This window comes from Rhodanobacter sp. GW835-FHT13D09 (assembly GCF_058793995.1).
In genome coordinates this window covers 491,376-545,427 of the sequence record NZ_JBXAGL010000002.1, presented here as the reverse complement: position 1 = coordinate 545,427, position 54,052 = coordinate 491,376, and the positions used below count along the sequence as shown (strand labels likewise).

Sequence of the window (54,052 nt, the reverse complement as noted above, 5' to 3'; positions counted from 1 at the left end):
GGGAATCCTGCGTGCCGGATCGCCCTTGCCGATCAGTTCCTCGCCACGCTGCAGCGTGGCGGCAGACACCGGCGGCAGCGGCGAGCGGCCGTATGGCACCTGCTGCGCCGCGAAGTATTCGGCGATCTCCCGCATGTACGCGGGCGGCAGCTGGCGCACGGTGTATTCCATCGGCGCGTACTTGCGCAGGCCATTCTGGAAATCCTGCATCTGGCGCGCGAGATACGCCGCCGGCTTGCCGGCCAGGCGCGGGAAGTAGCCGCTGCCGGGCGTACCTTCGCCATGCACGCCATGGCAGGTGGTGCAGGCGGCGATGCGCTGTTGCAGGGTGTCGGGGACCGGCGGCGTATCGGCCGCCTCGTCGGCGCGGGCGGGAGCGCCGAAGCACAGGGCGGCCACCAGCAGGGCCGCGACACGGAAGGACTTGGCTGGGCAGGAATCGGCATTCGTCATCATCCCGGGATTGTACTCTGGCAACTCCGCGTGCTGTCCGGCACCACGCTAAGCTTGGCCGGCACGGCCGCGTGTTGTTCGGCGCGAAGTGGAGCGAGTCGACGCTGATCTCGATCGCCTACGGCTTCGAGCAGCACGCCGCGGCGTGGCAACCGCCGCAGTTCCTGCAGACGGTGGGCGGCAAGCCGGTGGCATCCATTCACTGAGCACGCCACGGAAAAAAGACGGCCACTTGGCCGCTTTTTTTCCGAACATCCCGTTGAACTTCGCGGACCGGCGCGTCAGCCCTGCCCGCCAGCCGACTTGCGCACGATCAACATCGCCAGCTCCAGCGACTGCTCGTAGTTCAGGCGCGGATCGACCATCGACTTGTAGGCGCGGTCGAGATCGCTCTCGGACAGGTCGCGGGCGCCGCCCATGCATTCGGTGACGTCCTCGCCGGTCAGCTCCAGGTGCACGCCGCCAAGCCGGGTGCCGGCTGCCGCATGGATGTCGAACGCCTGGTCGAGCTCGCCACGGATATTGTCGAAACGGCGGGTCTTGTAGCCGTTCGAGGTGCTCTCGGTGTTGCCGTGCATCGGATCGGCCACCCACAGCACACGCCGGCCCTCGCGCTTCACCGCCTGCAGCAGCGGCGGCAGCGCGGCGGCGATCTTCGCGTGGCCCATCCGGTGGATCAGGGTGAGCCGGCCCGGTTCGTCGCCCGGGTTCAGCGCGTCGATCAGCGGCAGCAACTGGTCCGGCGTCACCGAAAGGCCGACCTTCACCGCCACCGGATTGCGGATGCCACGGAAATACTCCACGTGCGCACCATCCAGCGCGGCGGTGCGCATGCCGATCCACGGGAAGTGGGTGGACAGGTTGAACCAGCCGGGATGGCGCGGCACCTGGCGGGTCAGCGCCTGCTCGTAGTGCAGCAGCAGCGCCTCGTGCGAGGTGAAGAAATCCACCTTGGAGAAACCGGCGATCGGGCCGGCCAGGGTTTCCATGAAGCGCAGCGAGTCGCCGATGGCGGCGACCATCTGCCGGTATTCGGCGGCCAGCGGCGAATGCTCGACCCAGGCCAGGTCCCAGTATTCCGGGTGGTGCAGATCGGCGAAGCCGCCGTCGATCAGCGCCCGCACGAAGTTCATCGTCAGGGCCGAATGCGCATGCGCCTGGATCAGCCGTTGCGGATCGGGCCGGCGCGCAGCGATGGTGAATTCCGGACTGTTGACCACGTCGCCGCGGAAGCTCGGCAGGGTCACGCCATCGCGCGTCTCGGTATCGGCCGAACGCGGCTTGGCATACTGTCCTGCGAAACGGCCCACCCGCAACACCGGCTTCTTCAGCCCGTGCACCAGCACCAGGCTCATCTGCAACAGCACCTTCAGCCGGTTCGAGATCACCGGACTGGTGCAGTCGGCGAAACTCTCGGCACAGTCGCCGCCCTGCAGCAGGAAACGCCTGCCCTCCTGCGCCTCGGCCAGCGTCTGCTTCAACGCCAGCACCTCCCACGAGGTCACCAGCGGCGGCAGCTGCGCAAGCTGGGCGCCGGCGGCGGCCAGTTCGTCCGCATCGTCGTAATGCGGTTGCTGCAGCGCCACGCGCTGCTGCCACGAATCGGGCGTCCAGTCGGCGGCGGGGCGGAAGTCGGACACGGCAGGATTCATCGCTCGACCCTGGATGGCTGAGGGAACGCTCACTTCGCGGCAGGCCGGCGCCGCGCCGCCACCACCGCCAGCACGGCCAGCGCGACGTACCAGAGCAAGGTCCAGGCCGGCATCGGCAGGCCCAGGATCGGCTCGACCCTGGCGCATTCGCCCGAGCCGGTGAAGACCAGCTTCAGCATCCTGGAGAACGGGAACGCATCCAGCATGTAGCCGAGGCCGGGGCCGCAGGAAGGCACCTGGTCGGCCGGCAGGGTCTGCAGCCACAGATGGCGGCCGGCGGTGACGATGCCGCCCGCCGCGCCGACCAGCACCAGCCCCGCGTACGCCCAGCGGCCGTCGCCACGTGGCGCATGCAGGCCACCCAGCAGGAAGCACAACGCCATGAACACGAACGCGATGCGCTGGAAAACACACAGCGGGCACGGCGTCATGCCCAGTCCGTACTCGGCATACAGGGCAAAGCCGAGCAGGCCGGCGCAGATCAGGAAGCCGACCAGGAAACTGACACGGTAGGACCAGCGTAATGGGTTCATGGTGGATTGGTGCGTTGCGGAATCCGTGACATTACCCGTTCGCCGGGACGCTGTCAGCAGGCAGCGTCCGGCGAAACCCACATACGCGAAAACCCGGCAGGTCGCCCGGCCGGGTTTCGTGTCTGGACGCCTGGATACCGGGCGGAGCGGCCGTGGCCGCCCGTCTTACTCGGCGTCGACGGCCTCGACCTGCGGGCGACCGACCAGCTCGACGTACGCCATCGGCGCGTTGTCACCGTCGCGGAAGCCGCACTTCAGGATCCGCAGGTAGCCGCCGGGGCGCTCCTTGTAGCGCGGGCCCAGCTCGACGAACAGTTTGCCGACCGCTTCCTTGTCGCGAAGGCGCGAGAAGGCGAGGCGGCGATTGGCCACGCCGTCGGTCTTGGCCAGGGTGATCAGCGGTTCGGCCACGCGACGAAGTTCCTTCGCCTTCGGCAGGGTGGTGCGGATCAGCTCGTGCTTGAACAGCGACGAAGCCATGTTCTTGAACATCGCCTCGCGGTGACTGCTGGTCCGATTGAACTTGCGTCCGGATTTCATGTGGCGCATGACGAAACTCTCTCTGGTCTGTTGTTATGAAGTACTGGCGCTTGTGTCCGGCACTCCGCGGTTACCCGCTTTTATGTGAGCCCCATCGAAGCAGGCTCTTGTGAAGAGTGCGGCCATGGATGGCCGCTTTTTGGACTTTTAGATTGCCGGAACGATCGCCGACACCGCGACCGTCCCAACTGCCGCGATCACGGATGATCGCATTAACCCAATTGCATACCGTGCGACAAGCCCGGCGGCGGCCAGTTCTCGAGCTTCATGCCGAGCGCGAGGCCACGACCGCCCAGCACGTCCTTGATCTCGGTCAGCGACTTCTTGCCCAGGTTCGGCGTCTTCAGCAGCTCGACCTCGGTCTTCTGCACCAGATCGCCGATGTAGTAGATGCTCTCGGCCTTCAGGCAGTTCGCCGAACGCACGGTGAGTTCCAGATCGTCGATCGGGCGCAGCAGCAGCGGGTCGAAGCCGCTCTTCTCCGCCTTGTCGGTGGCGCTCTCGCGGCGCGAGAAGTCGCCGAACACCGACAGCTGGTCGTTGATGATCTCGGCGGCCTTGCGCACCGCGTCCTCGGCACCGATGGTGCCGTTGGTCTCGATGTCCAGCACCAGTTTGTCGAGGTTGGTGCGCTGCTCGACGCGAGCGGCGTCCACTTCATAGGCCACGCGCAGCACCGGCGCGAACGACGCGTCCAGCTGCAGGCGGCCGATCGGACGCGCTTCGTCATCCGGATGCTGGCGCGCGCTGGCCGGCTGGTAGCCGACGCCACGACGCACCTTCAGGCGCATGTTGAGCGCGATGTCCTTGGTCAGGTGGCAGATCACGTGCTCGGGGTTGATGATCTCCACCGAGTGGTCGACGACGATGTCGCCGGCCGTTACCACGCCCTTGCCCTTCTTGGACAGGGTCAGGGTGACCTCGTCGCCGCTATGCTGACGGATCGCCACGTCCTTGAGGTTCAGCAGGACTTCGATCACGTCCTCCTGCAGGCCTTCCAGGGTGGTGTACTCATGCAGCACGCCATCGATTTCCACCTCGACGATGGCGCTGCCGGGGATCGAGGAGAGCAGCACGCGACGCAGCGCGTTGCCCAGGGTGTGGCCAAAGCCACGCTCGAGCGGCTCGACCACCACCTTGGCGCGGTTGGCTCCGAGCTGTTCGACGGTGAGGCCACGCGGCCGCAGCACGCTAGTTGACGAAACTGCCATGCAGAGCTCCGGTAAAATTACTTCGAGTAAAGCTCGACGATCAGGGCTTCATTGATGTCGGTCGGCAGATCGCCACGATCCGGCACCGACTTGAACGTACCTTCGAACTTCTTGCTGTCGACTTCGACCCAACCCGGACGCAGGTCCATGGTGTCGAACACGGTCGCCGCTTCCTGCACGCGCAGCTGGCTGCGGGCGCGCTCGGTCAGCGCGATCGCGTCACCCGGGCGCACCTGGTACGAAGGAATGTTCACCTTCTTGCCATTCACCAGGATCGCCTTGTGGGCGACCAGCTGGCGGGCCTGGGCGCGGGTGACCGCGAAGCCCATGCGGTAGACGACGTTGTCCAGGCGGCTCTCGAGCAGGCGCAGCAGGTTCTCGCCCGTATTGCCCTTGAGGGTGGTCGCCTTGGTGTAGTAGTTGCTGAACTGGCGCTCGAGCACACCGTAGATGCGCTTGACCTTCTGCTTTTCACGCAGCTGCACGGCGTAGTCGGACATGCGCATGCGCTTGTTCGCGCCATGCTGGCCGGGCTTGTTTTCCAGCTTGCACTTGGAATCCAGCGCACGCGCCGGGCTCTTCAGGCTGAGATCTGCACCCTCACGACGGGCGAGTTTGCAGGTAGCTCCACGATAACGTGCCATGGGTAGTCTCTTTTTTGAATAGTCCGCCACGGATGGCGGGCATTTGATTCACGCGATCAGGGACGAGCGCACTTATACACGCCGCTTCTTGGGAGGACGGCAGCCGTTGTGCGGGATCGGCGTGACATCGATGATGTTGAGCACCTTGTAGCCCAACGCGTTCAGCGAGCGCACGGCCGACTCACGGCCCGGGCCCGGGCCCTTGATGCGCACTTCCACCGTCTTCACGCCGTAGTCGCCCGCGGCGCGGCCGGCCTTTTCAGCGGCCACCTGGGCGGCGAACGGGGTCGACTTGCGCGAACCGCGGAAACCCGCGCCGCCGGCGGTCGCCCACGACAGGGCATTGCCCTGGCGATCGGTGATGGTGACGATGGTGTTGTTGAAGGAGGCCTGCACGTGGGCCACGGCATCCGTGACAACGCGCTTGATCTTCTTCTTGGTCTTGACAGGCTTGGCCATGTTCGGAATCCGTTACTTACTTCTTGATGGCGCGACGCGGGCCCTTGCGGGTGCGTGCGTTGGTACGCGTGCGCTGGCCGCGCACCGGCAGGCCGCGACGATGACGCAGGCCGCGGTAGCAGCCCAGGTCCATCAGACGCTTGATGGCCATGCCCACCTCGCGGCGCAGATCGCCCTCGACGGTGTACTTGGCGATTTCGTGGCGGATCTTCTCCACCTCGCCTTCACTGAGGGACTTGATCTGGGTGGTGGGAACCACGCCAGCATCCACGCAGACCTTCTTGGCCCGGCTGCGGCCGATACCGTAAATGCTCTGCAGACCGACCCAGACATGCTTCTGGACCGGCAAATTGACACCCGCGATGCGCGCCATGATGTACTTTCTCCGATGCGTTTCTTGCGCGGTAAACGCGCAATTTTAACCTGAATTACCCTGACTGGAAAGCCCTGCGGCACCGAGGCGCCGCCAGCTTCCGACTTCGACCCACTCCGTTCGCTCCAGCAGCCACTAGTTGCGGCGGAGATTGGCCTTCTTGAGCAGACTTTCGTACTGGTGACTGACCAGGTGCGCCTGCACCTGAGCCGTGAAATCCATCACCACCACCACCACGATCAGCAGCGACGTGCCGCCAAAATAGAACGGTACATGCCAGGCGCTCTGCATGAACGAGGGCACCAGGCACACCAGCACCAGATACAGCGCGCCGACACCGGTCAGACGCGTCATCACCGCGTCGATGTAGCCAGCCGTGGCCTTGCCCGGACGGATGCCCGGAATCAGCGCGCCCGACCGCTTGAGGTTGTCGGCGGTCTCGTCGGCGTTGAACACGATCGCCGTGTAGAAGAACGCAAAGCCGATCACCAGCACCGAGAAGACGATTTCGTACAGCGGGTTGCCCGGGCTCAGCGCCTGCGTCAGATCCTGCAGCCAGCGCGCCTGTTGACCCGTGCTGAACCAGCTGACCGCCGTCGCCGGGAACATCAGCAGGCTCGAGGCAAAGATCGGCGGGATCACGCCCGACATGTTGATCTTCAGCGGCAGGTTCGAGCTCTGGTTCATGTAGGCCTTCTGGCCGCCTGAACGCCGCGCATAGTTCACGGTGATGCGCCGCTGGGCGCGCTCCATGAACACCACGAACCCGGTCACGCCCAACGCCAGGGCAAACACCATCAGCAGCTTGAGCAGCGACAGCTCGCCGTTGCTGGCCATGCCCAGGGTGTGCACCACCGCACCGGGCAGACCGGCCACGATGCCGGCGAAGATCAGCAGCGAGATACCGTTGCCGATACCGCGCTCGGTCATCTGCTCGCCCAGCCACATCAGGAACATGGTGCCGGCGGTAAGCCCGACCACGGACGAGAAGACGAAGGCGAAGCCCGGCGTGTAGACCACCGGTGCTCCGCCGGCAGCGACCTGCCCCTGCAACGCCACCGCGATGCCGAACGACTGGAACGCCGCCAAGGCCACCGTGGCATAGCGCGTATACATCGTCATCTTGCGCTTGCCCGCCTCGCCTTCCTTGCGCAGGCTCTGCAGGCTGGGCACCACCGCACCCATCATCTGGAACACGATCGACGCCGAGATGTACGGGATCACGCCCAGCGCGAACACCGAGAAACGCTCCAGCGCACCGCCCGAGAACATGTTGAACATGTCCATCAGGCCGTTGCCGTTGACCAGATTGGTCATCGCCTCCGGATTGACACCCGGAACCGGAATGAACGAACCGAGGCGGAACACCACCAGCGCACCAATCACGAAGAAGATGCGCTGGCGAAGCTCCGTCAGCTTGCCGAGCTTGCCGAGTGCGTTGCCCTTGGCTGCGGCCACCTGATTACTCCACGCTGCCGCCGGCAGCCTCGATGGCTGCCTTGGCGCCGGCGGTAGCCAGCAGGCCGGACAACTTCACCGCGCGGCCGATTTCACCCTTGAGCACGACCTTGACCTTCTTGGCGCGGCTGTTGATCAGGCCAGCCTGATGCAGCGCGACCACGTCGATCACGTCGGCCTTGAGGCCGGCCAGCTGATACAGGAACACTTCCTGGCTCTCGGCCTGCATCTTCGAGCGGAAGCCGACCTTCGGCAACCGGCGCTGCAGCGGCATCTGGCCGCCTTCGAAGCCGTATTTGTGGGTGCCGCCCGCGCGGGCGTGCTGACCCTTGTGACCGCGACCGGCGGTCTTGCCCAGGCCCGAGCCGATGCCGCGACCGACGCGCAGTCGCGTCTTGCGGGAACCGGCGGCCGGCTTGATGTCATTCAGACGCATGTTGATTACTCCTCGACCTGCACCAGGTAGTAGACCGTGTTGATCAGGCCACGCACCTGCGGACTGTCCTTCAATTCGCGGACGTCATTGGTCTTGTTCAGACCCAGTGCCTTCACGCTGAGGCGGTGACGCGCCTGCACGCCGCGCAGGCCCTTGACCAGGCGCACGCGCACGGTGGCGGCGGTTTCGTTCTTCTTAGCCATTGCCGAGCACCTCTTCCAGACTCTTGCCACGCTTGGCGGCGATCTTCTTGGGCGAGGCAACCGCCTGCAGGCCCTTGATGGTGGCGCGCACCAGGTTGATCGGATTGCGCGAACCGACCGCCTTGGCCAGCACATTCTTCACGCCGACCACTTCCAGCACGGCACGCATCGCGCCGCCGGCGATCACGCCGGTACCTTCGGAAGCCGGCTGCATGTAGACGCGGGCGGCACCATGGTTCGCCTTCACGGCGTACCACAGGGTGCCGTTGTTCAGCTCGATGTTCACCATCTGGCGGCGGGCACGCTCCATCGCCTTGGAGATGGCGACCGGCACTTCGCGTGCCTTGCCATAGCCAAAGCCGACCTTGCCCTCGCCGTCACCGACCACGGTCAGTGCGGTGAAGCTCATCTGGCGGCCACCCTTGACGGTCTTGGCCACACGGTTGACGGCAATCAACTTTTCCAGCAGGCCGTCGGAATTTTCGCGATCGGTAGAAGACATGTTCTTTTCCATGTGCCCGGCGAGCCGGGACTTTGCTTGCGGCTGGGCCGCTTGGAGTTGTAGGTGACGCCATGGATCGGGGATACACCCTGATCCGGATGTTGCTTAGAACTGCAGGCCGGCCTCGCGCGCCGCATCGGCCAGCGCCTTGATGCGGCCGTGATAGCGGAAACCGGAGCGGTCGAACGCGACGGACTCGATGCCCGCGGCCTTCGCCCGTTCGGCGACGGCCTTGCCCACCGCAGCGGCAGCGGCCAGGTTCTTGGTGCCCTTCAGGCCCTCGGCCACCGACTTCTGCACGGTGGAGGCAGCCGCGACCACGTTCTTGCCGGAGGCGTCGAACACCTGCGCGTAAATGTGCTGCCCGGTGCGATGCACCGACAAGCGGGCCACGGCCAGCTTGCGGATGTGGGCGCGCGTCGACTTGGCGCGGCGCAGGCGGTTTTCGTTCTTGTTCATCGTCATAATTCCTCGAAAGCGGATCGGCCTGGGATGACTGTCATCTGCTCTTGGTGAAGAGTCCGGCCATGGATGGCCGGTCTTTCGCGCAGGGACAGCGCACTTAAGCCTTCTTGGCTTCCTTCAACGTGATCTTCTCACCGGCATAGCGGACGCCCTTGCCCTTGTAGGGCTCCGGCGGACGGAAGCCGCGGACCTTGGCCGCCACCTGGCCTACCGCCTGCTTGTCCGACCCCTTGATCAGGATTTCGGTCTGCGACGGGGTTTCGATGCTGATACCTTCGGGCGCATCGAACACCACCGGGTGGGAAAAGCCCAGGCTCAGGTTCAGCGACTTGCCCTGCATGGAGGCGCGGTAGCCGACGCCGACCAGCTCGAGCTTGCGTTCGTAGCCGGTGGAGACGCCAGTGACCATGTTGGCCAGCAGCGCGCGTGCGGTGCCACCGAACCTGTCGTCGGCGCCCTCGGCGAGGCTGATGTGCGCCACGCCGTTGTCCACGGCAATGGTGACGCCCGGCAGCTGGTGCACGGATAGCGTGCCCTTCGGGCCCTTCACGGAAATGCTGTCGGTGCCGACAGTCATCTCGACGCCCTTGGGCAGGGAAATGGGTTGTTTGGCAACACGTGACATCGAAAGACTCCTTATGCCACTTGGCCGATGACTTCGCCGCCCAGGCCCTTGGCACGGGCCTGCGCATCGGTCAACAGACCGGCGGAAGTCGAGATGATCGAGATGCCCAGGCCACCGAGGACCTTCGGCAGCTCGTCCTTGCCGCGATATACGCGCAGGCCGGAGCGGCTGACACGGGAAATGCGCTCGATGGCCGGCTGGCCCTCGAAATACTTGAGCTTGATCTCGAGCACCGGCTTGCCTTCCTCGGCGGAAGTCTTGGCGTCGAGGATGTAGCCCTCGTTCTTGAGAAGGTTGGCGATCGCCAACTTCAGTTTCGACGACGGCATACGCACGGTCGGCTTGCCCATGGCCTGGGCATTGCGGACGCGCGTGAACAGATCGGCGATGGGATCAGTCATGCTCATGAAAACATCCTTCAGAGTGCACCGATATCCGATAAAACCGGAAATCAATCAGATTGTGAGCCGGCATCGACGCCGGCCTGCCTTGCGCAGACCGCCGACTATAACAGCATTTTCAGGTTTTGGCGAATAGCGATGCAGTAACCGCACCAGCCGGCCGCGTACCGACGCGACCGGGATGAATCGGCGGCGAGGCATCGCCCCACCAGCCGGTTCTACAAACAGTATTACCAGCTGGCCTTGCGCAGGCCAGGCACGTCGCCGCGCATGGTCGCTTCACGCAGCTTGTTGCGACCGAGTCCGAACTTCGAGTAGACGGCGCGCGGACGACCGGTCAACGCACAACGGGTGCGCTGGCGCACCGGGCTGGCGTCGCGCGGCAGTTTCTGCAGCTTGGACTGGGCCGCCATCTTCTCCTCATAGGAGGCGCCGGGACTCAGCACGATCGCCTTCAGCTCGGCGCGCTTGGCGCCGAATTTCTGGGCGAGCTTGGTCCGCTTGATATCGCGGTTGACCATCGAGGTCTTTGCCATGGGTATCTCTCGCGTCTATCAGTTGCAACGTGCTTAATTACGGAAGGGGAAGCTGAACGCGGCCAGCAGGGCCTTCGCTTCTTCGTCGGTCTTGGCGGTGGTGGTAATGGAGATATCCATGCCACGCAATGCGTCAACCTGGTCGAAGTCGATTTCAGGGAAGATGATCTGTTCCTTGATGCCGAAGTTGTAGTTGCCACGACCATCAAACGCCTTCGCCGAGACACCGCGGAAGTCGCGCACGCGCGGCAGCGAGATATTGATCAGGCGATCCATGAACTCCCACATCTGGGCGCGGCGCAGGGTGACCTTGCAGCCGATCGGCCAGCCGTCGCGAATCTTGAACGAGGCGACGGAGACGCGCGCCTTGGTCGTGATCGGCTTCTGGCCGGAGATCTTGGCCATGTCGGCCACGGCGTTCTCGAGCACCTTCTTGTTGCCCGCGGCTTCGCCCACGCCCATGTTCAGCGTGATCTTGGTGATGCGGGGAACCTGCATCACGTTCTGGTAGCCGAACTGCTCGGTGAGCTTCGGCACTACCTGCTCTTTGTAGAAATTTTCAAGGCGGGTCATGATCGTGATTCCTTACGCGTCCACGACCTCGCCAGTCGAACGGAACACGCGGACCTTGCGCCCATCAGCGAGCGTTTTGGTGCCGACGCGTTCACCCTTGTTCGTGGCGGGGTTGAACAGCTGCACATTGGAGAGATGGATCGAGGCTTCACGCTCGACGATACCGCCAGCCTGGTTGGCCTGGGGGTTCGGCTTGGTGTGGCGCTTGACCAGATTCACGTTGGAGACGAACACGCGCTCGCCATCAACGCGCAGCACGTCGCCGCGCTGACCCTTGTTCTTGCCGGTGATCACCAGGACCTGATCACCCTTGCGGATACGGTTCATTGTCTTGACTCCGCTCAGAGCACTTCGGGCGCAAGCGAGACGATCTTCATGAACTTCTCGCTGCGCAGCTCGCGGGTAACCGGCCCGAAAATACGGGTACCGATCGGCTCGAGCTTGTTGTTGAGGAGGACCGCTGCATTGCCGTCGAAACGGATCAGCGAGCCATCGGGACGGCGCACGCCCTTGGCGGTACGCACCACCACGGCATTGTACACCTCGCCTTTCTTCACCTTGCCGCGGGGAATCGCATCCTTCACGGTGACCTTGATGACGTCGCCGATCGCGGCATATCGGCGCTTGGAGCCGCCGAGCACCTTGATGCACATCAGTTCCTTCGCGCCGCTGTTGTCCGCCGCGGAAAGCGTGCTTTGCATCTGGATCATGTCTGCATGCCTCCCTTAGACGTTGGCGCGCGTGATGATCTCGACCACGCGGTGATGTTTGGTCTTGGACAACGGACGGCACTCCGCGATACGCACGAGGTCGCCCTCGTTGGCACCCAGGTCATCCTGCGCATGCAGCTTGGTCGACCGGCGAATGGTCTTGCCGAGCAGCCAGTGCTGCTCCTGACGCTCGATCAGGACGGTGACCGTCTTGTCCATCTTGTTGCTGGTGACGCGGCCCTCGAGGGTGCGCGCCTGCTTCTTGTCTTGATTCTGGTTGTCGCTCATGTCGGCCGTCCCTTACTTCTTGCCGCCGAGCACGAACTTCGTGCGGGCGATGTCACGCCGAACGCGGCGGAGCTGGTGCGGCTGGGTGAGCTGGCCGGAACCCTTTTGCATGCGCAGGTTGAACTGCTCCTTGCGCAGGTCCAGCAGATGCTGCTGCAGCTCTTCGGCCGACTGGTTGTTGATATCTTTGATGGCCATCACATCACCGCCCGGGTCACGAACTGGGTCTGCACCGAGAGTTTGGCGGCGGCCAGGCGGAAAGCCTCACGCGCCGTCGGCTCGTCGACGCCCTCGATTTCATAGAGCATGCGGCCGGGCTGGATCGGGGCGACCCAGAATTCGACGCCGCCCTTGCCCGCGCCCATGCGGACTTCGATCGGCTTCTTGGTGATCGGCTTGTCCGGGAAAACGCGGATCCACAGCTTGCCGCCGCGCTTGACGAAGCGGGTGATGCAACGACGGGCCGCCTCGATCTGGCGCGCGGTGAGCGCGCCATGGGTGGTCGCCTTCAGACCGTACTCGCCGAAGCTGACCAGGTTGGCGCACTGCGCCAGCCCGTCGTTGCGGCCCTTGAACTGCTTGCGGTATTTGGTTCGCTTGGGTTGCAACATGGCAACTCTCCTTACTTCGCCGACCGCTCGCGGCGGCCGTCACCGGCCTCGCGACGCGAATCGTTACGACGACCTTCGCCACCTTCGCGGCGCGGCTGCGAGGGCGACTCGTCCTTCGACTCCTGGCCGATCTGGGTCAGGTCGAAGATCTCGCCCTTGTTGACCCACACCTTGATGCCGATGATGCCGTAGGTGGTGCTGGCCTCGGCGAAACCGTAATCGATGTCGGCACGCAGCGTGTGCAGCGGCACGCGGCCTTCGCGAGCCCACTCGGAGCGGGCGATCTCGGCGCCGTTCAGACGGCCGGACACGTTGATCTTGATGCCCAGCGCACCCAGGCGCATCGCGTTGCCGACCGAGCGCTTCATCGCGCGGCGGAACATGATGCGGCGCTCAAGCTGCTGCGCGATCGACTCGGCCACCAGCTGCGCGTCCAGCTCGGGCTTGCGCACTTCGTTGACATTGATGTGCGTCGGAACGCCCATCATGTCGCTGACTTCCTTGCGCAGCTTCTCGATATCCTCGCCCTTCTTGCCGATCACCACGCCCGGACGGGCGGTGTGGATCGTCACGCGCGCGGTCTTGGCCGGGCGCTCGATCTGGATCTTCGAGATGCCGGCGGCCGCCAGCTTCTTCTTCAGCATGTCGCGGACCTTGATGTCGGCCACGAGATACTTGGCGTAGTCGCCCTTGTTTGCGAACCACTTCGAGTTCCAGTCCTTGGCAATGCCGAGGCGGATACCGGTGGGATGAACTTTGTGACCCATCGTCTATGTCCCCGGTCAGTTGCCAACAACCACAGTGATGTGGCTGGTGCGCTTGAGAATGCGCGAACCGCGGCCTTTGGCGCGGGCATACATGCGCTTCATCGCCGGACCTTCGTCGACGAAGATGCTGGAGACCTTCAGCTCGTCGACATCAGCGCCGAGGTTGTTCTCGGCGTTGGCGACGGCCGACAGCAGCACCTTGCGGACGAGGTGCGCGGCCTTCTTGTTGGTGTAGGTGAGCACGTCGCTGGCCCGGCCCACGGGGAGTCCGCGGACGAGATCGGCCACCAGGCGTGCCTTTTGCGCCGAAATGCGGGCGCCGCGCAGGATCGCTTTGGCTTCAGTGCTCATCACTTGCCCTTCTTGTCGCCGACATGGCCCTTGAACGTACGGGTCACCGCGAACTCGCCGAGCTTGTGCCCGACCATGTTCTCGTTGATCAGGACGGGCACGTGCTGACGGCCGTTGTGGATGGCGATGGTCAAGCCGACCATTTCCGGCAGGATCATCGAGCGACGCGACCAGGTCTTGATCGGGCGCTTGTTGTTGGCGGAAACCGCAGCTTCCACCTTCTTTACGAGGTGAAGGTCGACGAACGGACCTTTCTTCAGAGAACGCGGCATGTCGGCTTCCCGTTACTTGGTACGACGACGCACGATGAACTGCTGCGTGCGCTTGTTGTTGCGGGTCTTGTAACCCTTGGCCGGCGTGCCCCACGGGCTGACCGGATGACGACCGCCGGAGGTCTTGCCTTCACCACCGCCATGCGGGTGATCGACCGGGTTCATCACCACGCCGCGGACGGTCGGGCGAATACCCACCCAGCGCTTGGCGCCGGCCTTGCCCAGCTTCTTCAGGCTGTGCTCGCCGTTGCCCACTTCGCCGATGGTGGCGCGGCAGTCGACCGAGACGCGACGCATCTCGCCGGAACGCAGGCGCAGCGTGGCGTAACCGGACTCGCGGGCCACCAGCTGCACCGAGGCGCCTGCGCTGCGGGCGATCTGCGCGCCCTTGCCCGGACGCAGCTCGATGCAATGGATCGTGCTGCCCATCGGAATGTTGCGCAGCTGCAGGCAGTTGCCGGCCTTGATCGGCGCATCACGGCCGGACACCAGGCGATCGTCCACCTGCACGCCCTTCGGCGCGATGATGTAACGGCGCTCGCCGTCGGCGTAGCACAGCAGCGCGATATGCGCGGTGCGGTTCGGATCGTACTCGATGCGCTCGACGCGGGCGGCAATGCCTTCCTTGTCGCGCTTGAAGTCGATGATGCGGTAGTGCTGCTTGTGACCGCCGCCACGATGACGCGTGGTGATGCGACCGTGGTGGTTGCGGCCGCCGGTCTTGGACTGCGACTCGGTCAACGCCGCATACGGCGCGCCCTTGTACAGACCTTCCGTGCGGACGCTTACCGCGTCGCGGCGGCCCGGCGAGGTCGGCTTGTGGTTGATTAGTGCCATCTCACAGAACTCCTGGCTCAGGCCTTGGCGGCCACGTCGATGGTCTGGCCATCGGCAAGACGCACGTAGGCCTTGCGCTTGCCCTGGCGGCTGCCAGCGCGGAAACGGAAGGACTTGACCTTGCCCTTGACGTTGACGAGGTTCACCTGTTCGACCTTCACGTCGAACAGCTTTTCCACGGCAACGCGGACATCGGCCTTGGTCGCCGTCGGGGCGACCACGAATACATACTGGTTGTGTTCGGCCAGACGCGCCGATTTCTCCGAGATGTGCGGCGCGCGCAGCATGTCGAGAATGCGTTCGTTGTTCATGCCAGCCACTCCTCGACCTTCTTCACGGCGTCAACCGTCATCACCACGTGGTCGGAACCGACCAGACTGACCGGGTTCAGCGCCATCACGTCCAGCACATGGATATACGGGATGTTGCGGGCGGCCAGGAACACCGACTCGGAGGCATCCTCCGACACCAGCAGCACGCGGCCAGCAACTTCCAGCTCGGCCAGCTTGGCCACCATCGACTTGGTCTTCGGCGTTTCGACGCCGAAGCTCTCGACCACCTTCAGGCGACCCTGGCGGACCAGCTCGGAGAAGATCGAACGGATCGCAACGCGATAGGCCTTGCGGTTGACCTTCTGCTCGTAGCTGCGCGGCTTGGCGGCAAAGGTGACACCACCGCCGACGAAGATCGGTGCACGGTAATCACCGTGGCGGGCACCGCCACCCTTCTGCTTCTTGAACTTCTTGGTGGTGCCGGACATCTCACCACGCGACAGCTGCGCCTTGGTACCGGCGCGACCGGCCGCCTGGTAGGCAACCACCACCTGGTGGACCAGGGCTTTCTTGTACTCGCCGCCGAACACTTCGTCCGACACGCTGAGCGGCTTGGCGCCAATGACATTCAATTCCATGGCGACTCTCCTCAACCCTTGGTCGTCGGGCGAATGATGACGTCGCCACCGGTTGCACCCGGCACCGCGCCCTTCACCGCAATCAGGTGACGCTCGGCGTCGACCTTGACCACTTCCAGACCCTGCGCCGAACGGCGCACGGCACCCATGTGACCGGCCATCTTCTTGCCCGGGAACACGCGACCCGGCGTCTGGCGCTGACCGATGGAGCCCGGTGCGCGATGCGACAGCGAGTTACCGTGGGTGGCATCACCCATCTTGAAGTTCCAGCGCTTGATCGTGCCCTGGAAGCCCTTGCCCTTGGACACGCCGGCGACATCGACGATCTGGCCGACGGAGAACACGTCGTCCGCCTTGATCTCGGCGCCCACTTCGTACTTGCCGAGATCCTCGGCAGCCACGCGGAATTCCCACAAGCCACGACCCGGCTCGACCTTGGCCTTCGCGTAGTGGCCCTTCAGCGGCTGCGTCAGCAGGTTCGCACGCTTGCTGCCCGCGGAAACCTGGACGGCGCTGTAGCCATCGTTGTCATCCGTCTTCAGCTGGGTCACGCGGTTCGGCGTCGCTTCAATCAGCGTCACCGGAACCGAGCGGCCGTCTTCGGTGAAGAGGCGACTCATGCCGCATTTGCGGCCAACCAATCCGATACTCATCTTCGTATCCTGTCTGTCGCTCAACCGAGCTTGATCTGGACATCGACGCCAGCGGCGAGATCAAGCTTCATGAGCGCGTCCACGGTCTTGTCGTTCGGGTCGACGATGTCGAGCACGCGCTTGTGGGTACGGGTCTCGTACTGGTCGCGTGCATCCTTGTCGACGTGCGGCGACGTCAGAATGGTGTAACGCTCGATCTTGGTCGGGAGCGGGATCGGGCCGAGTACCGTGGCACCCGTGCGCTTTGCCGTCTCGACGATCTCGCTGGCCGAACGGTCGATCAGGCGATGATCGTACGCTTTCAGCCGAATCCGAATCTTCTGGTTCGCCATAACCGTGTCCTGTTGTCGAAAGAACGTAATGTGAAACGAAGCGGCTTCTCGCCGCCTCGCACTGCCTTTTTGTCACCACATCGGCAGCCGGCGAAAACTGCGCGGCCCCAATTCGAAAAGCCCAGGCAAGCACCGGTTGGCCTGCCTGGACGAATTTGCATCTCGCGCAAAAAGACGTAATCAACAGGATCAACCTGCGATAACGTCAACTTGCCAAGGCCGATCCCCGGCCTGCGAACTCGAAGCGCTTCCTGCGCCTCATTTCGCGGTAGATCGGCCAAAAACATGTATGGCCGACAAGTGAGCTGCGAAGTATACCGGCAAATCTGGATTTAGTGAAGGGGGTGTAACCATAATGACTTGCCCGCCTTCCTGGCGTCATCCAACCCACAGGCTGGATCGACATCAGAAGTTGTCCTGGCGGTTCGCTGCCGGGACAACGGGTATTACTTGATGACCTTGGCCACCACGCCGGCGCCGACGGTGCGGCCGCCTTCGCGGATCGCGAAGCGCAGGCCCTCGTCCATCGCGATCGGGTGGATCAGGCTCACCACCATCTTCACGTTGTCGCCCGGCATCACCATTTCCACGCCTTCCGGCAGCGTCACGGCGCCCGTCACGTCCGTCGTGCGGAAGTAGAACTGCGGACGGTAACCCTTGAAGAACGGCGTATGACGGCCACCCTCGTCCTTCGACAGCACGTACACCTCCGCCTCGAAGTCCGTGTGCGGGGTGATCGTGCCCGGCTTCGCCAGCACCTGGCCACGCTCCACGTCGTCACGCTTCAGGCCGCGCAGCAGCAGGCCCGCGTTGTCGCCCGCCTGGCCCTGGTCCAGCAGCTTGCGGAACATTTCCACGCCGGTCACCGTGGTCTTCTGCGTGTCGCGGATGCCGACCACTTCGATTTCGTCGCCCACCTTGATCACGCCGCGCTCGATACGGCCCGTCACCACCGTGCCGCGGCCCGAAATCGAGAACACGTCTTCCACCGGCATCAGGAACGGCTTGTCGATCGCACGCACCGGCTCCGGAATGTAGCTGTCCAGCGCGTCCACCAGCTTGACGATCGCCGGCACGCCGATCTCGCTCTGATCCCCTTCCAGCGCCTTCAGCGCCGAACCGTGGATGATCGGCGTATCGTCGCCCGGGAAGTCGTACTTCGACAGCAGCTCGCGCACTTCCATCTCGACCAGCTCGAGCAGCTCCGCGTCGTCGACCATGTCCGCCTTGTTCAGGAACACCACGATGTACGGCACGCCCACCTGCCGCGACAGCAGGATGTGCTCGCGCGTCTGCGGCATCGGGCCGTCCGCTGCCGAGCACACCAGGATCGCGCCGTCCATCTGCGCCGCACCCGTGATCATGTTCTTCACGTAGTCCGCGTGGCCCGGGCAATCGACGTGCGCGTAATGGCGGATCGGCGATTCGTATTCCACGTGCGCCGTCGAGATCGTGATGCCGCGCGCCTTCTCTTCCGGCGCCGCGTCGATCGCACTGTAGTCCTTGAACTCGCCGCCAAAACGCTCCGCACCGACCTTCGTCAGCGCCGCCGTCAGCGTCGTCTTGCCGTGATCCACGTGACCAATCGTGCCGACGTTGACGTGCGGCTTGGTGCGTTCGAATTTACCCTTTGCCATGACTCAGACCTCTGAGAGAACTTATTTGATGATGCGCCCCGAATGGCCGCTTCTTTTGAGAGTGCGGCCGTGGATGGCCGCTTCCTGATCCTTGCCGTTGCGATCAGGAAGATCGCGCATGTCACGCTTTCTTCATGACCTGCTCGGCGATGTTGTTCGGCGCCTCGGCGTAATGGTCGAATTCCATCGTGAAGGTGGCGCGCCCCTGGGTCAGCGAGCGGATCGTGGTCGCGTAGCCGAACATCTCGCCCAGCGGCACCATCGCATCGATGGTCTTGCCCGACGGCGTATCGTCCTGGCCCTGGAGCAGGCCACGGCGACGGCTCATGTCGCCCATCACGTCACCGACATAATCTTCCGGAGTCACGACCTCGACCTTCATGATCGGCTCGAGCAGCACCGGGCTCGCCTTCGCGAAACCCTGCTTGAATGCCATCGAGGCGGCCAGCTTGAACGCCATTTCGGACGAGTCGACGTCGTGGTACGAACCGAACACCAGCTTGACCTTCACGCCCACCACCGGGAAGCCGGCCAGCGGACCGCTGGTGATGGTCTCGCGCAGGCCCTTTTCGACCGACGGGATGAATTCCTTCGGGATCACGCCACCGGTGATGTCGTTGATGAAGAGGAAGTCATCCTTCACGGCCGGGTTCTTGCGATCCTCTTCCGTCATCGGCGACAGCTCGATCACGACGTGACCGTACTGGCCCTTGCCGCCCGACTGCTTGGCGTGCTTGTAATCCGACTTGACGTCCGACGAGCGGATCGTCTCGCGATAGGCCACCTGCGGCTTGCCGACGTTCGCCTCGACGTTGAACTCGCGGCGCATGCGATCGACCAGGATGTCCAGGTGCAGCTCGCCCATGCCCGAGATGATGGTCTGGCCCGACTCTTCGTCCGTACGCACGCGGAACGACGGATCCTCCGCGGCCAGGCGGCCGAGGGCGATGCCCATCTTTTCCTGGTCCGACTTGGTCTTCGGCTCGACCGCCATCGAGATCACCGGCTCCGGGAACGTCATGCGCTCCAGGGTGATGACGTGATCCTGTGCGCACAGCGTGTCGCCGGTCGTCACGTCCTTCAGGCCGACCGCGGCGGCGATGTCGCCGGCACGGACTTCCTTCAGTTCCTGACGCTCGTTCGCATGCATCTGCAGGATGCGGCCGATGCGCTCCTTCTTGCTCTTCACCGGGTTGTACACGGCATCGCCGGAGTTCAGCGTGCCCGAATAGACGCGGAAGAACGTCAGCGAACCGACGAACGGGTCGGTCATGATCTTGAACGCAAGCGCGGAGAACGGCGCGGCGTCGTCGGCCTTGCGCGTGGCGTCGTGATCGTTCTCGTCGATGCCGGCGACCGGCGGGCGATCGGCCGGCGACGGCAGCAGCTGGACCACCGCGTCGAGCATCGCCTGGACGCCCTTGTTCTTGAACGCGGTGCCGCAGAACACCGGGATGATCTCGTTCGCCAGCGTGCGCTGACGCAGACCGGCGATGATCTCGTCGACGGTGAGGTCACCGCCCTCGAGATACTTGTTCATCAGCTCTTCGGTAGCCTCGGCGGCCGACTCGACCATGAAGGCGCGTGCTTCCGCAGCCTTGTCGGCCAGATTCGCGGGGACGTCCTTGAGCTCGAACTTCATGCCCTGGGATTCCATGTCCCAGACGATCGCCTTCATCTTGAGCAGGTCGACCACACCCTCGAAGCCGTCCTCGGCGCCGATCGGCACCTGCATCGGCACCGGGTGCGCGCCCAGGCGCGACTTCAGCTGGTCGATGACCTTGTAGAAGTTGGCGCCGGTGCGGTCCATCTTGTTGACGAAGGCGAGGCGCGGCACCTTGTACTTGTTGGCCTGGCGCCACACGGTCTCGGACTGCGGCTGCACGCCACCGACCGCGCACAGCACGAACACCGCGCCGTCGAGCACGCGCAGCGAGCGCTCCACCTCGATGGTGAAGTCGACGTGCCCCGGGGTGTCGATGATATTGAAGCGGTGCTGCTCCATCGAGCCGTCCATGCCCTTCCAGAACGCCGTGGTGGCGGCGGAAGTGATGGTGATGCCGCGCTCCTGCTCCTGCTCCATCCAGTCCATCGTGGCCGCACCGTCGTGCACCTCGCCGATCTTGTGCGAGACGCCGGTATAGAACAGGATGCGCTCCGTGGTCGTGGTCTTGCCGGCATCGATGTGGGCCATGATGCCGAAGTTGCGATAGCGCTCGATAGGAGTGGTGCGTGCCATGGGAGTTTACCTTTGCCGGGCAGCCCTGCCCTGGATTCACGCAGCCGTCCTGGCTGCCGCTATTATGAAAAGTCCGGCATGAGCGCCGGGTTCTTCTTTGCCGCCATGAGCGACGGCACAAGCACCGCCGGCCTGCCCATTGCCGCCAACAGGGGCGGCAAGGCAAAACCCGGTTACCAGCGGTAGTGCGAGAAGGCCTTGTTGGCTTCCGCCATGCGATGCGTCTCTTCGCGCTTCTTGGCAGCGCCGCCGCGGCTCTCGGAAGCCTCCAGCAGTTCGGCGGCCAGCTTGCGCGGCATCGACGTCTCGCCACGCTTGCGGGCGGCATCGATGACCCAGCGCATCGCCAGCGCCATGCGACGACCCGGGCGCACTTCGACCGGCACCTGGTAGGTGGCGCCGCCGACGCGGCGGGACTTCACCTCGACCGCCGGAGCGATGTTGTTGAGCGCCTTCTCCACCAGGGCCACCGGCTCGGCGTTCTTCTCGCCAATATGCTGCAGCGCACCGTAAACGATGCTCTCGGCGACGGACTTCTTGCCGCTCTTCATCACCATGTTGATGAAGCGGGCGATCAGCTGGCTGCCATGCTTGGGATCCGGCAGGACCAGACGGGCGGGATGTGAACCTTTACGCGACATGTTTGTTGTCCGTTATTTTTAGCGGACATCCCTGCCCGCCTGAAAAACGGCCATCCTGGCCGCACTGTTGTATTTTTGCAGGCGTCCATGCCTGCGGAGCAAAAGCGACCATCCGTGGCCGCACTCATCAAATACGGCAGATATTATTTCTTCGGGCGCTTGGCGCCGTACTTCGAGCGCGATTGACGACGCTTGGTGACACCGGCGCAGTCGAGGCTGCCGCGCACGGTGTGATAACGCACACCGGGCAGATCCTTGACGCGACCGCCGCGGATCAGCACCACCGAGTGCTCCTGCAGATTGTGGCCTTCGCCACCGATATAGCTGATGACCTCGAAGCCATTGGTCAGGCGCACCTTGGCAACCTTGCGCAGGGCCGAGTTCGGCTTCTTCGGAGTGGTCGTGTAAACGCGCGTGCAGACGCCGCGACGCTGCGGGCTGCTCTGCAGGGCGGGCGACCCACTCTTGTAGGTCTTGGGGCTGCGGTTTTTGCGCACCAACTGGTTGACTGTCGTCATGCGAAGCTGTTCCTGAAAACATAAAGGCAGCCCGAATAAGCTCGGTCTGCCAAGAAGCGGGAATTTAACATGAGCAGCCCGCCATAGGCAAGCCGATGCTCAGCCGTCCTGGACCCGAACACGAGGTGCGTCCCTGCACCTCATTTCGTATGTCAGCGAGTGGCACCCTGAACGGGTTTACTCGACACCGTTTTCACTACCGACCGAGGCCTCGGCGAATGAAGCCGCAGACGCGGAACCGGAAAGGGTCTCCAGCTCCGTGGCGGTCAACCCGCCCTGGCGACGACGCGATGCGTGGTATGCCAGACCCGTACCTGCCGGAATAAGACGTCCGACGATAACATTTTCCTTCAGGCCACGCAAGGTGTCGCGGGTGCCGCGAACCGCTGCCTCGGTCAGCACGCGGGTGGTTTCCTGGAACGAGGCCGCCGAGATGAACGACTCGGTCGCCAGCGACGCCTTGGTGATGCCCAGCAGCACCGACTGGTACTCGGCGGCACGCTCGCCCTTGCCCACCGCACGCTCGTTCTCGGCATTGATGCGCACGCGCTCGACCTGCTCGCCGCGCAGGTAGTGGCTCTCGCCCGGCTCGGTGATCTCGACCTTGCGCAACATCTGGCGAATGATCGCCTCGATGTGCTTGTCGTTGATCTTCACGCCCTGCAGGCGGTACACGTCCTGGATCTCCTTGACCAGGTACGTGGCCAGCGGCTCCACGCCCAGCAGGCGCAGGATGTCATGCGGGCTCGGCTCGCCGTCGACGACGGTCTCACCCTTCTCCACGTGCTCACCCTCGAACACGATGACCTGGCGCCACTTCGGGATCAGCTCCTCGTGCTCGTTGCCGTCGACATCCTTGATGATCAGGCGCTGCTTGCCCTTGGTGTCCTTGCCGAAGCTGATGATGCCGGAACGCTCGGCGAGAATCGCCGGCTCCTTCGGCTTGCGTGCCTCGAACAGGTCGGCCACGCGCGGCAGACCACCGGTGATGTCGCGGGTCTTGGAGGTTTCCTGCGGGATACGCGCGACCACGTCGCCCACGCCCACTTCGGCACCGTTCTGGATCGACACGATCGCGCCGGCCGGCAGGAAGTACTGCGCGGCGATGTCGGTACCCGGCAGCTTCAGCTCGCGGCCCTTGGCATCTTCCAGGCGCACGATCGGACGCAGGTCCTTCGCCTGCGCGCCGCGACGCTTCGGATCGGTGACCACCGCCGACTCCAGGCCGGTCAGCTCATCGGTCTGGCTCTGCACGGTGACGCCATCGAGGAAGTCGATGAAGCGCACCACGCCGGCCACCTCCGTGACGATCGGATGGGTATGCGGATCCCAGTTCGCCACGGCCTGCCCCGGCTTGACCGGTGCGCCGTCCTTGACCGCGATGATGGCGCCGTACGGCACCTTGTAGCGCTCGCGCTCGCGGCCGCTGGAGTCGATCACGCTCAGTTCGCCCGAGCGCGACACCGCCACCAGGTGGCCCTGCTTGTGCTGCACCGACTTCAGGTTGTTGAACTTCAGCGAACCAGTGGTCTTCACCGTGACGTTGTCCACCGCCGCCGCACGCGAAGCCGCACCGCCGATGTGGAACGTGCGCATGGTCAGCTGGGTGCCCGGCTCGCCGATCGACTGCGCGGCGACCACGCCCACGGCCTCGCCCATGTTGACCAGGTGGCCGCGGGCCAGATCGCGGCCGTAGCAGAGCTTGCACACGCCGTGCTCGGCTTCGCAGGTGATCGGCGAACGCACCTTGATGATCTGCACGCCGGCCTTGTCGAGCTTCTCGACCAGGGCTTCGTTGAGCAGGGTATCGCGGGTGACGATCGGCTGGTCGTCGTCGCCGGGGGCGTAGACGTCCTCGACCACCACGCGGCCCAGCACGCGGTCGCGCAACGGCTCGACCACGTCGCCGCCCTCGACGATCGGCTGCATGGTGACGCCGTCCTCGGTACCGCAGTTGTCCATCGTGATGACCACATCCTGCGCCACGTCGACCAGGCGGCGGGTCAGGTAGCCGGAGTTCGCGGTCTTCAGCGCGGTATCCGCCAGGCCCTTGCGCGCGCCGTGGGTCGAGTTGAAGTACTGCAGCACGTTCAGGCCTTCACGGAAGTTGGCCTTGATCGGGGTCTCGATGATCGAGCCGTCCGGACGCGCCATCAGGCCGCGCATGCCCGCCAGCTGACGGATCTGCGCCACCGAGCCACGCGCGCCGGAGTCGGCCATGATGTACAGCGAGTTCATGGACTTCTGGCTGACCGTCTTGCCGTCGGCGTCGACCACCTTCTCGGTGCCGATGCCGTCGATCATCGCCTTGGCCACCAGCTCGCTGGTGCGCGACCAGATGTCGACCACCTTGTTGTAGCGCTCGCCGGCGGTGACCAGGCCCGACTGATACTGCTGCTGGATCTCGACGACTTCCTTCTCGGCCTCGTCGAGGATGGTCTTCTTCTCGCTCGGGATCAGCATGTCGTCGATGCCGATCGAGATGCCCGCGCGCGTGGCGAACCGATAGCCGGTGTACATCAGCTTGTCGGCGAACACCACGGTTTCCTTCAGGCCAAGCCGGCGGTAGCTGGAGTTGATCAGACGCGAGATGTTCTTCTTGGTCAGCTCGGTGTTGGCCAGCTCGAACGGCAGGCCTTCCGGCAGGATCTCGGCCAGCAGCGAGCGACCGACGGTGGTCTCGACCAGGCGGGTTTCGCTGGTGCGGGTGCCATCCGCAGCGATGTGCACCTGCTTCAGGCGCACCTTCACCTTCGCATGCAGCTCGACCGCGCGGTTGTCATAGGCACGGCGCGCCTCGGCGATGCCGGAGAACACCATGCCGGCGCCCTTGGCGTTGATCAGCTCGCGGGTCATGTAGTACAGGCCCAGCACCACGTCCTGGGTCGGCACGATGATCGGCTCGCCGTTGGCGGGGCTGAGGATGTTGTTGGACGACATCATCAGCGTGCGCGCTTCCAGCTGCGCTTCGATCGACAGCGGCACGTGCACGGCCATCTGGTCGCCGTCGAAGTCCGCGTTGAAGGCGGTGCACACCAGCGGATGCAGCTGGATCGCCTTGCCTTCGATCAGCTTCGGCTCGAACGCCTGGATGCCGAGGCGGTGCAGGGTCGGCGCGCGGTTCAGCAGCACCGGATGCTCGCGGATCACCTCTTCGAGGATATCCCACACCTGGCCTTCCTCGCGCTCGACCAGCTTCTTCGCCGCCTTGATGGTGGTGGCTTCACCACGCGCCTGCAGCTTGGCGAAGATGAACGGCTTGAACAGCTCCAGCGCCATCTTCTTCGGCAGACCGCACTGGTGCAGGCGCAGGGTCGGGCCGACCACGATCACCGAGCGGCCGGAGTAGTCCACGCGCTTGCCGAGCAGGTTCTGGCGGAAGCGGCCCTGCTTGCCCTTGATCATGTCGGCGAGCGACTTCAGCGCGCGCTTGTTGGTGCCGGTGATGGCACGGCCGCGGCGGCCGTTGTCGAGCAGCGCGTCGACCGATTCCTGCAGCATGCGCTTCTCGTTGCGCACGATGATGTCGGGCGCGTTGAGTTCGAGCAGGCGCTTCAGGCGGTTGTTGCGGTTGATGACACGGCGGTACAGGTCGTTCAGGTCGGAGGTGGCGAAGCGGCCGCCGTCCAGCGGCACCAGCGGACGCAGATCCGGCGGCAGCACCGGCAGTACGGTCAGCACCATCCACTCCGGCTTGTTGCCGGATTCCAGGAACGCCTCGATCAGCTTGACGCGCTTGGTCAGCCGCTTCAGCTTGGTCTCGGAGTTGGTGGAGGTGATTTCCTCCTTCAGGCGGACGACTTCGCCCGGCAGGTCGAGCGACTTCAGCAGGTGGTACACCGCCTCGGCGCCCATCCGCGCGTCGAACTCGTCGCCGTGCTCCTCGGTCGCTTCCAGGTACTGGTCTTCGCTGAGCAGCTGGCCGCGCTCCAGCGCGGTCATGCCCGGATCGATCACCACGAAGGCCTCGAAGTACAGGATGCGCTCGATGTCGCGCAGGGTCATGTCCAGCATCAGGCCGATACGCGAGGGCAGCGACTTGAGGAACCAGATGTGTGCGGTCGGGCTGGCCAGCTCGATGTGGCCCATGCGCTCGCGGCGCACCTTGGCCAGGGTGACCTCGGTACCACACTTCTCGCAGACCACGCCGCGGTGCTTCATGCGCTTGTACTTGCCGCACAGGCACTCGTAGTCCTTCACCGGTCCGAAGATCGCGGCGCAGAACAGGCCGTCACGCTCCGGCTTGAAGGTGCGGTAGTTGATGGTTTCCGGCTTCTTCACTTCGCCGTACGACCACGAGCGGATCAGCTCCGGCGACGCGAGCGCGATCTTGATCGCGTCGAAATCCGGTGTCGCGCGCTGCTGGTTGAACAGGTTGAGCAGGTCTTTCATTCGAAATCTCCGGTGACTGCGCGGATCACTTGATCTCTTCCAGATCGATGTCGATGGCGAGCGAGCGGATTTCCTTCACCAGCACGTTGAAGGACTCCGGCATGCCCGCGGACATCTCGTGGTTGCCGTCGACAATGTTCTTGTACATCTGGTTGCGGCCCTGCACGTCGTCGGACTTCACCGTCAGCATTTCCTGCAGGGTGTAGGCCGCGCCGTAAGCTTCCAGCGCCCACACTTCCATCTCGCCGAAGCGCTGGCCGCCGAACTGCGCCTTGCCGCCCAGCGGCTGCTGGGTGACCAGCGAGTACGGGCCGGTGGAGCGCGCGTGCATCTTGTCGTCGACCAGGTGGTTGAGCTTCAGGTAATGCATGTAGCCGACGGTGACAGGACGATCGAACGCCTCGCCGGTACGGCCATCGAACAGCATGGTCTGGCCGGACTCGGGCAGATCCGCCAGCTTCAGCATCGCCTTGATCTCGGTCTCCTCGGCGCCGTCGAACACCGGCGTGGCCATCGGCACGCCTTCCTGCAGGTTGTTCGCCAGCGCCAGGATCTCGGCGTCGGTGAGCGACTTCAGGTCGACGTGCTGCACCGCGCCGGCGACGTGGCTGTTGTAGATCTGGTCGAGGAACTTGCGGATCTCGACCACCTTCTCCTGCGCCTCGATCATCTTCTGGATCTTCTTGCCCAGGCCCTTGGCGGCCCAGCCCAGATGCACTTCCAGGATCTGCCCGATGTTCATGCGCGACGGCACGCCCAGCGGATTCAGCACGATGTCGACCGGCACGCCGTCGGCGGAGTACGGCATGTCCTCCACCGGCACCACGTTGGAGACCACGCCCTTGTTGCCGTGGCGGCCGGCCATCTTGTCGCCCGGCTGGATGCGGCGCTTCACCGCCAGGAACACCTTGACCATCTTCAGCACGCCCGGTGCGAGATCGTCGCCCTGGGTGATCTTGCCCTGCTTCTCCTTGAAGCGCTTGTCGAACTCCTCCTTGTGGCGCTTGACCTGGTCGGCCGCACGCTCGAGGAACTCGGTGACGTCCTCGTCCTTGACGTTGACCTTGAACCAGTCGTCCTTCTTCAGGCCGTCGAGGTAGGCGTCAGTGATCTCGGCGCCGCGCTTCAGGCCGCCCGGACCGCTCATTGCGGACTTGCCCACCAGCTGGGTGCGCATGCGGCTGTAGATCGCGCCCTCGAGGATGCGGAACTGGTCGTCCAGGTCCTTGCGGATCCGCTTGATCTCGGTTTCCTCGATCTGCTTGGCGCGCTTGTCCTTCTCGATGCCGTCGCGGGTGAACACCTGCACGTCGATGACGGTGCCGTCCATGCCCGGCGGCACGCGCAGCGAGCTGTCCTTCACGTCGGACGCCTTCTCGCCGAAGATCGCGCGCAGCAGCTTCTCTTCCGGAGTCAGCTGGCTCTCGCCCTTCGGCGTGACCTTGCCGACCATGATGTCGCCGGCCTTCACCTCGGCACCGATGTAGACGATGCCGGACTCGTCGAGGCGGGCCAGCGCCTGCTCGCCCACGTTCGGGATGTCAGCGGTGATTTCCTCGGCGCCCAGCTTGGTGTCGCGCGCGATGCAGGACAGCTCCTCGATGTGGATCGAGGTATAGCGGTCCTCCTGCACGACGCGCTCGGACAGCAGGATCGAGTCTTCGAAGTTGTAGCCGTTCCACGGCATGAAGGCGATCAGCATGTTCTGGCCGAGCGCGAGCTCGCCCAGGTCGGTCGACGAACCGTCGGCCAGCGTGTCGCCCTTCGCCACCACGTCGCCGACATTCACCAGCGGACGCTGGTTGAGGTTGGTGTTCTGGTTGGAGCGGGTGTACTTGGTCAACGTGTAGATGTCGACGCCGGCGTCGTTGTCGCCGACCTCCACTTCATTGACGCGCACCACGATACGCGCCGCATCGACCTGGTCGATCACGCCGCCGCGCTTGGCGGACACGATGACGCCGGAATCGCGCGCCACCGCGCGTTCGATGCCGGTGCCCACCAGCGGGGTCTGCGAACGCAGGGTCGGCACGGCCTGGCGCTGCATGTTCGCGCCCATCAGCGCGCGGTTCGCGTCGTCGTGCTCCAAGAACGGCACCAGCGCGGCGGCGACCGACACGGTCTGCATCGGCGAGACGTCCATGTAGTCGACCTCGGACGCCGGACGCAGCTCGGATTCGCCGCGGAAACGGCAGGACACGAAGTCCTCCAGGAACACGCCGTGCTTGTCCAGCGGCGAGTTCGCCTGGGCGATCACGTGGTCGCCCTCCTCGATCGCCGACAGGTAGTCGACCTTGTCGGTGACCTTGCCGTTGGCTACCTTGCGGTACGGCGTCTCAAGGAAGCCGTAGGCATTGGTGCGGGCGTACACGGCCAGCGAGTTGATCAGGCCGATGTTCGGGCCTTCCGGCGTCTCGATGGTGCAGACGCGACCGTAATGGGTCGGGTGCACGTCGCGCACCTCGAAGCCGGCGCGCTCGCGGGTCAGGCCGCCCGGGCCGAGGGCCGAGACGCGGCGCTTGTGCGTCACTTCCGACAACGGGTTGTTCTGGTCCATGAACTGCGACAGCTGCGAGGAGCCGAAGAACTCCTTCACCGCCGCCGCCACGGGCTTCGCGTTGATCAGGTCCTGCGGGGTGAGGCCATCGGCCTCGGCCAGCGACAGGCGCTCGCGCACGGCGCGCTCCACGCGTACCAGGCCGATGCGGAAGGTGTTCTCGGCCATTTCGCCGACCGAGCGCACGCGACGGTTGCCCAGGTGGTCGATGTCGTCCACGGTGCCGTGGCCGTTCTTGATGTCGATCAGCACCTTCAGCACGTCGAGGATGTCGGAGCTGTCACCCTGCGAGGCCACCAGCGCCTGCGCCTCCTCTTCCTTGCGCTCGCTGAAGTACTTGTGGTCGTACAGCACGCCCGGGCCGAGGATGTCCTTGCGGCCGACGCGGCGGTTGAACTTCATGCGGCCGACCGAGGACAGGTCGTAGCGGTCGAAGGTGAAGAACAGGTTGAAGAACAGGTTCTGCGCGGCATCCTTGGTCGGCGGCTCGCCCGGGCGCATCATGCGATAGATCTCCACCAGCGCCTCCAGCGGCGTCTTGGTGTTGTCGATGCGCAGGGTGTGCGAGATGTAGGCGCCGCGATCGAGGTCGTTCACGTAGAGCGTGGGCAGGCGCTCGATGCCGGCCTTGCGGAAGGCCTCCATCTGTTCGGCGGTGATCTCGTCGTTGGCCGAGGCCAGCAGCTCGCCGGTCTTCGCGTCGACGATGTCGATCGCCAGGAGGCGTCCAACCGGATAGTCGTCCGGCACTTCCAGCGCGGTGATGTTCTCGGCCGCCAGCTGGCGCACATGGCGCGCGGTGATGCGCTTGCCGGCTTCCACCAGCACCTTGCCGCCGATCGCCAGGTCGAACGAGAGCGTCTCGCCGCGCAGGCGCTCGGCGACCAGCTCCAGCGTGGTGCCGCCCTTCTTGCCGAGGTGGAACACGTTGTGCTCGAAGAAGATGCCCAGCATCTCCTCGTTGCTGTAGCCGAGTGCGCGCAACAGCACCGTCACCGGCAGCTTGCGGCGGCGGTCGATGCGGGTGAACAGCGCGTCCTTCGGGTCGAACTCGAAGTCCAGCCAGGAGCCGCGGTAGGGGATCACGCGGGCCGAGAACAGCAACTTGCCCGAGCTGTGCGTCTTGCCGCGATCGTGGTCGAAGAACACGCCGGGCGAACGATGCAGCTGCGAGACGATCACGCGCTCGGTGCCGTTGATGATGAAGGTGCCGGTGTCGGTCATGAGCGGAATCTCGCCCATGTAGACCTCCTGCTCCTTGACGTACTTCACGGCCTTCTTGGACGCGGGGCTGTCCTTGTCGTAGATGACCAGACGCACGGTGACACGCAGTGGTGCGCCGAAGGTCATGCCGCGGTTGCGGCACTCGCGTTCGTCGAACGCCGGCTCGCCGAGACGGTAGTCCACGTATTCCAGTGCCGCATTGCCCGAGTAGCTGGTGATCGGAAACACCGACTTCAACGCGGCATGCAAACCCTTGTCGCCCCGCTGTTTCGGCGCGACATGTTCCTGCAGGAACTCCCGGTAGGAATCAGTCTGGATGGTCAGCAGGTTCGGCACGCCCAGTACGGGCGGACGCTTGCCAAAATCCTTGCGGATGCGTTTCTTCTCGGTAAACGAGTAGGCCATGATCGGTAGCGCCTCGGTTCGCAGTGACGCCGGTGGTGCACACACCGGCTGAATGGAATTGCAGGGAATCGAGAATAGGGAATCGTCAATCGGCAAAAGCTATACCGGGCTTTCCGATTCCCTATTCTCCATTCCCTATTCCCGTTTCATTTAAAGCAGGCAAAGCCCGGGGGCTCACGCCCCCAGGCTTGCTTGACGCAAGGATCCAACTGACGGCGCGCAAGGGCGCCGATTACTTCAGTTCGACCGTAGCGCCGGCGGCTTCGAGTTCCTTCTTGAACTTCTCGGCATCTTCCTTCGACACGGCTTCCTTCAGGACGCCGCCGGCCTCGGTGAGGTCCTTGGCTTCCTTCAGGCCCAGGCCGGTGATCGCGCGGACAGCCTTGATCACGTCGACCTTCTTGGCGCCGGCGGTCTTCAGGATGACGTCGAACTCGGTCTGCGCCTCGGCAACCGGGGCAGCAGCGGCCGGACCGGCCACGGCAACCGGGGCAGCGGCGGTCACGCCAAACTTCTCTTCGATGGCCTTCACCAGGTCCATCACTTCCATCAGCGACTTGGCGGCGACGGCTTCAACGATCTGTTCGTTGGTCAGGGACATTTGTTTTACCTCTGGAAATTAGGTTCGGTTTGAATAGACGTTGAACTCAGGCGGGCTCGGCTTCGGCCGGGGCCTCGGCGACGGCTTCGCCGCCACCCTGCTTGTCGGCCACGGCCTTGACGACACGGGCGAACATCGTGGCCGGTTCGGCCAGCACGCGGGCCAGCATGGCCAGCGCCTGTTCGCGGGTCGGCAGCGAGGCCAGCACGTCGACGTGCGCGGCCGGCAGCAGCTTGCCTTCCACCGAGACGAGCTTCGCCTTCAGCTTGTCGTTGTCCTTGGCGAACTCCTTGATCAGACGCCCGGCTGCACCGGGTTCTTCCGTCGAGAATGCGTACAGCAGCGGACCGACCAGGGCGTCCTTGACGACCTCGAATTCGGTACCGGCCACGGCACGCGACGCCAGCGTGTTCTTGACAACCCGCAAGTACACGCCGGATTCGCGGGCCTTCTTGCGCATCGCGGTCATCTGAGCGACCGTGGTGCCCGCATACTCGGCAGCGACCAGGGAGTGAGCCTTCGCGGCAACTTCTGCCAGTTCGGCGACTACTTCTTGCTTCTGAGACAGATTGAGAGCCATTGCACTCCTCCAAATGAACTCCGCTTACGGCTCCTGCCGCTTGCGGTCCTGGGCGACGCCGTCCATGACGTCGGGGACGCTGGGGTCCCGGGTGTTGGCCTTTCCAGAACACATCGAACATTCCAGAAGGGGCAGCACCATCTGCGCAGGCCGGATTTGCGAGAAACCCGATTAAGCGATCCCGCTGGCGGCGACGGCGATTCCATGCCTTGTACGAGCTCCCTGCCCGTCGTCGTCGCGCGCTGAACGCGCCTGCGGTCTTTGACAGCGGCCCCGGCCGCCGAAACGGCCGGGACTGCCCTCAAAAACTGCCCGCACCGGCGACCGCCGGTGCGGGACTTGATACTTACTTGGCGGCCAAGGCCAGCGACGAGGTGTCGACGGCAACGCCGACGCCCATGGTGCTGGACAGCGCCACTTTCTGCAGGAACTGGCCCTTCGCGGTGGACGGCTTGGCCTTCAGCAGGTCGGCGATCAGCGCATTGAGGTTGTCCGCAAGCTGCTCGGCCTCGAAGTTGGCCTTGCCGATGGTGGCGTGGATGATGCCCGCCTTGTCGTTGCGGAACTTCACCTGGCCGGCCTTGGCGTTCTTCACCGCGGTGGCGACGTCGGCGGTGACCGAGCCGTCCTTCGGGTTCGGCATCAGGCCGCGCGGGCCGAGCAACTGGCCCAGCTTGCCGACCACGCGCATCGCGTCCGGCGTGGCGATCACGCGACCGAAGTCGAGATCACCGCCCTGCATGCGCTCGGCCAGGTCGTCCATGCCGACGGCATCGGCACCGGCGGCCTTGGCGGCCTCGGCCTTCTCGCCCGGCGGGCAGAACACGGCGACCTTGACGGTCTTGCCGGTGCCGTGCGGCAGCAGCGAGGAGCCGCGCACGCCCTGGTCCGACTTCTTCGCGTCGATGCCCAGACGCACGGCCACGTCCACCGACTCGGCAAACTTCGCCTTGGCGTTGGCCTTGACGATCTTCAGGGCCTCGTCCAGGGCATAGAACTTGCCCGGCTGCACCGCGGCCTGGGCGGCCTTCATACGCTTCGTGATCTTTGCCATGTCTTAACCCTCCACCACAAGGCCCATGCTGCGGGCGCTACCGGCAATGGTGCGCACCGCGGCGTCGAGGTCGGCAGCCGTCAGGTCCGGCTCCTTCTGCTTCGCAATGTCTTCCAGCTGCTTGCGGGTGACCTTGCCGACCTTGTCGGTGTTCGGCTTCTGCGAACCCTTGGCAACGCCGGTGGCCTTCTTCAGAAGGATCGTGGCGGGCGGGGTCTTGGTGATGAAGGTGAAGCTGCGGTCGGAGTACGCCGTGATGATGGTCGGGATCGGCAGACCCGGCTCCAGCTTCTGCGTGGCGGCATTGAACGCCTTGCAGAACTCCATGATGTTCAGGCCGCGCTGGCCGAGGGCGGGGCCCACCGGCGGCGACGGATTGGCCTGGCCGGCCTTGACCTGCAGTTTGATGTAACCGACGACTTTCTTTGCCATGGGATTTTCCTCGCGAGTCCGGGCGCCTTGCGGCTCCTCGCTGTTCACCGGTCCCTGGATGGAAGGAGGATCCGCGTCCTGCGGATCCGAAACGCGTGCACGCCGGATCGAAAAAGACCCAGCGTGAACCGCGCAGTATAGAGATTTATCGGTCTATCAGCAAGCCCCGTGCCAAAACTTGCCGAACCGGGCGGCCGGGCCGCCCCGACCAGCTCAGGCCTTCTCGACCTGGCCGAACTCCAGCTCGACCGGAGTGGAGCGGCCGAAGATCAGCACCGCCACGCGCAGGCGGCTCTTCTCGTAGTTGACTTCCTCGACCACGCCGTTGAAATCGTTGAACGGGCCTTCGGTGACGCGCACCATCTCGCCCGGCTCGAACAGCACCTTGGGCTTGGGCTTCTCGACACCTTCGCGCACGCGACTGAGGATGGCATCGGCCTCGCTGTCCTTGATCGGCAGCGGGCGGTCGGCGGTACCGCCGATGAACCCCATCACCTTCGGGGTTTCCTTGATCAGATGCCAGCATTCGTCGTCGATCCGCGGCGCCTTGCCTTCGGTGCCGGTCTCGATCTGCACCAGCACGTAACCCGGGAAGAACTTGCGGTCGCTGCGGCGCTTCTGGCCGCCGCGCATCTCGATCACTTCCTCGGTCGGCACCAGCACTTCGCCGAACTTTTCCTCCATCGAGGCGCGCCTGATGCGCTCCTCGAGGGAGCGCTTCACCTGATTCTCGAAGCCCGAATAGGCGTGCACCACGTACCAGCGCTTGCTCATGCTCACCTCAGCCACCCAGCTTCAGCAGCCAGTCGAGAATGACCGACTTCAGGATCAGGTCGATAAGACCCAACAGCAGCGACAGCACGATCACCACCAGGATGATGATGCCGGTCGTCTTGATCGTCTCGTCGCGGGTCGGCCAGACCACCTTGCGCATTTCGAACTGCGACTCGGCGATGAAGTTCCGCACCCGCCGACCCAGGGCGGTGAATGCGGCGATCGCCAGCGCGACCACCAGCGCGGCCAGCACGCCCAGCAGGCGCACCGACGAGGAAATGCTGCCGTCCCGGCCGAACCAGGAGTAGGCAAAGATACCGGCAGCCAGCACCAGCCCCGCCAGTGCCAGCTTGCCGATGTCGGCGGCGTTCGCGCCCTTGGGCTGTTCTGCCTTGATATTCATGCACTAGTGACCAGGTATCAGCAGCACGCCGCGCCTCACGGCCGGCCCTGCCACCGCCACCCGTCTCGATCCTCGGGGAAGTGGCACGCCAGGAGGGACTCGAACCCCCAACCTGCGGTTTTGGAGACCGCTGCTCTGCCAATTGAGCTACTGGCGTACATGGCTTGAACTTCAAACACGACAGCGAGCGGCTTGAATCCGCTCGCCCCGTGAGGATTATTTCAGCCATCCTCCCTGATGGCAAAGATCAACCCGGCATCCATGCCGGAGTGTTTGCTTGTGTCGTCCTCCCTGACGGCGAAGATCAAACCGGCATCCATGCCGGACTATTCAGGAAAAGCATCGGGATACCATCGCTTTCATGGTCACCCCCGTCTACCCGGCGGTTCGCTGCCGGGACAAAAGCTCTTACTTGATGACCTTGGCCACCACGCCGGCGCCGACGGTGCGGCCGCCTTCGCGGATCGCGAAGCGCAGGCCCTCGTCCATCGCGATCGGGTGGATCAGGCTCACCACCATCTTCACGTTGTCGCCCGGCATCACCATTTCCACGCCTTCCGGCAGCGTCACGGCGCCCGTCACGTCCGTCGTGCGGAAGTAGAACTGCGGACGGTAACCCTTGAAGAACGGCGTATGACGGCCACCCTCGTCCTTCGACAGCACGTACACCTCCGCCTCGAAGTCCGTGTGCGGGGTGATCGTGCCCGGCTTCGCCAGCACCTGGCCACGCTCCACGTCGTCACGCTTCAGGCCGCGCAGCAGCAGGCCCGCGTTGTCGCCCGCCTGGCCCTGGTCCAGCAGCTTGCGGAACATTTCCACGCCGGTCACCGTGGTCTTCTGCGTGTCGCGGATGCCGACCACTTCGATTTCGTCGCCCACCTTGATCACGCCGCGCTCGATACGGCCCGTCACCACCGTGCCGCGGCCCGAAATCGAGAACACGTCTTCCACCGGCATCAGGAACGGCTTGTCGATCGCACGCACCGGCTCCGGAATGTAGCTGTCCAGCGCGTCCACCAGCTTGACGATCGCCGGCACGCCGATCTCGCTCTGATCCCCTTCCAGCGCCTTCAGCGCCGAACCGTGGATGATCGGCGTATCGTCGCCCGGGAAGTCGTACTTCGACAGCAGCTCGCGCACTTCCATCTCGACCAGCTCGAGCAGCTCCGCGTCGTCGACCATGTCCGCCTTGTTCAGGAACACCACGATGTACGGCACGCCCACCTGCCGCGACAGCAGGATGTGCTCGCGCGTCTGCGGCATCGGGCCGTCCGCTGCCGAGCACACCAGGATCGCGCCGTCCATCTGCGCCGCACCCGTGATCATGTTCTTCACGTAGTCCGCGTGGCCCGGGCAATCGACGTGCGCGTAATGGCGGATCGGCGATTCGTATTCCACGTGCGCCGTCGAGATCGTGATGCCGCGCGCCTTCTCTTCCGGCGCCGCGTCGATCGCACTGTAGTCCTTGAACTCGCCGCCAAAACGCTCCGCACCGACCTTCGTCAGCGCCGCCGTCAGCGTCGTCTTGCCGTGATCCACGTGACCAATCGTGCCGACGTTGACGTGCGGCTTGGTGCGTTCGAATTTACCCTTTGCCATAGCGCGCTAAACCCCGATGGAGTCAATGAATTGAAGGAACCTGCCCGTTTCGGGGCTGGCCATGACGGCCAAATGAAGTGGTGCTCATGACAGGAATCGAACCTGTGACCTCTTCCTTACCAAGGAAGTGCTCTACCGACTGAGCTACATGAGCGTGAATCACCCAGGACGAGATCAATGGAGCGGGAGACGGGAATCGAACCCGCACCATCAGCTTGGAAGGCTGAGGTTCTACCATTGAACTACTCCCGCCCTGCGCGGAACTCGTCGTGGTGGAGGGAGGTGGATTCGAACCACCGAAGGCGTAAGCCAGCAGATTTACAGTCTGCCCCCGTTGGCCGCTTGGGTATCCCTCCAACAAAGAACGCGTATTGTGTGGATCGGACCCCGAACTGTCAACACCTTGCAGCGCCAATTCCGCATGAGAAAGCGATTTTCCGCGACGATGTCAGTCCGACGGGACTGCCCGCAGGTCGATCAGCTGCTCCATGCCCTTGGACACTTCCAGCAGCTTCCTGGCCTGCGCCTGCAGCCGGCGTTCGCCGTCGTCGCGCGGCTCCCAGTGCGGCACCGGGGTCGGCTTGCCGTCGGGGCTGTCCAGCGCCACGAAGACCATCACGCAACTGGTCGCCAGGCGCTGCTCGTCCTTGCGCAGGTCGCGCGCCAGCACTTCGACCACCATGTGCATGCTGCTGGTGCCGGTATGGATCAGGCGCGCGCGCACGGTGACCAGGTCGCCGATCAGGATTGGCGCCACGAACTGGATGCCGCTGACCGAAGCGGTGACGCAGTACGCCCCGCTCCAGCCCACCGCGCAGGCATAGCCGGCCTGGTCGATCCACTTCATCGCCATGCCGCCATGCACCTTGCCGCCGAAATTGACGTCGGTGGGCTGGGCGAGAAAGCGGAACGTCACTTCATGCTGTTTTCCGGGCATCGGCTGGTACCTGTCGACGAGATGTCGGGCCCCGCATTATGCCCTGACCCGGAAGGCGATCCACCCCGACGCGCCAGGCTCCGCCGGATACCCCCGCGCCTGCTCCGAAACCGCCGGCGCCGGTCGCGGCGAGGTCGCTCAGACGTTGAACAGGAAGTGCAGCACGTCGCCGTCCTTGACGACGTATTCCTTGCCTTCCTTGCGCAGCCGGCCGGCCGCGGCGGCGCCGGCCTCGCCCTTGTACTGGATGAAGTCGTCGTAGCCGACCGTCTCGGCACGGATGAAGCCGCGCTCGAAGTCGGTATGGATCACCCCGGCAGCCTGCGGCGCGGTGGCGCCGCGCCTCACCTGCCACGCGCGCACTTCCTTCACGCCGGCGGTGAAATAGGTCTGCAGGTCGAGCAGCTTGTAGCCGGCGCGGATCACCCGGTTCAGGCCCGGCTCGTCCAGGCCCATGTCCTTCAGGAACTCGTCGCGATCGGCCTCGTCGAGCTGCGCCAGCTCCTCCTCGATCGCCGCGCACACCGGCACCACCTCGGCACCCTCGCCGACGGCGCGTGCGCGCACGGCGTCCAGCAGCGGATTGTTCTCGAAGCCGTCGTCGGCGACGTTGGCGATGTACATCAGCGGCTTCAGGGTGAGCAGGAACAGGTCGCGCACCAGCGCCTTCTCCTCCTCGTCCAGCCCGGCGCTGCGCGCGGAACGGCCCTCGTTGAGCGCGGCGGACAGCTTCTCCAGCACCGGTTTCCTCGCCAGCGCCTCCTTGTCGTTCGCCTTGGCCGCGCGCTCGGCGCGGTTCAAAGCCTTTTCCACCGACTCCAGGTCGGCCAGCGCCAGTTCGGTGTCGATCGTCTCGATGTCGGAGATCGGGTCGACCTTGCCGGCGACGTGGATCACGTCGCCCTCGAAACAGCGCACCACGTGGGCGATCGCGTCCACCTCGCGGATGTGCGCCAGGAACTTGTTGCCCAGGCCCTCGCCCTTCGACGCGCCGGCGACCAGGCCGGCGATGTCGACGAACTCCACCGCGGTCGGCACCACCTTCTGCGGGTTGACGATGGCGGCCAGCGCGTTGAGCCGCGGATCCGGCACCGGCACCACGCCGACGTTCGGCTCGATCGTGCAGAACGGGAAATTCGCCGCAGCGATCCCAGCCTTCGTCAGCGCATTGAACAGGGTGGACTTGCCGACATTGGGCAGGCCGACGATGCCGCATTTGATGCCCATGGATTGGATTCCGGGAATAGGGAATGGGGAATGGGGAATAGGAAAAAGCGGGGAGCGGAATGCTTTTGCGATTCCCTACTACCTGCTCGTATGCAACAACTGCATCGCCTTGTCGAACTGGCCGTCCACCGCCAGCGGCAACACGTCCAGCGCGCGGCCGATGCCGTCGAGGATGGCATCCTCGTCCGCGGCCGAAGGCCGGCCCAGCACCCACGGCGTGACCCGGTCCTTGTGGCCGGGATGGCCGATGCCGATGCGCAGGCGGTGGTACTTGCCGTGGCCGAAGTGCGCGGCGATGTCGCGCAGGCCGTTCTGGCCGCCGTGGCCGCCGTCGAATTTCAGGCGCACGGTGCCGGGTGGCAGGTCCAGGTCATCATGCGCGACCAGGCACTGCTCCGGCTCGATCTTGTAATAGCGCAGCGCCGAGACCACGGCGATGCCGCTCTTGTTCATGAAGGTGGCCGGCTTCAGCAGCCACACCGGCTCGCCGCCGAGGCGCACGCGGCAGGCTTCGCCGTGCAGCTTGCCGTCGAAGGCGAAGCGCTCGCCCTGGGCGCTGGCAAGGGCGTCAACTAGCCAGAACCCGGCGTTGTGCCGGGTTCGGAGATATTCGGCGCCGGGATTGCCCAGCCCGACGATGAGTCGCAGACCAGCCATGCGGACAAGCAGCAGTGCCGACCCGCGCTCCAGACGAGCGCGGGCCGGCGCGGCTTACTTCTTGTCGTCCTTCTTGGCCGGCGCGGCGGCGGCAGGAGCCGGCGCAGCAGCCTCGGCAGCCGGAGCTTCCTCGACCTCTTCCTGCACCGTGTTGGCCGTGACCACCGCGGTGTCGTGGCCTTCGCCGCCATGCAGCGCGACCAGCTCGACGTTCTTCGGCAGCTTCAGCTGCGACAGGTGGATGATGTCGCCGGGCTTCAGGTCGGCCAGGTCGAGTTCAATGAACTCGGGCAGGTCCTTCGGCAGGCAGGAGATCTCCACCTCGGTCAGGTTGTGCGAGATCACCACACCGGAGGTCTTCGCCGCCGCGGACTTATCCTTGTTCAGGAAATGCAGCGGGACGTTGACGCGGATCGCTTCCTTCTCGTTCACGCGCAGGAAGTCCATGTGCATCATCAGCTGCTTGAACGGGTGCTTCTGCCAGTCACGCACCAGCACCTTCTGCACCTTGCCGTCGACGTTCAGGTCGAGCACCGAGGAGAAGAACCACTCGTTCTTGGCGGCGAGCAGGATGGTGTTGTGCTCGATCTGGATGCTCTGCGGCGCCTGACCGGCACCGTAGACCACGGCCGGCACGAAGCTCGCATGACGCAGGCGGCGGCTCGCACCTTTCCCCTCGTCCTTGCGGCTTTGCGCCTTGATTTCATGAGTCTTGGACATTTCGTTGCTACCTTGGTTTTTGAAGAACCGCCTCGCGGCGATTTCGTGACTTTTCCGCGACCAGAAAAGCCGATGGTGCCGGGCGGCCAGGCCGCGACGGCGAAATCATGGGATCAATCCACGTACAGCGAACTCACCGACTCGCCGAAGGCGATGCGGCGAATGGTCTCGGCCAGCAGTTCGGCGACCGAGAGCTGGCGGATCTTGGCACACGCCTGTACTTCCGGGCGCAGCGGCAAGGTGTTGGTGACCACCAGCTGGTCGAGCTGGGAGCCCTCGATGTTGCTGATCGCCGCACCCGACAGCACCGGGTGCACGCAGTAGGCAACCACCTTGCGGGCGCCGCGCTCCTTCAGCGCCGCGGCGGCCGCGCACAAGGTGCCGGCGGTGTCGACGATGTCGTCGACCATCACGCAGGTCTTGCCGGCCACGTCGCCGATGATGTTCATCACGGTGGACACGTTCGCGCGCGGCCGGCGTTTGTCGATGATCGCCAGGTCGGCGTCGTCCAGCCGCTTGGCGATCGCGCGGGCGCGCACCACGCCACCCACGTCCGGGCTCACCACGATCAGGTCATCCATGCTGTGGCTGCGCCAGATGTCGGCCAGCAGCACCGGCGAGGCGTATACGTTGTCGACCGGGATGTCGAAGAAACCCTGGATCTGGTCGGCGTGCAGGTCGACCGTCAGCACCCGGTCGACGCCGGCGGCGCCGATCATGCTGGCGGCCAGCTTGGCGGTGATCGGCACCCGCGCCGAGCGCGGCCGGCGGTCCTGCCGGGCGTAGCCGAAGTACGGCATCACCGCGGTGACGCTGGCCGCCGAGGCGCGCTTCAGCGCATCGGTCAGCGCCAGCAGTTCGAACAGGTTGACCGCGCTCGGCGCGCCGGTCGGCTGGATCACGAACACTTCCTGCCGGCGCACGTTCTCCTCGATCTCGATCTGCGCCTCGCCGTCGCTGAACGTGCCGACCAGCGCCTTGCCCAGCGGCACGCCCAGGCGATGGGCGACATCGTCTGCCAGCGCACGATGCGCATTACCGGAAAACAGCATCATCGGGGTGGACGTGTCCACAGTGATTACCTCGAAACCAAAGCCATCATGGAATGGCTGGGGCGGCAGGATTCGAACCTGCGAATGCGGGAATCAAAATCCCGTGCCTTAACCAGCTTGGCGACGCCCCAGTGATATTTGTGTCCGCTTGTGCCTGTCAGTGCCCGATCCGCCTGCGTCGACGGGTCGGTCGTCAGCTTGTCCGCATCAACCAATCCAGGCCCGATGGCGCGCCAATGCATCATGCAGGGGCGACACGTCGACACCCGTGGCGACAACCGCCGTGAATGCCGCCGGACACTGCGCGGCAATCGCCGCCGCCCGATCGGACGACCTCGCCTCCAGAAACACGCAACCGCCGCTGCCGGAAAGCCGCGCCTGACCGAAACCGCCCAGCCAGTCCAGCGCAGCGGCCACCCGCGGGTGCCGCGCACGCACCACCGGCGCAAAGGCGTTTTCCGTCGTTTCGCCGGAAGCAAAGGATGAAATTGTCGCCCGCGGCGCATTTCGTGTCAATTCAGCGGCTTGAAAAAGCGCGGCGGTGGGCACCGGCTCGTGCGGGTCCAGCACCACGTAGTGGCGCCGCGGCAGCGCCAGCGGAGTGAGCCGCTCGCCGATGCCCTCGGCCCAGGCCGAGCGGCCGCGCACGAACACCGGCACATCGGCACCGAGCCGTCGCCCCATCCCGGCCAGCGCATCCTCGTCCAGGTCCAGCCGCCACAACCGGTTCAGCGCCACCAGCACGGTGGCCGCGTCGGAGCTGCCGCCGCCCAGCCCGCCGCCCATCGGGATGCGCTTGTCCACCTCGATGTCGGCGCCCATCGACGCACCCGTGCTCTCCTGCAGCAGCCGCGCCGCCCGCACCACCAGGTCGGTGGATTCGGGCACGCCCGGCATGTCGCGCGTGCGCCGGATCACGCCGTCGTCGCGCACCCTCAGGCGCACCTCATCACCCCAGTCGAGCAGGTGGAATACCGTCTGCAGCTCGTGGTAGCCGTCCGGCCGCCGACCGGTGATGCGCAGGAACAGGTTCAGCTTCGCCGGCGCCGGCCACACCGTCCATTCGCCGGGCGCAGGCGGCGGCAACGGCCGGCTCATGAACACACGCAGGGTATCGGGAAAGCCGTTCTCGCGATCGCGTTGGCGCGCAAGCGCGAACGCCGGGTCGCTCTTGTCGGCGATGGCAAAGCCGTGCTTTGCGTAGAACGGCGCGTTCCACGGCACGTCGGCCAGGGTGCCCAGGTCGATCCGGCGATAGCCCGCCGCGCGCGCCCATGCGCAGGCATGCTCAAGCAGGGCCGCACCGATGCCTTGCCGGCCGTACTCCGGCAGCACGTCGATCTCGGCGATGCCGATGGCGCCGGCGACCAGCTCGGTATCCAGCCAGACGAAGCCCACCGGCTCGCCCGCCCCGCCCCGTGCCACCCAGACCAGGCCGCCGGAGATCGCCTGCCGCAACAGCTCCGGCGGAATCGACACGGCGGAGTAGCTCGGCCATGCCGGATGGCCGCGAAACAGCTGCACGGCGCGGCGCTCGATCGCGCACAGCGCATCGACCTGGCTCGGTTCGGCGGGTTCGATCGGCACGGACATGCGGGTTCCGGTGCTGCTGCAATGGCCAGCGGGGCGCAAAGCCTAACCCATCAACGGAACTGCCAGGACTCGATCGACAGTTTCACCTTGTACGGCGGTTTCCCGGCGAACACCTTGGTCGGCAGCGGCGGCCGCCGCGCGTCGTCCCATTCGCGATAGTCGACCACCCAGCCGTCCTGCTGCAGCAGCGAGGGCAGCCGGTTCTCGCCGAACTCGAGTTCGGCCGGGCCGCTGTCCGCACGCAGTCCGAGCACCCAGGCGCGCAGGTCGCGCAGCGGCACTTCCCAGCCCAGCGCCTTGTGCATCAGGGCCTCGGCATCGGGCCCCTGCAGCGGCCCGCGCTCCAGACCCTCCAGCAAGGCGCCGTCCGGGCCACCACTGAGACGGAAGTTCATGCCGCTGATCGCCGGCCCGCGCAGCACGAATTCGTAGCGCTCGCCGTCCTGGGTCCAGCTGAAGCTGCCGCTGCCGCCATCCTTGCCGTTGGAGACGCCGAGCCGGCCCTGCAGCACCCAGTGGTCGGCATGGCCCAGCGCCTGCTCGCGCGCGCGCTGGGCGTCCAGCAGGCCAGCGTCGCCCTTCATGCGTACCGCCGGCGGCGCGCAGGCGGTCAGCAGCAACAGCGGCAGGGTGATCGCGGCGAGACACAGGCGCCGCCTCATGGATGCAGTCGCTTCAGGGTTTCCCGCAAGGCATCGTTCTGCGGATCGAGCTGGTGGACCTCGTCGAAGATCCGCTGCGCATCCTGCCGATGGCCCTGCTTCCACAGCACCTCGCCCAGGTGCACGCCGACATCGGCGTCCTTGCGCGCCAGCCACGCGCCGCGCAGGGCCTGCGCGGCCTGGTCCAGGTGGCCCATGCGGTACTGCAGCCAGCCCCAGGAATCGGCGATCGCCGGGTCGTTCGGCTTGGCGGCGCGGGCGAGGCCGATCAGCCGCTCGGCCTCGGGCAAATCGCGGTTCGCGTCGGCCAGGGTGTAGCCCAGCGCGTTGCTGGCATCGACGTCACCCGGCTTGATCTTCAGCAACTGGCGGAAATCCTTCACCGCCTGGTCGACCTGGCCGGCCTCGGCGTAGGTCAGGCCGCGGCCGTACAGCAGACCCGGGTCGTCCGGCACGACCTGCAGCGCATGGCTGAACGCGGCTTCGGCCTTCACGTAGTTCCGTTCGCGCAGGTACAGCTCGGCGTCGGCCTGCCAGGCCTGCCGCAGCTGCTCGGGCTGGTCGAGGTAGGTCAGTTGCAGTTGCTCCAGCAGTTGATGCGCCTCGGTCCGCTTGCCCTGTGTGTGCAGGATCATCGCGCTGCGCAGGTCGGCGTCGAAGGCATGCTCGTCGGTGCCGCTCACCTGGTCGTACCAGGTCAGCGCCTCGGCGTCGCGATGCTGCATCTCGGCCAGTTGGCCGAGCAGGTAGACGCTGTCTTCGCGCACCGCCGGCGCGGCCTTCTCCAGCTCACGGTACAGTGAGGCCAGCGCCTTTCCGTCCTTTTCGTGTGCCGCCAGTCCCGCGCGCATGGCGTAGATGTTGGCATCCTGCGGACCGCGCGCCAGCAGCCGGGATGCGCCGGCATAGTCACCGGCCTGGCTGAGCATGCCGGCGTAGGCCAGGCGCAGATGGGAATCCCCCGGGGCTTTCGCCAGCGCCTTCTGCAGCAGCGCGCTAGCGCCATCACGATCACCGTCCTTGAACTTCATCTGTGCCGCCCAGGCATAGGTCTCGGCGCTCCGGAAGCGCTGCATCGCGGCGTTGGCGATCCGCGCCGCATACGCGTGACGCCCGAGACGATCACCCAGCTCGCTCATTGCCAACCACGCATGCGCATCGGCGGGCAGCCGCTGCGGCGTGGCCAGCGTCTCCAGCAGGCGCGCCGCCTGGGCCTGGTCGCGGGCGCCCACCAGCACGCGACCGAACTGGCGCCAGGCGTCCTTGTCGCCGGTGCCGATCAGCAGCTCCAACTGGCGTTGTGCCTCGTCGGCCTGCCCCTGATCGAGTGCCAGTTGGGCCCGTACCTGGGCGATGGCGGCGGGATCGGCGCCCAGCGCCTGCCAGCGACCCAGTGCGCGCCGGGCCGCCTCGCCGTCATGCACCGCGACCGCCAGGCTGGCGGCGCGCTCGGCCACCTTGGGGTCATTGCTCAGAGCAGCCGCCTTGCCGTAATAGTCCGACGCGGCCTTCAGGTCGGTGCGGGTCAGCGCCATTTCGCCGGCCAGCAATTGCGCCAGCAGGTCGTGGTCGGCGTCCGGGGTGGCCACCACCGCATGCGCCAGCGGCTGCGGCACGGCCGCCGTTTCCGGTGCGGAACGCCGTGGCACACCGGCACAGGCCGCCAGGCCAAGCATCACCGTTGCCAGTGCCGTAAAATGCCGCAGTTGCTTGAACTTGCCTGCACCGCTCCGCACACTACTCTCCGTCCACATGCCCGTTCCGGTCGCCGGTCGCCATCCGGCGACACCGCGTCAAGCTTAGCCTACGCCGCCGGATCCCCGCCGCCGAGATGTTCCGACCACCATGCCGCTGATCGCCCTCGGGCTCAACCACCTCACCGCGCCGGTCAGCCTGCGCGAACAGGTGGCGTTCGACGCGGACGCCGCCGGCGAGGCCCTGCACGATCTGACCCGCCAGCCCGGCGTGGAAGAGGCGATGATCCTGTCCACCTGCAACCGCACCGAGCTGTATGTCGGCGTCGCCGCAGGCGCGGAGGACATCCCGCAGGCATGGCTGAATCGTCATCACCATCTGACCCCCGGCAAGCTGGATGAGTTCCTGTACCGGCATGACGAGGACGACGCGGTGCGCCACATGTTCCGCGTCGCCACCGGGCTGGACTCGATGGTGCTGGGCGAGCCGCAGATCCTCGGCCAGGTGAAGGACGCCTACCAGCTCGCGCGCGAGGCGCAGGCGCTGAAAGCGCCGATGGACCGCCTGCTGCAACACACCTTCGCGGTGGCCAAGCGGGTGCGCACCGACACCCGCATCGGCGCGCACACGGTCTCGGTCGCGTTCACCGCGGTACGTCTGGCCGAGCAGGTATTCGCCGACCTGAAGCAGGCGTGCGTGCTGCTGATCGGCGCCGGCGACACCATCGAACTGGCCGCGCGGCACCTGGCCGAGAAGCAGGCGCGCCGGCTGATCGTCGCCAACCGCACGCCGGAAACCGCGCAGGAGCTGGCCGGCCGCCACGGCGGCTACGCGATCGCGCTGGCCGACCTGCCGCAGCACCTGGCCGAGGCCGACATCGTGATCTCCTCCACCGCCGCGCGGCAGCCGATCGTGACCCGCGCGATGGTCGAGCAGGCGATGGCCGCGCGCAAACGCAAGCCGATGTTCATGGTCGACATCGCGGTGCCGCGCGACATCGAGGCCGGCGTGGGCGAGCTGCCCGACGTCTACCTCTACGGCATCGACGACCTGCGCCAGGTGATCGACGACAACCTGCGCTCGCGCGCCGCCGCCGCGCACGAGGCCGAGGCGATCATCGACCTGCAGGTGGAACGTTACATGGCCTGGCGCCGCGCGCTGACCCTGAAGAACCCGGCGCTGGACATGCGCCAGCACGCCGAGGTCTACCGCGACGAGGTGCTGGGCAAGGCCCGCGCGATGCTGGCCCACGGCAAGTCGCCCGACGAGGCGCTGGCTTTCCTCGCCAACACGCTGACCAACAAGCTGCTGCACCACCCCAGCGCGCGTCTGCGCGAAGCCGCACTCAGCGGCGACCTCGACCTGCTGCACGCCGCCGGCCGGCTGTACGGGCTGGACGAAGAAGAGGCCGGGCCGCGGGGCGAGTAGCGAGAGCGGCTGGCTGCCGCTCGTCGTGTCCCGGTCGCCGCGGTGAAGCCGCTCCTGCTTCGCCACTCATCTCCCGCCACTTGCCCCTCAAACCATGACTCCATCGATCCGCCGCAAGCTCGAGGCCCTGGCCGAGCGCCATGAGGAAATCGGCCTGCTGCTGTCGCAACCCGACGTGCTCGCCGACAACACGCGCTTCCGCACGCTGTCGCAGGAATACGCCCAGCTCGAACCGGTCGCCGCTTCGCTGCGCGAGCACGACCAGTCCGAACGGGCACTGACCGAAACCCGCGCGATGCTGGACGACCCCGAGCTGCGCGAAATGGCCGTCGACGACGTGCACCGGCTGGAGCGGCGCCTGCTCGACCTCGACGACGAACTGCAGCTCCTGCTGCTGCCGAAGGACCCGCGCGACGAGGCCAACCTCTACCTCGAGGTGCGCGCCGGCACCGGCGGCGACGAGGCGGCGATCTTCGCCGGCGACCTGCTGCGCATGTACTTGCGCTACGCCGAAAGCCGCCGCTGGCGCGTCGAGATCCTCAGCGAGCACGAGGGCGAGCACGGCGGCTACAAGGAGGTGGTGGCGCGCATCGAGGGCAAGGGCGCGTATTCGCGGCTGAAGTTCGAATCCGGCACGCACCGCGTGCAGCGCGTGCCGGAAACCGAATCGCAGGGGCGCATCCACACCTCGGCGGCGACCGTGGCGATCCTGCCCGAGCTGGACGAGATCGACGAGATCGCGATCAACCCGGCGGACCTCAAGGTCGACACCTTCCGCGCATCGGGCGCCGGCGGCCAGCACGTCAACAAGACCGACTCGGCGATCCGCATCACCCACCTGCCCACCGGCACCGTGGTGGAATGCCAGGACGAACGCAGCCAGCACAAGAACCGTGCCCGTGCGATGGGTCTGCTGAAAGCGCGCCTGCTCGACGAGGCGCAGAGCAAGCAGAGCGCGGCACAGGCGCAGGAGCGCCGCCTGCAGGTCGGCTCCGGCGACCGCAGCCAGCGCATCCGCACCTACAACTACCCGCAGGGCCGGATCACCGACCACCGCATCAACCTCACCCTGTACCGCCTGCCGGAAATCATGCAGGGCGACCTCGACGAACTGGTCGACACGCTGACCCGCGAGCACCAGGCCGACCAGTTGCAGGCGCTCGGCGGCGCCTGAAAGCCGCACCAGCCAAGATCAAAAACTCACCCCCCTCACCTGAAGGACTCCCTGCGGTCGCCAGCCTCCCCCCTGCGACCGAAGGAAGTCCCTTTGGGGCAAGCGGGGGTGGAGCCAACGCCGTCGCACTCCCTCCCCTGCTTGCAGGGGAGGGCTGGGGAGGGGGCGCTCTTCATCGAGCCAAGATCAAAAGCCCACCCCCTCCCCACCTCCCCCTGCAAGCAGGGGGAGGAGCCAAAGCCGTGCTCCCTCCCTTGCTTGCAGGGGAGGGCTGGGGTGGGGTCGCTCTTGATCCTCAATGCCTGAACCTCGCCGTCACGGTAGTCTGGATTACCCTGCAGCCCCCCCCTCCCCTGTCGTCATTCCGGCGAAGGCCGGAATCGCATTTCGACTTTCGCACATCGCAAGAGCGGTTCCGGCCTTCGCCGGAATGACGAGGTTGCGAAGTTTCGAGGCTGGATACCCATGAGCAAGCACTACCGCAAGGCAATCGAGGAACTGAAGCTCGAACTGGTGCGGCTGCAGCGGGGCCTGCGCCGCAGCGGCAAGCGCCTGCTGGTGATCTTCGAAGGCCGCGACGCCGCGGGCAAGGGCGGCACCATCAAGGCCATCACCGAGAGCCTGGACACCCGCGGCTACCGCATTGCCGCACTCCACAAGCCCAGCGAGACCGAGACCACGCAGTGGTACTTCCAGCGCTACGTCGCCCACCTGCCCAGCGCCGGCGAGTTCGTGCTGTTCGACCGCAGCTGGTACAACCGCGCGGTGGTGGAGCCGGCGATGGGATTCTGCAGCCAGGCCCAGTACGAGGCCTTCCTCGACGCCGTGCCGGCGTTCGAGAAGCTGCTCGCCGACGACGGCATCATCCTCATCAAGTACTGGCTGGCGGTGGACCAGGCCGAACAGGAGCAGCGTTTCGCCGAGCGCGCCGGGGATCCGTTGAAACGCTGGAAGCTCTCGCCGGTGGACAGGGTCGCGCGCCGCAAGTACGCGGAGATGGGCCGGCTGCGCGACGTGATGATCGAGCGCACGCATGCCAGGCATGCACCCTGGTTCGTGGTCGACTTCAACGACCAGAAGCGCGGCCGGATCAACCTGATCCGTCATCTGCTGCTGCAGGTGCCGCTGCATGAGGAAGCGGTACCCGCGGTGAAGCTGCCGAAGCTCAAGGGCAAGCCGAAGACCGAGCACGTCACCGACAAGGCGGTGTGGGCGCCCGATACGTTCTAGCCGGTGTGGAAGCCAGTCAGTTCCTGTCCGGACATTTCCTCGCGGGCCACCGCGTCGACCCGCGCCGCCGGCGGCCCCTGCCACAGCCAGCGTTCCAGCGCGGCCAGCGCTTCGGTCGAGCCGCAAGCCAGCACCTCGACGCTGCCATCGCGCCGGTTCAGCGCGCTGCCGGTCAGGCCGAGCATCAGCGCCTGTTCGCGGGTGCTGGCGCGGTAACACACCCCCTGCACCCTGCCGGCCACGATGAAACGCACAGTGGGCATCACGGCGTATCCATCACGGCTGGCCGACGATCGCTTCCAGCGAGGCCTCGGTCACCGGCCCCACGATGTGCTTCGCCACCTTGCCATCCGGAGCGATCACATACGTGGTGGGCAACCCGCGCGGCTCGTCGAAATCCTTCAGCGGCTGGTCCAGGCTGACCTGGGCGATCGGGTACACCACCGGGTGCTTGGCCAGGAACGCCTTGATGTCGGCCGGCTCGCTGTCCTCGTAGGCGAGTCCGATCGCGGCGACGTTCCTGTGCGCGGCGACGAAGCGCGAGATGTCCGGCATCTCCTTGATGCACGGCACGCACCAGGTCGCCCAGTAGTTGACGATCACCCATTTGCCGCGCTGCGCGGCCAGGTCGAACGTCTTGCCGTCCAGCGTGGCGACGTGCAGGGTCGGCTGCGCCGGCATGGCGGCCTGCGCGGGCAGGCCGAACGCCAAGGCCAGGCCAAGCGTGGCCGACTTGAAGAGAGCGGAGCGCAATACGGTCATGCGGGAAGTTCCTCGGTATCGGCCGCCGGATCGGCGACAGGGGGATAGACCTGGTCGAGCCGGGCGCCCAGCTTGGCGTGCAGCGCCACGGCCAGTTCCGCCAGCATCGCCAGCAGCTCCGGCGGCAGCGCGATGCCCAGCGCGGCCGCCTCCTCCATCGGCTGCAACGGCAGCCGGTAGCCGGTGTGCCGGTACACGCGCATGAGGTCGGTACTGTCCAGGCTGCGGCATAGCAGCCAGCCGCCGGACTCGCCGCGCCGGATCAGCTCGGCCCGCTGCAGGTCGTCGAAATAGTCCGCGATCAGCGCGCTGCGCAGATACGGCTCGCGCACACGCAGATCGGCCGGGTCCACGCAGCTGCCGTTGCGCTGGGCCTCGACGAAATGGTACAGCACCACCAGCAGGCCAAGGAACTCGGCGCCTTCGGGCAAGGTCTGCATCGGCGCGTGGTATTCGAACGCGGAGGCCGAGGCCGCGATCGATGCAGCCAGGATTACGATCACCCACGACAGGTAGACCCACAGCAGGAAGATCGGGATCGCCGCCAGCACGCCGTAGATCTGCTGGTAGGTCTGCGCCTGCTGCACAAACTGGCCGAAACCCCAGCGCGCGATCTCGAACAGCACCGCGCCGAGCAGCGCGCCGATCGCCGCGTCGCGACGCGACACCTTGCAGTTCGGGATCAGCGCATACATCAGCCACAGCGTGAAGAACGTCACCAGGAACGGCAGCGTGGCGAGCAGGCCGCGAGTGGCGCCGCCGATCTGGCTGGCCGCGCCGTGCAGCAGGGGCAACGCGGTGACGTAGGAAGTCACCGCGATGCCGCCCACCACCAGGATCGGCCCCAGCGTCAGCGCCGTCCAGTACAGCAGCAGGCGCGACCGCCAGCTGCGCGACTGGTGCACACGCCAGATCCGGTTCAGCCGGTCCTCGATGCTGATCATCATCGACAGCGCACTGAACAGCATCACCAGGATGCTGATGCCGGTGAGCTTGCTGGCGTTCGCGGCGAAGCCCAGCATGGCGTTCTGCACCGCTTCGCCCGCGGACGGCACGAAGTTGTCGAACACGAAGTCGATCAGCGTGTCGCGCGCCGGCTTGAACACCGGGAACGCCGAGAACATCGCGAACACCGCCACCATCAGCGGCACCAGCGACACCAGGGTGGTGTACGACAGCGCACCCGCCGTCTCGAAGCACTTGTCGTCGACGAAGCGCTGCCAGATGAAGCGACTGAAGCTCTTCGTGCGATCGCGATTGAAACTCCGAACCATCGGCATCCCTTCACCGCCGCCGACATCACCGGCATCGGCCGGTACACTAGCGCATCGCCGATGAATGCCCCAAGCACACGAGCCGCGCCGCATGAGCCAAGAAATCCTGGTCCTGTACTACAGCCGCAGCGGCCACACCGCCCAGCTGGCGCGGCTGGTCGCCCGCGGCATCGAGGAAGTGCCCGGCATGCGCGCGCGCCTGCGCCAGGTGCCGCCGGTGGCGCCGGTGACCGAGATCGCACAACCGCCGGAACCCGAGGACGGTGCCCCGTATGCCACCAAGCGGGACCTGCTCGACTGCGCCGGCCTGGCGCTGGGCAGCCCCACCCGCTTCGGCAACATGGCCGCGCCGCTGAAACATTTCCTCGACACCACCGGCGCCGAGTGGGCCAGCGGCGCACTGGTCGGCAAGCCGGCGGCGCTGTTCACCTCCACCAGCACGATGCACGGCGGCCAGGAATCCACCCTGCTGTCGATGGCGCTGCCGCTGCTGCACCACGGCATGCTGCTGCTGGGCGTGCCGTACACCGAGCCCGCGCTGAGCAGCACGCAGAGCGGCGGCACCCCGTACGGCGCCAGCCACGTCGCCGGCGCCAAGGGCGACAACCCGATCAGCGAGCACGAACGCGAACTGGCCCGCGCGCTGGGCCGGCGCCTGGCCGATACCGCGCGCAAACTGGCAGCTGGCGCATGAGTGGGCACCCCGCCCTGCCGGCCGAGCAGCGCGTCGGCCTGTTCGCCTGGGCCGCGCTGACAGCGCTGCAGTTGGTCTGGCACGCGTGGCTGTTCCCGCCGCAGACCCTGCCGGTCTGGCTGGTGCTGGCGATCGCCGCCGTTCCGCTGCTGCTGCCGCTGCTGGCGATCCGCGACGCACGCCGCGCGCTGCTGTGGGTCGGCATCCTCAGCCTGTTCTACTTCTGCCACGGCGTCGCCGAAGCCTGGAGCTCCCCCGGCGAACGCTGGCTGGCGGTGATCGAGATCATCCTCACCCTGCTGCTGATCGGCACCCTGGGCGCCGGCGTCAGGCGCAAACGGCAGGACTGAGAGGTTGTGGCTATTCAACCTCGAAGCCAGGCCATGGCGAGGGCATGGCGAGGGCATGGATGCCCGAGTGGAGGCCACGCAGGAGCGGTTGCCCGATGCCCGAGTTGAGGCTACGCAGGAGCCGTTGCCCGATGGCCGGACGCGGATCGGGCACGCCAGTGCCTGACTCGCGACGGAAGAAAACCACAGGATGTGGTTTTCTTCACAAGCTCTGAGCGCGGCTGCCTATACTCGGGAAATCGGCGCAAGGAGAACTTCCCATGGCCTTCCTGCAAGACGCTCCGCAACTCGCGCACCCGTATCGCAACGACCGCCTCCTGCTGGCCTTGCTTGACCGCGCGCTGCCCGCCCAACGCCGCGCCGCGCTGGACGCCGATCTCGACGCACTGGGCGACTACGCGCAGATGGCCTGGCAGCGTGCAGGCGCCACCACGCGGCGCAAGCCGATACTGACGCAATGGGATGCGTGGGGCCGGCGGGTCGACCGCATCGAACTGACGCCGGCGTGGCAGGAAGGTGCGGCGATGACGACGCGGCACGCCGTGCTCGCCTCCGGCCATGCGGACAGCGAACATGCGCGGCTGGAGGAATTCGCCCGGGTCTACCTGTACCACCTCGCCAGCGAGTTCTACACCTGCCCGCTGGCGATGACCGACGGCGCCGCCACCGCGATCAGGGCATCCGGCAACCGCGGGCTGATCGAGCGCGCGCTGCCGCATTTCCTCAGCCGCGATCCGGCCACGTTCTGGCTCAGCGGCCAATGGATGACCGAGAACGTCGGCGGCTCCGACGTCGGGAATACGGAAACCATCGCGCGGCAGGATGCGAACGGCCAGTGGCGGCTGTACGGGCGCAAGTGGTTCAGCTCGGCGGTGGTCGGCGAAGCGGCGCTGGCACTGGCGCGGCCGGAGGGCTCCGGCCACGGCGGCGCGGCGCTGGCGCTGTTCTACGTCGAGACGATGGACGGCGAGCGGCGCAGGCCGGAACTGGTGATCGACCGGCTGAAGGACAAGCTCGGCACGCAGGAGCTGCCCACTGCGGAGATCCACCTGGACGGCCTGCCCGCGTGGCCGCTGGGCGAACTCGCCAACGGCGTGCGCCAGGTGGCGCCGATGCTCAACGTCACCCGCAGCTGGAACGCGATCTGCGCGGTCGCCAGCATGGCGCGGGCAATCAATCTGGCGCGCGACTTCGCCGGGCGCCGTCGTGCGTTTGGCCGTCCGCTGGTCGAGCAGCCGCTGCATGCGCAGACGCTGGCCGACCTGCAGGCGCAGTTCGAGGGCGCCTTCGCGCTGGCCTTCGAAGTGGCCCACCTGCTCGGCCGCGTCGAACATGGCGCGGCTGCTCCGCACGAATCGGCGCTGCTGCGCCTGCTCACACCGCTGGCCAAGCTGTGGACCGGCAAGCTGGCGGTGGCGACCTGCTCGGAGGCGCTGGAATGCTTCGGCGGCGCTGGCTACATCGAGGACACCGGACTGCCGCAGCTGCTGCGCGACGCGCAGGTGTACGCGATCTGGGAAGGCACCACCAACGTGCTGTCACTGGACAGCCTGCGCGCGCTGGCCAGCGACGGTCTCGGCGCGCTGCGCACGGCCTGCGCCGGCTGGCTGGACGGCAACGACGACATGCACGCGGCCAGTGCGATCCGGCAAACACTGGACGCCGCCGCACGCTGGCTCGACCAGCATGCGGCGGCACGCGATACGCTGGAGGCCGGTGCGCGCGGCCTTGCCTTCACCCTGGCGCGCTGCGCGGCGGCGGCATTGCTGGCGCGCCAGGCGGCGTGGTCAGGCCGCCATGGCGATCCGCGTCCGGCGGCAGCGTTGCGGCGATTCGTCGGCCACGGCCTCGACCGGCTGGTCACGCCGGACGCGGACAACACCGCCCTGCTGCTGAGCTAGCGCGTACCGTAGGGCGGGCACCGCCCGCCGCCCTTCCACACGCATCGCCACGAACCGAGATCAAAAGCCGGCGGGCAGTGCCCGCCCTACGAACTGCGCTGACATTTTTTTCGTAGGAGCCCGCTGGCGGGCTCCTACAACAAATGCCGCGGCGAGCGTTCCACATGCGCACGGGCTAAAATGGCGCGATTCCCTCCTCGGCCCACCGACATGCAGCACCTGACCATCGTCACCACCGGCGGCACCATCGACAAGATCTATTTCGACGACAAGTCGGACTACAAGATCGGCGCGCCGCAGATCGGCGAGATCCTCGGCCAGCTCGGTGTGGCGTTCCAGTTCGACGTGATCCCGATCCTGCGCAAGGACAGCCTGCACATGGGCGCCGAAGACCGCGCACTGGTGCGCTCGACGATCGAGGCGCAGCCGCACCGCCACGTGCTGGTCACCCACGGCACCGACACCATGGTCGAAACCGCGCGCGAGCTGGCCAGCATCAAGGGCAAGGTGATCGTGCTGACCGGCGCGCTGAATCCGGCGCGCTTCCAGGGCTCCGACGCGGTGTTCAACATCGGCTGCGCGGTGGCGGCGGTGCAGACCCTGCCAGACGGCGTCTACATCGCCATGAACGGCCGCGTGTGGGACCCGGCGAAGGTTCGCAAGAACCGCGACGCCAACCGCTTCGAGGAAATTCCCGGCTGAGCCACCGGCAAAAAGGGCCCGGCCGGATCGACCGGGCCCCGTCGTCACCATTGCTCCTCAGCTTGCAAAGACGGCAGACCTTCCCTGACCCGCCCGGGGACTCTTCACCAGGTGGCCTGCAGCGACACGCCGGAGAATGACGA

General features: G+C 65.7%; 63 protein-coding genes and 5 tRNA genes (2 of these 68 only partly in view). 8 read left to right on the top strand and 60 right to left on the bottom strand.

The features are described 5' to 3' along the window. Positions 1-456: the 5' portion of a c-type cytochrome gene (locus tag AC1Q5A_RS05385; RefSeq protein ID WP_492699024.1), read on the bottom strand. The gene continues 303 nt to the left of window position 1, outside the view; the window shows 456 of its 759 coding nt (coding positions 1-456); it begins with the start codon at positions 454-456; the stop codon falls past the left edge of the window. Between the two features lie 68 nt (positions 457-524). On the opposite strand from AC1Q5A_RS05385, the gene AC1Q5A_RS05380 reads away from it, so the two are divergent. After that, complete coding sequence (locus AC1Q5A_RS05380) at positions 525-659, top strand: hypothetical protein (protein ID WP_492699022.1); 135 nt, start codon at positions 525-527, stop codon at positions 657-659. Between the two features lie 75 nt (positions 660-734). Here AC1Q5A_RS05380 and AC1Q5A_RS05375 read toward each other — a convergent pair whose 3' ends face one another. The 55 genes from AC1Q5A_RS05375 to AC1Q5A_RS05105 all read right to left on the bottom strand — a co-directional run bounded on the left by AC1Q5A_RS05375 (position 735) and on the right by AC1Q5A_RS05105 (position 44,375). Further along, on the bottom strand, positions 735-2,105 hold the full coding sequence (locus AC1Q5A_RS05375; RefSeq protein ID WP_492699021.1) for a class II 3-deoxy-7-phosphoheptulonate synthase: 1,371 nt from the start codon (positions 2,103-2,105) through the stop codon (positions 735-737). A 29-nt stretch (positions 2,106-2,134) separates the two neighbouring features. Further along, on the bottom strand, positions 2,135-2,638 hold the full coding sequence (locus tag AC1Q5A_RS05370; RefSeq protein ID WP_492699019.1) for a disulfide bond formation protein B: 504 nt from the start codon (positions 2,636-2,638) through the stop codon (positions 2,135-2,137). Positions 2,639-2,803: 165 nt separating this feature from the next. Then, positions 2,804-3,187 carry a 50S ribosomal protein L17 gene (gene rplQ / locus AC1Q5A_RS05365; RefSeq protein WP_108473269.1) on the bottom strand — a complete coding sequence of 128 codons (384 nt, stop codon included), beginning with the start codon at positions 3,185-3,187 and terminating at the stop codon, positions 2,804-2,806. A gap of 203 nt (positions 3,188-3,390) precedes the next feature. Further along, a complete protein-coding gene (locus AC1Q5A_RS05360) occupies positions 3,391-4,389 on the bottom strand; it encodes a DNA-directed RNA polymerase subunit alpha (RefSeq protein ID WP_492699017.1) in 999 nt (332 codons plus the stop codon). 17 nt (positions 4,390-4,406) lie between these two features. Beyond that, on the bottom strand, positions 4,407-5,033 hold the full coding sequence (gene rpsD / locus AC1Q5A_RS05355; protein WP_008435462.1) for a 30S ribosomal protein S4: 627 nt from the start codon (positions 5,031-5,033) through the stop codon (positions 4,407-4,409). 72 nt (positions 5,034-5,105) lie between these two features. Beyond that, on the bottom strand, positions 5,106-5,492 hold the full coding sequence (gene rpsK, locus AC1Q5A_RS05350; RefSeq protein WP_007513384.1) for a 30S ribosomal protein S11: 387 nt from the start codon (positions 5,490-5,492) through the stop codon (positions 5,106-5,108). A gap of 16 nt (positions 5,493-5,508) precedes the next feature. Then, the gene (gene rpsM / locus AC1Q5A_RS05345) at positions 5,509-5,865 is read right to left on the bottom strand and encodes a 30S ribosomal protein S13 (RefSeq protein WP_056386816.1); all 357 of its coding nucleotides are present in this window, start codon (positions 5,863-5,865) and stop codon (positions 5,509-5,511) included. A 135-nt stretch (positions 5,866-6,000) separates the two neighbouring features. Continuing rightward, positions 6,001-7,323 (bottom strand): preprotein translocase subunit SecY, encoded by a 1,323-nt coding sequence (gene secY / locus AC1Q5A_RS05340; protein WP_114341272.1) that lies wholly within the window; start codon positions 7,321-7,323, stop codon positions 6,001-6,003. Between the two features lie 4 nt (positions 7,324-7,327). Next, positions 7,328-7,765, bottom strand: a complete 438-nt coding sequence (rplO, locus tag AC1Q5A_RS05335) for a 50S ribosomal protein L15 (protein WP_492699071.1) — start codon at positions 7,763-7,765, stop codon at positions 7,328-7,330. After that, complete coding sequence (gene rpmD, locus AC1Q5A_RS05330) at positions 7,765-7,962, bottom strand: 50S ribosomal protein L30 (RefSeq protein ID WP_492699015.1); 198 nt, start codon at positions 7,960-7,962, stop codon at positions 7,765-7,767. Before rpmD ends, rplO begins: the two co-directional genes overlap by 1 nt. Then, on the bottom strand, positions 7,955-8,464 hold the full coding sequence (gene rpsE, locus AC1Q5A_RS05325) for a 30S ribosomal protein S5 (RefSeq protein WP_007513373.1): 510 nt from the start codon (positions 8,462-8,464) through the stop codon (positions 7,955-7,957). Before rpsE ends, rpmD begins: the two co-directional genes overlap by 8 nt. Positions 8,465-8,569: 105 nt before the next feature. After that, the gene (gene rplR / locus AC1Q5A_RS05320) at positions 8,570-8,929 is read right to left on the bottom strand and encodes a 50S ribosomal protein L18 (protein WP_185754691.1); all 360 of its coding nucleotides are present in this window, start codon (positions 8,927-8,929) and stop codon (positions 8,570-8,572) included. A gap of 97 nt (positions 8,930-9,026) precedes the next feature. After that, complete coding sequence (gene rplF / locus AC1Q5A_RS05315) at positions 9,027-9,554, bottom strand: 50S ribosomal protein L6 (protein ID WP_492699013.1); 528 nt, start codon at positions 9,552-9,554, stop codon at positions 9,027-9,029. Positions 9,555-9,565: 11 nt separating this feature from the next. Further along, positions 9,566-9,961 (bottom strand): 30S ribosomal protein S8, encoded by a 396-nt coding sequence (rpsH, locus tag AC1Q5A_RS05310; RefSeq protein WP_027493640.1) that lies wholly within the window; start codon positions 9,959-9,961, stop codon positions 9,566-9,568. Between the two features lie 224 nt (positions 9,962-10,185). Further along, complete coding sequence (gene rpsN / locus AC1Q5A_RS05305; RefSeq protein WP_492699010.1) at positions 10,186-10,491, bottom strand: 30S ribosomal protein S14; 306 nt, start codon at positions 10,489-10,491, stop codon at positions 10,186-10,188. 33 nt (positions 10,492-10,524) lie between these two features. Next, the gene (rplE, locus tag AC1Q5A_RS05300; RefSeq protein WP_189339684.1) at positions 10,525-11,067 is read right to left on the bottom strand and encodes a 50S ribosomal protein L5; all 543 of its coding nucleotides are present in this window, start codon (positions 11,065-11,067) and stop codon (positions 10,525-10,527) included. 9 nt (positions 11,068-11,076) lie between these two features. Then, complete coding sequence (gene rplX / locus AC1Q5A_RS05295; protein ID WP_114341279.1) at positions 11,077-11,391, bottom strand: 50S ribosomal protein L24; 315 nt, start codon at positions 11,389-11,391, stop codon at positions 11,077-11,079. A 14-nt stretch (positions 11,392-11,405) separates the two neighbouring features. After that, positions 11,406-11,774 carry a 50S ribosomal protein L14 gene (gene rplN, locus AC1Q5A_RS05290; protein WP_007513359.1) on the bottom strand — a complete coding sequence of 123 codons (369 nt, stop codon included), beginning with the start codon at positions 11,772-11,774 and terminating at the stop codon, positions 11,406-11,408. Positions 11,775-11,789: 15 nt separating this feature from the next. Next, a complete protein-coding gene (gene rpsQ, locus AC1Q5A_RS05285; protein WP_114341280.1) occupies positions 11,790-12,062 on the bottom strand; it encodes a 30S ribosomal protein S17 in 273 nt (90 codons plus the stop codon). Between the two features lie 12 nt (positions 12,063-12,074). After that, complete coding sequence (rpmC, locus tag AC1Q5A_RS05280; RefSeq protein ID WP_027493637.1) at positions 12,075-12,260, bottom strand: 50S ribosomal protein L29; 186 nt, start codon at positions 12,258-12,260, stop codon at positions 12,075-12,077. After that, the gene (rplP, locus tag AC1Q5A_RS05275) at positions 12,260-12,673 is read right to left on the bottom strand and encodes a 50S ribosomal protein L16 (protein WP_068095390.1); all 414 of its coding nucleotides are present in this window, start codon (positions 12,671-12,673) and stop codon (positions 12,260-12,262) included. Before rplP ends, rpmC begins: the two co-directional genes overlap by 1 nt. Before the next feature lie 11 nt (positions 12,674-12,684). Beyond that, the gene (gene rpsC / locus AC1Q5A_RS05270) at positions 12,685-13,440 is read right to left on the bottom strand and encodes a 30S ribosomal protein S3 (RefSeq protein WP_114341281.1); all 756 of its coding nucleotides are present in this window, start codon (positions 13,438-13,440) and stop codon (positions 12,685-12,687) included. Positions 13,441-13,455: 15 nt separating this feature from the next. Beyond that, on the bottom strand, positions 13,456-13,791 hold the full coding sequence (rplV, locus tag AC1Q5A_RS05265) for a 50S ribosomal protein L22 (RefSeq protein ID WP_007082179.1): 336 nt from the start codon (positions 13,789-13,791) through the stop codon (positions 13,456-13,458). After that, entirely contained in the window at positions 13,791-14,063 is a 273-nt protein-coding gene (gene rpsS, locus AC1Q5A_RS05260; protein WP_007082178.1) for a 30S ribosomal protein S19, read from the bottom strand. The genes rplV and rpsS overlap by 1 nt, the downstream gene beginning before the upstream one ends. A 12-nt stretch (positions 14,064-14,075) precedes the next feature. Beyond that, positions 14,076-14,900: a 50S ribosomal protein L2 gene (gene rplB / locus AC1Q5A_RS05255; RefSeq protein ID WP_114341282.1), complete on the bottom strand. Its 825-nt coding sequence runs from the start codon at positions 14,898-14,900 to the stop codon at positions 14,076-14,078. Between the two features lie 17 nt (positions 14,901-14,917). After that, complete coding sequence (gene rplW / locus AC1Q5A_RS05250) at positions 14,918-15,211, bottom strand: 50S ribosomal protein L23 (RefSeq protein ID WP_492699007.1); 294 nt, start codon at positions 15,209-15,211, stop codon at positions 14,918-14,920. Beyond that, positions 15,208-15,810, bottom strand: a complete 603-nt coding sequence (rplD, locus tag AC1Q5A_RS05245) for a 50S ribosomal protein L4 (protein ID WP_492699005.1) — start codon at positions 15,808-15,810, stop codon at positions 15,208-15,210. The genes rplW and rplD overlap by 4 nt, the downstream gene beginning before the upstream one ends. 11 nt (positions 15,811-15,821) lie before the next feature. Beyond that, on the bottom strand, positions 15,822-16,463 hold the full coding sequence (gene rplC, locus AC1Q5A_RS05240; protein WP_114341284.1) for a 50S ribosomal protein L3: 642 nt from the start codon (positions 16,461-16,463) through the stop codon (positions 15,822-15,824). Between the two features lie 20 nt (positions 16,464-16,483). Next, positions 16,484-16,795 carry a 30S ribosomal protein S10 gene (gene rpsJ / locus AC1Q5A_RS05235; RefSeq protein ID WP_007082173.1) on the bottom strand — a complete coding sequence of 104 codons (312 nt, stop codon included), beginning with the start codon at positions 16,793-16,795 and terminating at the stop codon, positions 16,484-16,486. A gap of 446 nt (positions 16,796-17,241) precedes the next feature. Further along, positions 17,242-18,432: an elongation factor Tu gene (gene tuf, locus AC1Q5A_RS05230; protein WP_492698989.1), complete on the bottom strand. Its 1,191-nt coding sequence runs from the start codon at positions 18,430-18,432 to the stop codon at positions 17,242-17,244. Between the two features lie 121 nt (positions 18,433-18,553). Beyond that, complete coding sequence (fusA, locus tag AC1Q5A_RS05225) at positions 18,554-20,671, bottom strand: elongation factor G (protein ID WP_492699003.1); 2,118 nt, start codon at positions 20,669-20,671, stop codon at positions 18,554-18,556. Positions 20,672-20,844: 173 nt separating this feature from the next. Further along, positions 20,845-21,312: a 30S ribosomal protein S7 gene (gene rpsG, locus AC1Q5A_RS05220; RefSeq protein WP_007514548.1), complete on the bottom strand. Its 468-nt coding sequence runs from the start codon at positions 21,310-21,312 to the stop codon at positions 20,845-20,847. Between the two features lie 143 nt (positions 21,313-21,455). Continuing rightward, positions 21,456-21,830: a 30S ribosomal protein S12 gene (gene rpsL, locus AC1Q5A_RS05215; protein ID WP_007083021.1), complete on the bottom strand. Its 375-nt coding sequence runs from the start codon at positions 21,828-21,830 to the stop codon at positions 21,456-21,458. Between the two features lie 177 nt (positions 21,831-22,007). After that, positions 22,008-26,222, bottom strand: coding sequence for a DNA-directed RNA polymerase subunit beta' (gene rpoC, locus AC1Q5A_RS05210; RefSeq protein WP_492699001.1), 4,215 nt, complete (start codon positions 26,220-26,222; stop codon positions 22,008-22,010). A 25-nt stretch (positions 26,223-26,247) separates the two neighbouring features. Continuing rightward, entirely contained in the window at positions 26,248-30,411 is a 4,164-nt protein-coding gene (rpoB, locus tag AC1Q5A_RS05205; RefSeq protein WP_492699069.1) for a DNA-directed RNA polymerase subunit beta, read from the bottom strand. A gap of 229 nt (positions 30,412-30,640) precedes the next feature. Continuing rightward, the gene (gene rplL / locus AC1Q5A_RS05200) at positions 30,641-31,009 is read right to left on the bottom strand and encodes a 50S ribosomal protein L7/L12 (RefSeq protein WP_492698999.1); all 369 of its coding nucleotides are present in this window, start codon (positions 31,007-31,009) and stop codon (positions 30,641-30,643) included. Positions 31,010-31,055: 46 nt separating this feature from the next. Next, positions 31,056-31,589 (bottom strand): 50S ribosomal protein L10, encoded by a 534-nt coding sequence (rplJ, locus tag AC1Q5A_RS05195; RefSeq protein ID WP_492698997.1) that lies wholly within the window; start codon positions 31,587-31,589, stop codon positions 31,056-31,058. 346 nt (positions 31,590-31,935) lie between these two features. After that, positions 31,936-32,643 carry a 50S ribosomal protein L1 gene (gene rplA / locus AC1Q5A_RS05190; protein WP_492698995.1) on the bottom strand — a complete coding sequence of 236 codons (708 nt, stop codon included), beginning with the start codon at positions 32,641-32,643 and terminating at the stop codon, positions 31,936-31,938. A gap of 3 nt (positions 32,644-32,646) precedes the next feature. Further along, positions 32,647-33,075, bottom strand: coding sequence for a 50S ribosomal protein L11 (gene rplK, locus AC1Q5A_RS05185; protein WP_027491701.1), 429 nt, complete (start codon positions 33,073-33,075; stop codon positions 32,647-32,649). Positions 33,076-33,288: 213 nt separating this feature from the next. Then, positions 33,289-33,849, bottom strand: a complete 561-nt coding sequence (gene nusG, locus AC1Q5A_RS05180) for a transcription termination/antitermination protein NusG (RefSeq protein ID WP_492698993.1) — start codon at positions 33,847-33,849, stop codon at positions 33,289-33,291. 7 nt (positions 33,850-33,856) lie between these two features. Continuing rightward, a complete protein-coding gene (secE, locus tag AC1Q5A_RS05175; RefSeq protein WP_492698991.1) occupies positions 33,857-34,252 on the bottom strand; it encodes a preprotein translocase subunit SecE in 396 nt (131 codons plus the stop codon). A gap of 81 nt (positions 34,253-34,333) precedes the next feature. After that, positions 34,334-34,409: transfer RNA gene (locus AC1Q5A_RS05170), tRNA-Trp, on the bottom strand. Between the two features lie 251 nt (positions 34,410-34,660). Beyond that, positions 34,661-35,851 (bottom strand): elongation factor Tu, encoded by a 1,191-nt coding sequence (gene tuf, locus AC1Q5A_RS05165; RefSeq protein ID WP_492698989.1) that lies wholly within the window; start codon positions 35,849-35,851, stop codon positions 34,661-34,663. 78 nt (positions 35,852-35,929) lie between these two features. Further along, positions 35,930-36,005, bottom strand: a tRNA-Thr gene (locus AC1Q5A_RS05160). A 24-nt stretch (positions 36,006-36,029) separates the two neighbouring features. After that, positions 36,030-36,103: transfer RNA gene (locus tag AC1Q5A_RS05155), tRNA-Gly, on the bottom strand. Positions 36,104-36,121: 18 nt separating this feature from the next. Next, a tRNA-Tyr gene (locus AC1Q5A_RS05150) sits at positions 36,122-36,207 on the bottom strand. A gap of 92 nt (positions 36,208-36,299) precedes the next feature. Next, positions 36,300-36,788 (bottom strand): acyl-CoA thioesterase, encoded by a 489-nt coding sequence (locus tag AC1Q5A_RS05145; RefSeq protein WP_492698987.1) that lies wholly within the window; start codon positions 36,786-36,788, stop codon positions 36,300-36,302. A gap of 138 nt (positions 36,789-36,926) precedes the next feature. Then, a complete protein-coding gene (ychF, locus tag AC1Q5A_RS05140) occupies positions 36,927-38,015 on the bottom strand; it encodes a redox-regulated ATPase YchF (RefSeq protein WP_492698985.1) in 1,089 nt (362 codons plus the stop codon). Positions 38,016-38,093: 78 nt separating this feature from the next. Then, positions 38,094-38,672 carry an aminoacyl-tRNA hydrolase gene (pth, locus tag AC1Q5A_RS05135; protein WP_492698982.1) on the bottom strand — a complete coding sequence of 193 codons (579 nt, stop codon included), beginning with the start codon at positions 38,670-38,672 and terminating at the stop codon, positions 38,094-38,096. A gap of 54 nt (positions 38,673-38,726) precedes the next feature. Further along, the gene (locus AC1Q5A_RS05130) at positions 38,727-39,392 is read right to left on the bottom strand and encodes a 50S ribosomal protein L25/general stress protein Ctc (RefSeq protein WP_492698980.1); all 666 of its coding nucleotides are present in this window, start codon (positions 39,390-39,392) and stop codon (positions 38,727-38,729) included. A gap of 113 nt (positions 39,393-39,505) precedes the next feature. Further along, positions 39,506-40,447, bottom strand: a complete 942-nt coding sequence (locus AC1Q5A_RS05125) for a ribose-phosphate diphosphokinase (protein WP_492699068.1) — start codon at positions 40,445-40,447, stop codon at positions 39,506-39,508. A gap of 51 nt (positions 40,448-40,498) precedes the next feature. Then, a tRNA-Gln gene (locus AC1Q5A_RS05120) sits at positions 40,499-40,575 on the bottom strand. A 76-nt stretch (positions 40,576-40,651) separates the two neighbouring features. Beyond that, a complete protein-coding gene (gene ispE / locus AC1Q5A_RS05115) occupies positions 40,652-42,037 on the bottom strand; it encodes a 4-(cytidine 5'-diphospho)-2-C-methyl-D-erythritol kinase (protein ID WP_492698978.1) in 1,386 nt (461 codons plus the stop codon). Positions 42,038-42,087: 50 nt separating this feature from the next. Then, entirely contained in the window at positions 42,088-42,699 is a 612-nt protein-coding gene (gene lolB, locus AC1Q5A_RS05110; protein WP_492698976.1) for a lipoprotein insertase outer membrane protein LolB, read from the bottom strand. Continuing rightward, positions 42,696-44,375 (bottom strand): tetratricopeptide repeat protein, encoded by a 1,680-nt coding sequence (locus AC1Q5A_RS05105; RefSeq protein WP_492699066.1) that lies wholly within the window; start codon positions 44,373-44,375, stop codon positions 42,696-42,698. Before AC1Q5A_RS05105 ends, lolB begins: the two co-directional genes overlap by 4 nt. Positions 44,376-44,544: 169 nt before the next feature. On the opposite strand from AC1Q5A_RS05105, the gene hemA reads away from it, so the two are divergent. The 3 genes from hemA to ppk2 all read left to right on the top strand — a co-directional run bounded on the left by hemA (position 44,545) and on the right by ppk2 (position 48,226). Beyond that, positions 44,545-45,822: a glutamyl-tRNA reductase gene (gene hemA, locus AC1Q5A_RS05100; protein ID WP_492698973.1), complete on the top strand. Its 1,278-nt coding sequence runs from the start codon at positions 44,545-44,547 to the stop codon at positions 45,820-45,822. Between the two features lie 94 nt (positions 45,823-45,916). Next, a complete protein-coding gene (gene prfA, locus AC1Q5A_RS05095) occupies positions 45,917-46,996 on the top strand; it encodes a peptide chain release factor 1 (protein ID WP_492698971.1) in 1,080 nt (359 codons plus the stop codon). A 465-nt stretch (positions 46,997-47,461) separates the two neighbouring features. Next, positions 47,462-48,226: a polyphosphate kinase 2 gene (gene ppk2, locus AC1Q5A_RS05090; protein WP_492698969.1), complete on the top strand. Its 765-nt coding sequence runs from the start codon at positions 47,462-47,464 to the stop codon at positions 48,224-48,226. Here the strand turns inward: ppk2 and AC1Q5A_RS05085 are convergent. The 3 genes from AC1Q5A_RS05085 to AC1Q5A_RS05075 are packed head-to-tail and all read right to left on the bottom strand — an operon-like array spanning position 48,223 to position 50,262. Next, entirely contained in the window at positions 48,223-48,489 is a 267-nt protein-coding gene (locus AC1Q5A_RS05085) for an acylphosphatase (protein WP_492698967.1), read from the bottom strand. The genes ppk2 and AC1Q5A_RS05085 overlap by 4 nt on opposite strands. Positions 48,490-48,502: 13 nt before the next feature. Beyond that, positions 48,503-48,988, bottom strand: coding sequence for a TlpA family protein disulfide reductase (locus tag AC1Q5A_RS05080; protein ID WP_492698965.1), 486 nt, complete (start codon positions 48,986-48,988; stop codon positions 48,503-48,505). Continuing rightward, positions 48,985-50,262 (bottom strand): YihY family inner membrane protein, encoded by a 1,278-nt coding sequence (locus tag AC1Q5A_RS05075; protein ID WP_492698963.1) that lies wholly within the window; start codon positions 50,260-50,262, stop codon positions 48,985-48,987. Before AC1Q5A_RS05075 ends, AC1Q5A_RS05080 begins: the two co-directional genes overlap by 4 nt. A 91-nt stretch (positions 50,263-50,353) precedes the next feature. Here AC1Q5A_RS05075 and wrbA point away from each other — a divergent pair, with 91 nt between their 5' ends. The 4 genes from wrbA to AC1Q5A_RS05055 all read left to right on the top strand — a co-directional run bounded on the left by wrbA (position 50,354) and on the right by AC1Q5A_RS05055 (position 53,909). Further along, positions 50,354-50,956 (top strand): NAD(P)H:quinone oxidoreductase, encoded by a 603-nt coding sequence (wrbA, locus tag AC1Q5A_RS05070; RefSeq protein WP_492698961.1) that lies wholly within the window; start codon positions 50,354-50,356, stop codon positions 50,954-50,956. Continuing rightward, positions 50,953-51,306, top strand: coding sequence for a DUF2069 domain-containing protein (locus AC1Q5A_RS05065; protein WP_492698959.1), 354 nt, complete (start codon positions 50,953-50,955; stop codon positions 51,304-51,306). The genes wrbA and AC1Q5A_RS05065 overlap by 4 nt, the downstream gene beginning before the upstream one ends. Before the next feature lie 260 nt (positions 51,307-51,566). Next, positions 51,567-53,207 (top strand): acyl-CoA dehydrogenase family protein, encoded by a 1,641-nt coding sequence (locus tag AC1Q5A_RS05060; protein WP_492698957.1) that lies wholly within the window; start codon positions 51,567-51,569, stop codon positions 53,205-53,207. A gap of 210 nt (positions 53,208-53,417) precedes the next feature. Next, entirely contained in the window at positions 53,418-53,909 is a 492-nt protein-coding gene (locus tag AC1Q5A_RS05055) for an asparaginase domain-containing protein (RefSeq protein ID WP_492698955.1), read from the top strand. A 104-nt stretch (positions 53,910-54,013) separates the two neighbouring features. On the opposite strand, the gene AC1Q5A_RS05050 is transcribed toward AC1Q5A_RS05055, so the two are convergent. After that, positions 54,014-54,052 carry the end of a PPC domain-containing protein gene (locus AC1Q5A_RS05050; RefSeq protein ID WP_492698953.1) on the bottom strand. It continues 147 nt past the right edge of the window, so the window shows 39 of its 186 coding nt (coding positions 148-186); its start codon lies beyond the right edge, outside the window — the gene reads right to left on this strand; it ends in the stop codon at positions 54,014-54,016.

Coding starts and splice junctions, on each gene's coding strand:
- rplB (WP_114341282.1), bottom strand. CDS start 14,900: ATGGCACTAATCAACCACAAGCCGACCTCGCCGGGCCGCCGCGACGCG.
- nusG (WP_492698993.1), bottom strand. CDS start 33,849: ATGAGCAAGCGCTGGTACGTGGTGCACGCCTATTCGGGCTTCGAGAAT.
- pth (WP_492698982.1), bottom strand. CDS start 38,672: ATGGCTGGTCTGCGACTCATCGTCGGGCTGGGCAATCCCGGCGCCGAA.
- rpsG (WP_007514548.1), bottom strand. CDS start 21,312: ATGTCGCGTAAAGGTTCACATCCCGCCCGTCTGGTCCTGCCGGATCCC.
- AC1Q5A_RS05130 (WP_492698980.1), bottom strand. CDS start 39,392: ATGTCCAAGACTCATGAAATCAAGGCGCAAAGCCGCAAGGACGAGGGG.
- AC1Q5A_RS05080 (WP_492698965.1), bottom strand. CDS start 48,988: ATGACCGTATTGCGCTCCGCTCTCTTCAAGTCGGCCACGCTTGGCCTG.
- rplW (WP_492699007.1), bottom strand. CDS start 15,211: ATGAACAACGAACGCATTCTCGACATGCTGCGCGCGCCGCACATCTCG.
- rpsN (WP_492699010.1), bottom strand. CDS start 10,491: ATGGCAAAGACCTCGATGGTCAACCGCGATATCAAGCGGACCAAGCTC.
- rplQ (WP_108473269.1), bottom strand. CDS start 3,187: ATGCGCCACATGAAATCCGGACGCAAGTTCAATCGGACCAGCAGTCAC.
- rplD (WP_492699005.1), bottom strand. CDS start 15,810: ATGGAATTGAATGTCATTGGCGCCAAGCCGCTCAGCGTGTCGGACGAA.
- rpmD (WP_492699015.1), bottom strand. CDS start 7,962: ATGGCTAAGAAGAACGAAACCGCCGCCACCGTGCGCGTGCGCCTGGTC.
- rplJ (WP_492698997.1), bottom strand. CDS start 31,589: ATGGCTCTCAATCTGTCTCAGAAGCAAGAAGTAGTCGCCGAACTGGCA.
- AC1Q5A_RS05085 (WP_492698967.1), bottom strand. CDS start 48,489: ATGCCCACTGTGCGTTTCATCGTGGCCGGCAGGGTGCAGGGGGTGTGT.
- rpsE (WP_007513373.1), bottom strand. CDS start 8,464: ATGTCTTCTACCGATCGCGAAAATTCCGACGGCCTGCTGGAAAAGTTG.
- rpsM (WP_056386816.1), bottom strand. CDS start 5,865: ATGGCGCGCATCGCGGGTGTCAATTTGCCGGTCCAGAAGCATGTCTGG.
- tuf (WP_492698989.1), bottom strand. CDS start 35,851: ATGGCAAAGGGTAAATTCGAACGCACCAAGCCGCACGTCAACGTCGGC.
- prfA (WP_492698971.1), top strand. CDS start 45,917: ATGACTCCATCGATCCGCCGCAAGCTCGAGGCCCTGGCCGAGCGCCAT.
- rplR (WP_185754691.1), bottom strand. CDS start 8,929: ATGACGATGAACAAGAACGAAAACCGCCTGCGCCGCGCCAAGTCGACG.
- rpsD (WP_008435462.1), bottom strand. CDS start 5,033: ATGGCACGTTATCGTGGAGCTACCTGCAAACTCGCCCGTCGTGAGGGT.
- ychF (WP_492698985.1), bottom strand. CDS start 38,015: ATGGGCATCAAATGCGGCATCGTCGGCCTGCCCAATGTCGGCAAGTCC.
- AC1Q5A_RS05055 (WP_492698955.1), top strand. CDS start 53,418: ATGCAGCACCTGACCATCGTCACCACCGGCGGCACCATCGACAAGATC.
- rpsJ (WP_007082173.1), bottom strand. CDS start 16,795: ATGGCGAACCAGAAGATTCGGATTCGGCTGAAAGCGTACGATCATCGC.
- AC1Q5A_RS05375 (WP_492699021.1), bottom strand. CDS start 2,105: ATGAATCCTGCCGTGTCCGACTTCCGCCCCGCCGCCGACTGGACGCCC.
- tuf (WP_492698989.1), bottom strand. CDS start 18,432: ATGGCAAAGGGTAAATTCGAACGCACCAAGCCGCACGTCAACGTCGGC.
- rpmC (WP_027493637.1), bottom strand. CDS start 12,260: ATGGCCATCAAAGATATCAACAACCAGTCGGCCGAAGAGCTGCAGCAG.
- rplK (WP_027491701.1), bottom strand. CDS start 33,075: ATGGCAAAGAAAGTCGTCGGTTACATCAAACTGCAGGTCAAGGCCGGC.
- rplN (WP_007513359.1), bottom strand. CDS start 11,774: ATGATCCAGATGCAAAGCACGCTTTCCGCGGCGGACAACAGCGGCGCG.
- AC1Q5A_RS05360 (WP_492699017.1), bottom strand. CDS start 4,389: ATGGCAGTTTCGTCAACTAGCGTGCTGCGGCCGCGTGGCCTCACCGTC.
- rplC (WP_114341284.1), bottom strand. CDS start 16,463: ATGAGTATCGGATTGGTTGGCCGCAAATGCGGCATGAGTCGCCTCTTC.
- AC1Q5A_RS05105 (WP_492699066.1), bottom strand. CDS start 44,375: ATGCTTGGCCTGGCGGCCTGTGCCGGTGTGCCACGGCGTTCCGCACCG.
- fusA (WP_492699003.1), bottom strand. CDS start 20,671: ATGGCACGCACCACTCCTATCGAGCGCTATCGCAACTTCGGCATCATG.
- ispE (WP_492698978.1), bottom strand. CDS start 42,037: ATGTCCGTGCCGATCGAACCCGCCGAACCGAGCCAGGTCGATGCGCTG.
- AC1Q5A_RS05370 (WP_492699019.1), bottom strand. CDS start 2,638: ATGAACCCATTACGCTGGTCCTACCGTGTCAGTTTCCTGGTCGGCTTC.
- rplP (WP_068095390.1), bottom strand. CDS start 12,673: ATGTTGCAACCCAAGCGAACCAAATACCGCAAGCAGTTCAAGGGCCGC.
- AC1Q5A_RS05145 (WP_492698987.1), bottom strand. CDS start 36,788: ATGCCCGGAAAACAGCATGAAGTGACGTTCCGCTTTCTCGCCCAGCCC.
- rpsK (WP_007513384.1), bottom strand. CDS start 5,492: ATGGCCAAGCCTGTCAAGACCAAGAAGAAGATCAAGCGCGTTGTCACG.
- rplA (WP_492698995.1), bottom strand. CDS start 32,643: ATGGCAAAGATCACGAAGCGTATGAAGGCCGCCCAGGCCGCGGTGCAG.
- wrbA (WP_492698961.1), top strand. CDS start 50,354: ATGAGCCAAGAAATCCTGGTCCTGTACTACAGCCGCAGCGGCCACACC.
- AC1Q5A_RS05125 (WP_492699068.1), bottom strand. CDS start 40,447: ATGATGCTGTTTTCCGGTAATGCGCATCGTGCGCTGGCAGACGATGTC.
- rpoC (WP_492699001.1), bottom strand. CDS start 26,222: ATGAAAGACCTGCTCAACCTGTTCAACCAGCAGCGCGCGACACCGGAT.
- rpsH (WP_027493640.1), bottom strand. CDS start 9,961: ATGAGCATGACTGATCCCATCGCCGATCTGTTCACGCGCGTCCGCAAT.
- secE (WP_492698991.1), bottom strand. CDS start 34,252: ATGAATATCAAGGCAGAACAGCCCAAGGGCGCGAACGCCGCCGACATC.
- rpsS (WP_007082178.1), bottom strand. CDS start 14,063: ATGCCGCGTTCTCTGAAGAAAGGTCCGTTCGTCGACCTTCACCTCGTA.
- hemA (WP_492698973.1), top strand. CDS start 44,545: ATGCCGCTGATCGCCCTCGGGCTCAACCACCTCACCGCGCCGGTCAGC.
- rpsL (WP_007083021.1), bottom strand. CDS start 21,830: ATGACGACAGTCAACCAGTTGGTGCGCAAAAACCGCAGCCCCAAGACC.
- rpsQ (WP_114341280.1), bottom strand. CDS start 12,062: ATGAGCGACAACCAGAATCAAGACAAGAAGCAGGCGCGCACCCTCGAG.
- AC1Q5A_RS05065 (WP_492698959.1), top strand. CDS start 50,953: ATGAGTGGGCACCCCGCCCTGCCGGCCGAGCAGCGCGTCGGCCTGTTC.
- rplX (WP_114341279.1), bottom strand. CDS start 11,391: ATGAACCGTATCCGCAAGGGTGATCAGGTCCTGGTGATCACCGGCAAG.
- rplL (WP_492698999.1), bottom strand. CDS start 31,009: ATGTCCCTGACCAACGAACAGATCGTTGAAGCCGTCGCCGCCAAGTCG.
- AC1Q5A_RS05075 (WP_492698963.1), bottom strand. CDS start 50,262: ATGGTTCGGAGTTTCAATCGCGATCGCACGAAGAGCTTCAGTCGCTTC.
- AC1Q5A_RS05060 (WP_492698957.1), top strand. CDS start 51,567: ATGGCCTTCCTGCAAGACGCTCCGCAACTCGCGCACCCGTATCGCAAC.
- rplF (WP_492699013.1), bottom strand. CDS start 9,554: ATGTCACGTGTTGCCAAACAACCCATTTCCCTGCCCAAGGGCGTCGAG.
- rplV (WP_007082179.1), bottom strand. CDS start 13,791: ATGAGCACTGAAGCCAAAGCGATCCTGCGCGGCGCCCGCATTTCGGCG.
- rpsC (WP_114341281.1), bottom strand. CDS start 13,440: ATGGGTCACAAAGTTCATCCCACCGGTATCCGCCTCGGCATTGCCAAG.
- lolB (WP_492698976.1), bottom strand. CDS start 42,699: ATGAGGCGGCGCCTGTGTCTCGCCGCGATCACCCTGCCGCTGTTGCTG.
- ppk2 (WP_492698969.1), top strand. CDS start 47,462: ATGAGCAAGCACTACCGCAAGGCAATCGAGGAACTGAAGCTCGAACTG.